Raw genomic sequence first — 57523 nt, forward strand, 5'->3', positions numbered from 1 at the left:
GTGAAAAGGAAATCCTCCCCCCGCCGGGCGATCATGTGCATTGAGGCACTCAACACACGCTCAGATTCTATCTAGGGGATTTTCGACGAGTTTTTCTCGTGGAGCGCATACGCACAAACTTTAGAATTTACGCGACGGCTTCTTAACTATTCACCCATTCAACAATCGGTTGCCACTGCGACAGATCGCGTTCGGCTTGGTAGTATGGCAGATCGAAAATGCTCTTGCCGTTGAAAGCCGCATTGACATACACCATGGTGTCGCGTAGATAAGTGAGGATCGGGAGATCATACTGCCGGAGAAATTGCTCCAGGGTAGCCGCAGCGCGAGTGCGGGGATCTACGCGCATGCCGATAATACCAATGAAAGCTTTGTGCTTCCGCACGGCTTTTTCTTCCATCAGCTGATCCAGAAAATCCCGGGTGGCCGCCATATCGAATACCGAAGGTTGCACGGGTACCACAACTTTGTGAGCTAGCTTCAACGCATGGGCAAGGTTCTTGCCGTGCATACCTGCGGGGGAATCCAGCACAAGCCAATCGTTGTATTCAGGAATATCCGGATGAGTGTCATTGCGATCTGCATCCAGGTGGGTAATGGCCGGTAACTCGGCAGGACGCAACGCAAGCCAGTCCAATGATGATTTTTGACGGTCCAGATCCCACATGGCAACCCGCTGATTTTGTCCGGCCAGATAAGCGGCCAGGTTAGTTGCCAATGTGGTTTTTCCGCACCCCCCTTTGGGATTTGCCACCAAAATCGTTCGCATTGCAAACTCCCCACACTTATTATTCGTGTCCCCTTCTTTCTCCCTAGCCCGGAATGCCACCACTGCCGGCTACGGAGACGGTAATAACTCCATGCTCCCCATGTTTTCGCTAGGCTCAAGCAGCGTACCCAATTCCTCCAGCGGCGGCAACTCGTCTAGAGAGCGCAGATTAAGATCATTGAGAAAATCCGTGGTCGTTGCATACAAGACTGGTCTGCCGGGAACATCACGATGCCCAATGGCGCTGATCCAGCCGCGTGACTCAAGTGCCTTAAGCACCGGACCTGAGACCGCGACACCACGGATCTCCTCGATATCTCCACGCGTTACGGGTTGGCGATAAGCGATAATGGCAAGTGTTTCCAGCACCGCGCGTGAATAACGCGGAGGTTTTTGAGGATTGAGCCGGTCAAGAAATTTTTGCATCTCCGGTCGGGTATGGAAACGCCACCCGCCGGCAACTTTTACCAGCTCCACTCCTTTATCATCCCAGTCCTCGCGCAACTCTTCCAGCAGGCGGCGTAGAATATCCGCACCCAGCTCTTCGTCGAACAACTTTTTCAGCTCCGATAGGGGCAATGGTTCCTGGCTCGTAAGCAGCGCCGTTTCCAGAATCCGCTTGATCTCGCCGGGACTGGATGAGCCGGTGGAGCTAGACGGCGGCAAGGAAACCGATGGATCTGACATAAATGATTCCGAAAGCGTGAGATTGCGCTACTTCCACCTGATTTTCCCTGACCAGCTCCAGCAACGCAAGAAAGGTTACCACCATTTCCGCCACGCCAGCTGTTGGGTTGAATAATTCATCGAATTCAACAAACTTATGACCATGGAGATGGCGCAAGATGCGGCTCATGTGTGACCGAACGGAAAGTTGCTCCCTTGTGATGCGATGGCGCCGATTGGCTTGCGAGCGGGCCATCAGCGCGAGCCAGGCACTACGCAGGTCATCCATATCGACATCCGGTAAACGTTTGATCACCGCCTGATCGATCCAAACCTGCATCAACCCGAAGTCCCGCTCAGCCTGAGGCAATTCGTTAAGCCGCTGTGCCGCGAGTTTCATTTGTTCGTATTCCAGCAAACGGCGCACCAGTTCGGCGCGCGGGTCACCCTCTTCCTCATCTCGATTGACGGGGCGTGGCAGCAGCATGCGCGATTTAATTTCGATCAGCATCGCGGCCATCAGGAGATACTCTGCTGCCAACTCCAATTGATTGGTTCGCATCATCTCGACGTAGGCCATGTATTGTCGCGTAAGTTCCGCCATGGGTATATCCAGCACATCCAGATTATGTTTGCGAATAAGATAGAGCAGCAGATCGAGGGGTCCCTGGAAGGTGTCAAGAAACACCTCCAGCGCATCCGGCGGAATATATAAGTCCCGCGGGAGCTCCCGCAGCGGCTCACCGTGGATTCTCGCAACCGGGCGCTCGATGGCGGGGTAAAGGAAATCATTCATTCGGAGAAACCTCCTGCCACCACTCCAGCAACTACGACTGGCTTGACCGGTGCTTGATTGTCTTGATCAGTTGGCAAATGAATAGGCAAATGAGCGGGTATATAATCAGGCAAATGGCTGACAAACAAGCCCATCTTGAATCAGAACGTAATCCTAAAAATAATTCAACCCCATCGCCTCTCTGACATCACGCATCGTTTCCTGGGCCAGCTTGTCGGCTTTCTCACATCCGTCCGCGATGATATTGCGCACCAGCGTGGGATCCTCTTCATATATGCGGGCACGCTCGTGCATGGGTTTCTGCTCCGCCAGTATTGCGTCAATAACGGGTTGCTTGCATTCCAGGCAGCCAATACCGGCGGTCGTACAGCCTTGTTGCACCCATTCCTTGACTTCCGCATTCGAATAAACCAGGTGGAATTGCCATAGCGGACACTTGGCGGGATCGCCCGGATCACTCCGTCGAACACGCGCCGGATCGGTCGGCATTGTGCGGATTTTCTTTATGACACTCGCTTCATCTTCCCGGAGATTGATAGTGTTGTTATAGGATTTGGACATTTTCTGGCCATCCAGCCCCGGCATTTTCGATGCCGGGGTAAGCATGACCTCAGGCTCGGAAAGTATCATTTTACCCCCACCTTCGAGATAGCCGAATAAGCGTTCCTGATCCCCCATACTCAAGTTCTGCTGTTCATCAAGCAACGATTTGGCGGCAGCCAGCGCCCCCTCGTCGCCTTGCTCCTGGTAACGATTTCTGAGCTCGCGGTAGACCCTGGATTTTTTGGAGCCAAGTTTTTTTATCGCCAACTCGGCTTTCTCCCGGAAGCCGGCTTCCTTGCCGAAAATATGGTTGAAGCGCCGCGTGATCTCGCGGGTAAATTCGATATGCGGCGCCTGATCTTCGCCTACCGGAACGCGGTTGGCACGGTAAATGAGAATATCCGCGCTCTGAAGTAGGGGGTAGCCAAGGAAGCCATAGGTACTCAGATCCTTCTCCGACAACTTTTCCTGCTGATCTTTGTAGGATGGAACGCGTTCCAGCCAACCCAGTGGGGTAATCATGGAAAGCAAGACATGCAACTCAGCATGGGCGGGCACCCGGGACTGAATGAATAATGTCGCCTGCGCCGGGTCCACACCGGCGGCAAGCCAATCTATCACCATGTCCCAGACATGCTGCTCTATGACTTCGGGGGTATCGTAATGCGTGGTGAGAGCGTGCCAGTCGGCAACGAAAAACAGACATTCGAATTGGTGCTGCAGTTCTACCCAGTTCTTCAGCACTCCATGGTAGTGCCCTAAATGGAGGCCGCCAGTGGGGCGCATTCCCGACAAAACACGATCAGTGAACATGTTGCTTGCCCTTAGTAATTCCTGCTTAAATTTCCAGTCCGAAAAACAATACTACCATTTGTATGGTGATACTGATAAAAGGCCCGATGATGGCACCGAGCACACCAGTGATCAATAACAATAGCAGGATCATAAAGCCATAAGGCTCAATCTTCGAAAAACTATATGCCATTCGATGGGGGAGCAAGCTTACCGCAATGCGTCCGCCATCCAGCGGGGGCAGAGGCAAGAGATTCAGCACCATTAGTATCACATTGATTTTGATGCCTGCTTCGCCCATCAATATCATGGGTCGTGCCAGATCGCTTTCCGGCAAACCGATCCCAAGCTTGATTACGAACGCCCAAAGCAATGCCATGAAAAGATTTGCGCCCGGCCCGGCCAGCGCTACCCAAAGCATATCCTGTTTCGGATGGCGGAGCGCCGAAAAATTAACCGGTACCGGCTTTGCCCAGCCAAACAGGATGCCGCCCAGTATCAGCGTTAACAATGGAAGCAGAATCGTCCCCACGGGATCGATATGCCGAATTGGATTCAGACTGACGCGTCCCTGTGCATAGGCCGTCAGGTCACCGAAGTGCTTGGCTACGTACCCGTGTGCGGCTTCATGCAAAGTAATGGCAAAAATCACCGGCAGCGCATAAATGGCGACATTCTGAATAATACTATCCATGCACAATTCCGAATGGCGCGAGGCTGCCCTTTCCTTGTCGCACCAGTTTTGGCTCGTCGCCGGTCAGATCAACTACGGTGCTCATCTCCAGGCCACAGGCGCCGCCATCCAGTACCAGTTCTACATGGTGTTCGAGGCGATCGCGAATTTCCCCGGCGTCGTTGAGAGGAAATTCATCTCCTGGCAGCATCAGGGTGGAACTCAGCAACGGCTCATTCAACTCTGTCAGCAGTGCTTGCACGACTGGATGATCGGGTATTCTCAGGCCGATAGTGTTGCGTTTTGGATGTTGCAGGCGGCGCGGCACCTCGCGCGTGGCCTGAAATATAAAAGTGTAGCTACCGGGCGTACTTGCCTTGAGCAACCGGTATTGGCTATTATCGATTTTCGCATAATGCGAGATCTCGGCCAGATTCCGGCACATCAGCGTAAAGTGATGGTGCTCATCCACTTGCCGTATGGCGCGAATACGCGTCATAACTGCCTTGTCTCCCAGTTGGCCGCCCAGCGCATAACAGGAATCGGTTGGATAAGCGAGTACGCCGCCAGCGCGCACGATGGCTGCGGCTTGTCTTATCAAGCGCGACTGCGGATTAGTTGGATGAATGGAGAAAAATTGAGCCACGTGAGAAACGGTTTCTGATTATGTTTTAGTTTTTTAGGGCACTTCAAAAATTTCAAAGACCAGGCGAAATCTTTCGCCGGTTTATTTCACTCATTTGCCAAATGAGGCTACCCATGCAAATATGGCCCGCTCACTGGATGTATAAGGAATAATTTGCTGTATAGCGACGGCTTCATAGTTATTCCCGGAGGCACCGGCTATGCCTTCGCTACATCACCTGCTTCCAATCATGCCAAACCGGCGTGCAGTTGGCGGGCAATTCCGGCATCCGGCCCAGATCAAAATAGCTCTCGCCCGGCCCGTGAAAATCCGAACCGCGCGAAGCCAGTAAACCCATACGCCGACTATGATTTGCGAACAGCAGAGATTGCTCCGGTGTGTGGCTGGAGGTAACGACCTCAATGGCCTCGCCGCCAAGGGAGCGAAACTCCAGCATCAACTCGTCCAATGCGCCTTTGCCTAATTTATAACGTGCAGGATGGGCAATTACGGCTCTGCCGCCGCTACTGCATATCCAGTTGACCGCGTCGCTCAACGGAGCCCATTGATGCGGCGCATAACCAGGTTTACCTTTGACCAGATATTTCTTGAATACGGATCTCACGTCCTTGGCATAACCCTGCTGGACCAGGAAACGGGCAAAATGTGTACGGCCTATCAACTGTCCATCGCCGGCGTAAGCGGAAGCCCCTTCAAAACTGCCATGGATACCAAATTTATCGAGTTGTGCAGCGATGTTGCGTGCGCGCACGGTGCGGCCATTGCGAATGGACTTCAAGCCTCCCACCAGTGGCGGGTGTCCGGGGTCTATACCGAGGCCGACGATATGCAAGGTCTGTCCGCGCCAGTCAGCGGAGATTTCCACGCCATTGATAAATGTAATATTCTTCCCGGCAGCGACCTGGCGCGCCTCCTCCAGTCCCGCAACATCATCGTGATCGGTTAGCGCCAGTACATCCACTCCGCATGCGGCTGCATGTTCTACCAATCGCGTAGGCGTCAGTAATCCGTCCGAAACTGTCGAGTGGCAATGGAGATCAATATTGGGCATGAAAAAAGCTATTCGCGCTTAGCAAGAGACGCATCATAGCAAATTAGCGGCACCATGAAAAATGAACCGTCCGAAAGAAGGGAGATTCCGTGTGTTCAAACAGGAAAGGAGTAGGTTGCAGGATTTAGCCCGCCTCATTCTAATGAATTTTCGGGTAAAGTAGTACGGAATGCACAATTACCAAGGATCCGCCAGTTATAGAGAGCCTCAGAAGGAAAAAAAGTCAGGCGGCGTTAAACGGCTTTGGTTGGTTACAGTTTTACAAATGGAATAAATGGATTTTCTGCCCATCTTTATCAACATCAAAAATTGCAACTGCCTTGTGGTCGGCGGAGGGGAGGTCGCTCTGCGTAAGATCACCTTGCTGTTGCGCGCGGGTGCTCACATTACCGTAATAGCTCCGGAGCTATGCATCGGACTCAGTGACCTGCTGCGCGAACAAACCGCGGGTGCGATTACTCATCGCGCCGAGGCTTTTCATCCCAGCCATTTGAGCAACGTTGTTCTGGTTATTGCCGCTACCCATGACCCGGTGACCAACCGCGAGATTTCTGAAGCGGCGAGACGATTGCGCATCCCTGTCAATGTCGTGGATAACCCGGATCTTTGTTCTTTCATCATGCCTTCCATCATAGATCGCTCCCCCGTTCTGGTTGCGGTTTCAAGCGGAGGAGCGTCGCCGGTATTGGCAAGGCTGCTGCGGGCTCGTCTGGAAACCATGATCCCGGCGGGATATGGGCGCCTCGCGGCTTGCGCCGCAAGCTTCCGCGAGCGGGTGAAACTGCATTTCTCGCATCCCGAGAAGCGGCGCATATTCTGGGAAAAGGCATTGCAGGGACCATTTGCCGAAATGGTCTTTGCCGGCCGGGATCGGGCGGCAAAGGATTATCTCGAAGGTTCGCTGGAAGGGGAAGCTGACGAATCTGCGCAGGGAGAGGTCTATCTCGTAGGCGCCGGCCCGGGAGATCCCGAGCTGCTGACTTTTCGCGCGATGCGCCTGATGCAGCAAGCGGATGTGGTGGTATATGATCGCCTGGTGTCGCCCGAGGTACTCGACATGGTGCGCCGCGATGCATCACGCATCTATGCCGGTAAGGAGCGCAGCAAGCACGTCATGCCGCAGGAATCCATCAATGAATTACTCGTGCGGCTGGCAAAAGAAGGCAAGCGCGTGCTGCGGCTGAAAGGGGGTGATCCCTTCATATTTGGCCGTGGCGGCGAAGAAATCGAAACGTTGTCCGCGCAGGGTATTTCTTTTCAGGTGGTCCCGGGCATTACCGCCGCATCCGGGGCGGCGTCCTATGCCGGTATTCCCCTTACCCATCGCGATTACGCCCAGTCGTGCATATTCGTGACCGGCCATCTCAAGGATGGCAGTGTGGATCTGGATTGGTCCATGCTTGCACGGCCAAACCAGACCATCGTAATCTATATGGGACTGCTTGGATTACCCGTGCTGTGCCGGCAATTGATTGCGCATGGTTTATCTGCCGCGACACCCGCCGCCATCGTTCAGCAGGCGAGTACCCGCAATCAGCGGGTACTGACGGCTACGCTGGAAACCCTTCCTGATCTGACCGCATCCGCCCATCTCACTCCCCCGACTCTTATTATCGTAGGCGAGGTCGTTAAACTGCACCAGAGACTTGCCTGGTTCGAGCCGGAAGACGATTTGCACCCTGGCACCGGCAACAAGTAGGGCACTCGGCGCAATGCGCTTCGCTTATTGGCTTCCTACCAAAAGAAAGCGCCCTGGAATCCGGGCGCTTTTGCATTTCCTGGGGTGAATGATGGGCTGTTATTTATTCGGCTGCGGTGTGATGCGAAGATAGGGGCGCGGCGCCTTATAACCTTTCGGGAATTTTTGTTTGATGACTGCTTCGTCCTGAATTGTCAGCGGGATAATCACGTCATCTCCATCTTTCCAATTGGCGGGTGTGGCCACCGAGCAATTATCGGTCAGCTGCAGCGCATCAAGAACGCGCAGCACTTCCTCAAAATTCCGGCCGGTGCTCATCGGGTAAGTGATGATGAGGCGTACTTTCTTTTTCGGGTCGATGATGAACAGCGAACGAACCGTCATGGTTTCAGACTGATTCGGATGAATCATGTCGTAGAGCGCCGCAACCTTTTTGTCCACATCCGCGATAATGGGAAAGCCGACGCTGCAATTCTGTGTTTCCTCGATGTCCTTGATCCACCCCGAGTGCTTGTCCACCGGATCAACCGATAGCCCGATCGCCTTAACGTTGCGCTTGTCGAATTCCGACTTGAGTTTTGCGGTCATTCCCAGTTCCGTTGTGCAGACGGGGGTGTAATCGGCGGGGTGAGAAAACAGCACCGCCCAGGAATCTCCGATCCATTCGTGAAATTTAATCTTGCCGATTGAGGAATCTTGCTCGAAATCAGGTGCGATATCGCCTAAGCGCAAAGTCATGGCATCCTCCCTAAGTTTGGAATTGATTGGAAATGGGTCACAAATTGACAGCGTCAATATAGCCCGACTGCTTCAATGACTCAACAATTATTATTCATGTAGGGAAGGTGGGGGTGAATGATCGCCACACCACGTCTTATTCCGTCGTTGGACGCCCTACCGCTTATCGAATGGCAAAAGCGAGTTTATTCAAAGGCTCTTCAGGATAGCGGGTCAGTTTCATCGGCAACCGGAAATCCCCAGGAATAAGGGCGTTCATATTTCAGCAGAATGTTGTAGTAAGTCCGCACGGATTCCGTCAGGATCACTGCCTCGCCGCCGCGCGCATAACCGTGTTTCAAATTTTGGAAGTATTTACTGAGGCTCAATAACGGCAATGTCTTCTTCAGATCTGCCCATGAATCCGGGTTGAGCTCAAGGCGCTGTGCCAGAACGCGCGCATCTTCTATATGGCTGGAGCCCTGATTATATGCCGCCATCGCAATCCAGGTGCGATCGGGTTCCAGAATACGCGTCGGCAACCTATCCTTGAGCAGTCGCAGGTAACGTGCGCCAGCGAGTATGTTCTGTCGCGTGTCCAGCCGATCGGTCACCTTCATCCGGTCGGCCGTCGTCTCCGTGAGCATCATGATACCCCGTACGTTGCCGGGTGAAACCGCGAAGTGGTCCCAATGGGATTCCTGGTACGCCAACGCTGCGATCAAGCGCCAATCGATCCCGGTTAACTCCTCGGCTTCGTGGAAATGGTTGCGCAAATCCGGTAGCAGTGTACGTCTTTTGCTCAGAATGCCACTCACATCCGCCTGCTCAAGCCGCTGAATGTGACCGTAATATCGGTCCAGGAGACGCATCAAGGTGCCATCCTGTTCGATCCGGTTAAAAAACTTCCGCGTCTTTTCCAATAACTCTCGTTCGGCAAAGGGCGAAAATGCCCAAGCCTTGCCGACGGGCTCGCCCAAATCGAAAGCACTATCCAGGTTGGAGTAGAAATTCTTGGCCTGGTTGATCTGCGTGGAATCGGCCACCACATAGTCGACTTTGCCCTCCGCCAGTTTTGCCAGCAAATCTTCGCCCGTGATATCGACCTCGCTCCATTTCAGGCCGGGGGCCTGCTGCATGGCTTTATTGAGTTGTTCAGCATAGGTTGTTCCGCTTGCGATCTCGATGGTTCTTCCTACCAGTTGACGGATACTTTTGGGTCTGCGGTAGTCGGTGTTGTAGGCCACCTGAGGCTGGGTAGTTTGATAGACCGGGCCGAAACGAGCGTGCAGTTCATGCTTGGTGCTGATGCTTAAGCCAGCGGCGAAATGTCCCCTATGCTCTTCAAGCTTCGCCAATACCTGATCCATTCTAGGTGCTAACCTGAATTTCACGCTCATGCCCAGCTCTCGCGCGAATTCAGAAGCAAGATCAAACTCCAGTCCGGCATAACGTCCGTCGGCATTCTCATAGTAGGTATCCGGGCTATTAACGGTAATCACCACCAACTCATCGGTTTTGTCGAACGGTAACACCGGCTTCTCAAACGAATCGCAGGCGGGGAGCATGAGGCCGCAAACGATGAGAATACCAACAAACGGGTGGGGGAAAGGGCGCATGGACGGGAGGCAGGCGGAATACGAGAACATTCTGCCATGTTTTTACGCTGAACGAGCGCAAGATAAACACAGGATAAACTGGTAAAATATCGATCTCGCAACGGAGAGGTACCGAAGTGGCCATAACGGCGCTGACTCGAAATCAGATGGTCAGGGTAACCTGGCACGTGGGTTCGAATCCCACCCTCTCCGCCAATTGTAACCGCTTGCTTGTAAACCCACCTAACACCTTGAAGGGTAATGGGGTATCGGTGGTTCTAAGTCCTGTATTCCGATGATATTGAAATCCACCCGGAACCACGAGTTTGAGCACGGCATGTCGATCCGATAGTCGCCCGGAACTCCAGAGTTTATGCGGCTTAGCGATAAAGTCGAGGCTGGTTCTAAGTGCCGCATCGAATGAACGCCTCGGGCGCAACGATTGGCCGGATTTTTCGACCAGAACGGCTCTGTCAGTCTCGAATTTCTTGATCCGGGATTCGTAAGCCTTCACCATTGAATCGCTATCCGTCTCAACCAGCCTGTCCATCAATTGCTCGATCTTGGTATTCAGCTTATGTATTTCATCCTCAAGCGCCTTTCCGCGCTGCGCGATCTGCGCCTGCCGGTAATTCCACCATGTCTCGAACATCCTGCTCGCAGTTTTGAATAGCGGCACGGAAGGTTCGAGCGTGTGCAACAGAGCTTCGAACTCGCCCTCGATCTTCTCGCGTCTGATGGCTTTACCATAGCTCTCACAACGTTTGCTAGTAAAGCAGTAGTAGTACGGATAGTGCTTACTGCGCCCCTTGGTCCAGCAAGCAGTGAGCGGGTTATCGCAATCAGCGCAACGTACCGCCCCCCTTAGCGGAAAATCCTCGTTCAAATTTTTTCGCGCAGGTATCTTGGGTTTTTCCTGCATGCGATGTTGGATTTTTTGAAACGTCGCCAGCGAGACCAAAGGCTCGTTCTGTGCGGGGCGTAAAGACACATCCATGATGTCCGACTGGATATGCGCGGCATAAATTACCCGGCTTAAGATACGGTTGACGTGTTCGTTGGTGACTTCGCCCTTGGCGTTCTTGGGGAATTCAGGAAATTGTTCAAAGTAGCGTTTCACCTCTGCCCTGAGCTGGAAGCGCCCGCTGGCGTACCCTTCCAACCCCTCGGCAACAATGCTCGCCAACGGCTCGTTTCGTACCAGCACCTTCCCATGGCCCGGTTTCGAGGCGTACTTATAACCGATGGGTGCGAAATGCACCCAATACCCATTCAGCATACGCGCCCTACGCCGGTTGCGTGTTTGTTCCGCGTTCTTCTGACGATGATGTTGCGATACACTGGCAAGCAGGTGCTCGATCAATAACGAGTCCGAGTCTTCCCCGAAGGACAGGCTCGGAGAGGCTAGCTTTGCACCCGCCTCGGCAATTTTTTTTCGCAAATTAAGGTGTGCAGAAATCCCTCTTGCCAGTCTGCTCAAATCGTCGATGATAATTGTCAAATTGTCCTTACGATGCGCACGCGCAAACTTGAGCATCGCCTGCATGCCGGGGCGGTCAATCAGGGACCCGGATTCAGAATCCTCAAACTGCCCAATCACATCCATATGACGATGACGTGCAAACTCGCGGCAGCGAGTGGCTTGTGAGGCCAATCCCGCGCCTTCCGTTGTTTGCCGCTTAGTCGATACTCTACAATAAATCAATGCCTTATCCATTGGGCTTGCTCCTTTCACTGTTGCCTGCTTCAGCGCTTTGATTGAACGGTTGCGCTGCCTTTCCTGTTTGATCGTTTTTATCTTCATTCAACGCAGCATATAAAAATGTCGGCATGATCATCTGCACCGCATCCATGTCCAGATTGAGATCGCACATGGTGCGCATGATATCCCACAGGATCGAAAGTAATTCGTTTTCCTGCTCGGTAGTCAGCTCGAACTCGGTCAAGTCCTCACGGTATGCATCGCAATCGAGTGTGGGGACAGGGATGACCTCCTGTTTGTTTTTACCCGGTGTAGCTGTTTCTTCGTTCATGCTTGCATCCTCCACGTTATCAAAGCGCTGCCCTGCAGGCTAATAATTCCTCTATCGGTCCTCTTCGTTGTTAAAAAGAGCAACAACTGAATAGAACAAATAGAGAACATAGTTTTAATTAAATAGCAATAAAATCCTATTGTTACCGTTAAGATTCCGGGGGAAATCCGCATTTCTTTCCGTAACGGTTTTCCGTATGGAATAGCTCTTCAAGCTTCTTCTAGCGTTGCGGCACCCGCTGTCTCTGCACCTCACAATCTCTTTGCACGGCGTGCTCCGGCTGCTCAAGCGTGCGGTGCTGCTCCCGTTGCCGGTTGAGATCGGCCAGCCGGGTGTCACGTTGTTCACGCAACCATGCGCGGTTGAATGTCTCTCGGATGGGAGCCTGCTCGAATTCAGGCCGCAGTTCGGGAAACGGCTTGTCCCGTTTCACCATCTGCGAGCCGCCCCCGCTGCGCTCACTGTCACCGCGCCGCTGCGCCTCTGTTTGTTCCATCGCCCTGATCTGCTTGCCGATATAGGGATCGCGGGCCAGATCGAAATCCCGATGGAGCGGTGGCGCTTTTTGGAAGCTTTCAGGGTTATCGTTTGCCAGTTCCGGGTGCTTTCCAGCAAAGCTCGTCGTTGAAGGTGCCGCCGGACTGTCAGCGTTCCGGGCCATGATCCGGCACCCGGCCTTTATCTACGGATGGCTGCGCAGCCCGCTCTTCCTGATACTCCTGCATGCGTTGATCGCGTTGTTCGCGCAAGGTAATGCGCCCGTCAATCGGCACACTGTCCAGAACAAGCTCGGCACCGCGCCCGTCCTTGTGCATCCACATCGCGCCCACGCGGTTCCAGTATTCCCTGCCGTCCGGGGTGCCGCGCACCGCATAGGCAATCTGGTCGGGCTTGCGTCCCGCGTGCGAGGGTGAATCTTCATGCGGCGTGTCGTTTGAATTTCGGTTGCTCATGGTCAAATCCTCATTGAATTGCCTGCATGGATCGATACCGCTACCCGGATGCAGGCCAAGCCGGGAAGCAGGTAAAATCGACGCTTACAGGGGCGTTTGCCGTCTTGTTCGCCGGTCGATGATCACGATCACGGGGCAGTCATCGCCCACGTTGCGCTCGATCAATCCGCGCCCGCCGAGATAAACGCAGTCGTTGTAATCGCGGTACGTGCCATATTGCTTGTAGGTATACCAGACCAAGAAATGCGGCCCGACAGGCGAAATCACCCACGCTGCGATGAGCAGCAGGAACCAGTGGCGCAGCAGATAGGTCACGCCGCGCAGGAACACCGACAGCCACGCAAACGGGCGGTATTTTTTGGGGGAATAGGTTTTCATCGTTTTGTCCTATAGGCGCAGTTTGATTTTTTTTCGGAAGGGCTTGCCATGGAACGGGTTGATTGCGACTTGCGAGCGCCACGGCTCGATCTCGGCATAACTCACCGGCTCGAACAGAATGGGGCGATGCTGGCGGACGAACAGGATGCCTGCCTTCATGCGCCGGATTTCATCGGGCGTGGCGAGCGGGCGAGCCGCTTCGCTCAGATTTTCGTTCAGCCCGAACTGGTCGATGGAGCGGCTGGTGCCCATGGCCGTCACGGTTTGATCCCCCAGCATCTGTCTGGAAATCAGTTCCAGCGTTTTGGGCGAGCGCTGGCCGGGCAGGAACTGCTTTACTTCAGTCTCGCTTAGGACCGTGTCGAGCGCCGACTTGCCGTAGACGCGTTCGAACGCAGCCAAGTCCTGAAAGATGAGGTGAAGCCTAAGTCCGTACGATCTGCCCCATGTCAGCAGATTCTCCAGCCCGTTGACCTTGTAATTCGTGGCCTCGTCCAGAATGAAATACACGGGCCGCTCTTTATTGGGATGGCGCTTTACCGCCGTCGTGCAGCACCACTGCATCAAACCGATATAGGCTTTGTACGCCTCCATGCGGCTGGCATCGGCCACGATGAATAACGTAGTCGGTGTTTTGCCTTCCTTGAGATCGTTCATGCTAAAGGTCGAGCGGCCCATGGCCGGGGCCAGCCGCCCGAATGCGAATGGAGCTAACGATTGCTGAGCGCCGGTGATGAAGCTGCCGAAGGTACGGCTCTCGTTCCCCGACATCAAGGTAATCAGGTTATGTGCTATGGCCCTGACCAGCGCCGCGAACTGAGCCACATCCCGTGAATCGTGCACTTTGGCCCATTCGGTCTGCTCGATGGGAAACGGACCGTCTGGATGCGGTTTGCCTTCGATATCGACCCCGGCAATCCACCGTGCGGTGTCTTCGAGACGCTGGCGGTTTTCCAGCAGTAAGGAGACCGATGAAAGCGTGGCATCGAATAAGTCCACCATACTTTCAGCCAAGCTTGCAAACCCGGTTATCTGGCGACCGCCTTCCCGGAAGTAAGTATTTTCTGACTCTTTCTCTCCCGGTTCCGGTTGTATTTGCGTAGCCATCCCAAGCAAATCGGCCATGACATCTCTCAAACCTTCCGGACGGGTCAGGTCGTCAGCAATAATGTCGAGCGGGTTGTACGAATCAGTTTGATCGATGATGTCCGCCCATAAATTGCCGGGGTTGAGCACACGCACAATTTCACCACGTTTTTTTAGTGGTGCTTCAAGCATACAAGTAAGCTCAGCCTTAAAATCTGCTATCACCTTGCTGTGCCGGATCGCCATAGCCATTGGAACGACCGTATAGATGCCCTTGCCGGACCCGGCGGGGGCCACAGTTAGGGCGTTGGAGGCGTAGTCGAAAAATAAGGCGGGCCGGGAATCGCCCGCATACCGTCCCCAGAACGGCCCGCGCTTGTCTTTGCTCAATTCACGCTTGAATTCCTTGAGCGCCGCCCATGCAGCCGTGCCATGTTTCCCCGTCGGTTCACGGCTGGCGAAGAAGTCGATGAAATGTGCGGCATTGTCGAGTGCACGAATCACGGCTTGCAGGCAGAACAGACCCGCCAGCAAATGGATGAGCGCCGAGAACCAGTCGATACGCCCACCCATCATTGGCGGATTGAGGTTATAGGCCCACCACGCCAGCCCCGCCGCGATACCGGCGAGTGACAGCAGGGTGGCGGGGGATTTATGGCTGCGAGAATGTGGAGTCATGGTTCTTGCACTCAGAACTTATTCAGCGCATCAAAGGTTGGATCGCGCTTCAAACGTAGCCCCGGCCTTTTTCATCCACGCCGTCCATGCGTTTGTGATGTGTTTTTTTTCGGGCCGTTGGAGTGCGCCGTTGACAGTGATACCGACGCCAATGAACTCGACATGGCATCCTTTGAGAATGCCGGGCGTTGGATCGGGCAACGGCTTTTTATCGATGACAAATTGCTTCCCCGTCAATTCTGACGAATGCTCAACTCCATCTGTAAACACAATGACTTTCGCATTTCCGGATGCACACTGGAATTCCCGGTAGCAATCCTCGAAAAACGACATCAGGCGGGTTTCGTTTTGTGGATTTTTGGCAGCGTCCTCGGCCTTGGCGGCAATGGCTTTCTCCAAAGCCGCTCCCACCTGCGAGGGCCGCATTTGCGCCGACAGTTTTACGCGCTTGGTCAACTGGAAATTGCGCAGATTGCCATCGCCGAACGTCATCACCGCAACTGTATCGCCCATATTCAAGGCGCTAACCGTGTCCTTTGCGTACTTGGCGGCGGCATTGCGAAATTCTTTGACTTCGTTGGGATTGGATGAAGACTGATCCAGCGCGAACGTTGCATGCACCGGGTTCTGTGCATGGCCTACATTGCTCAACGCGGTGAGGAAGAGGAATGGAATGAGTTTCATGGTTGATACTCCTTTATTTAAGAACACGGTCAATCACACTGCGGATATGCTTCACGGTGTGTGTCTTGAGGATATCGAGACGGGTTTTAACGCCAGATAAATCCGGTTGTTTGCCTAGCACTCGGCCCAACACGGAGTCCGGCTCATCGTTGCCGGTAAACAGGGCTGGATGGGCTTCCATTGCCGCCTCACCACGTCGCACGAATTGCTCGACCTGGCTGGCAGCCAGTACGGCAGCGTGGTTTCTGATGAAGTTATCGCTGCGCTGTTCGAGTTGAGCGAGTTCGCTCGCGGTTTTGCGACATGCTTTGTCGTCTGCCAGCAATTGTTTCCATCCCCGCCGCGCAGCGTTCTGGTTTAACAGGGCGAGAATGATAAGGTGGGCATTCGTGCTGATCGTGTCGATGCATTCTCCGCCCACGAACAGACTCATTATCGAAATTCCCGTGACAGACCCAACAAAAATCGGCGCGGCGAGCACCATATTCCCTTGCAGCCATGAAACAATGGTCTGTCCCATAGTGCTGACCTGAACCTGTTCTACCGGCAAACCAAAAATCGCATCCGGCGTTCCTGAGGTTGCCGTAGCAAGGGCACCGGGAAAAAGCAGGATGCTGAGGAATAGGCCTCCTGCCAATGCATATAACGGTGCAAACACGGTGCTGAGATTGCGTATCAGCCTTACTGCCCACAGGTCAGGATTATGTTTGCAAAGCCAGTGATAGGTCAGCATAGCCATAACCCCTGTCAGGGACAGCAATCCCGCCGAATGCTGCACTACCGGATCTTCAACACCTTGTAACAAGCCGCTGAATACGCCATAGGCAATTGCGATTTCCACTCCGACTGCACTCAAAAAAATCAGTATCGACAAGATCAAGGGGAGCAGCTTCCACAGCGATTGCCGCGCTTCCTTTCTTATGTTGTTCATGGTGACCGCCAAGGCAGCGAATTGCTGATCGGTCATCATCGTTATGGGTTTTGTTTTATTCATGTCGCTTTACTCCTGATCGTTGTGCCGATGCATCAAGGCGCGAATGGTTTGCGGGGAACCCGAACCGGACAGATGGGAAGGAGGATTGTCCGGAGAACCAAGGCTGAGGATGAGGTGCGCATTGGTCATTACACTGCGCGACAGATCAGCCATGTCCTGTTGCTTGTTATCAATGGCACGCTGATGCTCATCCGCAAGCGCTTGGTAAAGCTGGACATAGAGCGCTTCGCCCGGCGGATTGAGGTCGTACAAACTTTCATTTATTTGTTGAAGAAAGGCTTCAGTAGATAATGATCGTGACGCGGTGAATGATCCGGGGGTGTCGTGGTTCTTGTCGGTCGTTCTCATATAGTTTCCCTCCAGCAGTCGTATTGATGACCGGACTATAAATCGAGCTGTAGGGAACAAGCGAGGAAGCGGATTTCCGAAATTTGCGCGTTTTCGGAAATAAATTTCCGAAAGGGGACGGAGGGATTACTGGATAGATATCGGCAAACTATTTTCTTGTCAATTTTCCAGAATGATGATAGCTAGTATCGTCAGTTGTAGGTGTAAACAGTCAAAAGCGAAAAGGCGCTCGGGATGGCAAAGGAGAAGCCCAAAAGGACCAGACTGTTGTTTGACAAGGAATCCATCGACCCGGCTGTGTGTCAGGTATTCTTTAATGAAGTTTGCAATGGAGACCGCAAACGCGCGGGTGAACTGGTCAATGAGTTTATGCAGGAAGCTTGTAATAAACGTTATGGACCCGGAGCAGAAAAAATCATTGAGTCAATTCGACGACACTTGGAGAAATAAACGAAATCTTTTGGCAAGATTTTGCTTATCGGCATGAGCTACAAGTAACTGTTTTATACTGCCTAAGTGAATAGCCAAATACTAAAAAACAAGTTTAGACCCGAATCGATTTCAAGCGAATTTCGGGAGATGTTTACATTTGCATCGGATGCCACAAGACGTCAGCATACAAATGGAGTTATATCATCCAAAGAATATGTAAGAGAGTTTTACAACTGGATTAAGCCGAAGGATGCGCGAAATAACGAGACATTCAGGGCATTAATTGAAAAAGTAACGGGGAGCAGCTACTCCACATTTGGACATTGGCAATCCGACGGATCGCCCAATATCAAGGAAAAGGCATCGCTCTGCTTCGGCGCATCGGCGCAATTCCACGACACTCATATTGAAGAACATTTCGCCAGATTTTTATATTTCTGGAATTCTTACCGAGAAGAAAATCCCGTACAACCAGATTTTTGGGAATACGAAACCAAAAGGAAAAAATTATGGGCGAAATATCGCCTGATTCCCAATGAACAGCATCCTTTCGCAGCACAACTACAACGCCATCTTTATTCAGCGGGCTTCGAGCATAAAAAGACGTTCGATGACATCAAGAATTTTATCGATACTCATTCTTCAGGTTACGTAACGATTGAAGGAAAAACCGATACAGAAAAAAGCTCGTTAACCGCTTATACGGCAATAACACTCTACGAGAGCGGCCAATATCAGTGCATATGGCATTTCAACGAAATGGGATCAGGTCACAACAAAAGTGCAGATTTGCTTCGTACCCTCTTTTCCCAACTCAGAGACATGTATGCATGTCTCGACGACGATAAGTTTAATCTCGAATATAAGCAGGTGTTGAATTCTGATTCCGGATATGGCGGGTTCTATCGGACCGTTTTCGATCAACTTGCCTACGATAGAAAATTCCAGAATAGCAAGCTAGTTATTTTTGTTGACGCCCTAGACGAAGTCAGTCGGTTCGACCTATGTCGGCAAGAATCAATAAACACATTATTTATACCGCAGGGTTTAATTAAGAATACGTTTGTTATTGTTACATCGAAAAACTTTACACGAGAAACGTATATTGGAAACAAGCTAGAAATTAACCTTTCTCAGATTAAATCGTATGAAACAAATAAACAAAGCGTAACAGGAAATAATTGCGAGCTTGGGCATGTCGAAGATGAAAAGAAATGGCAAGATCCTTACAGTTTCGACTGGTTTGGGTTCGCAAGCAGGAAGAAAGAATTCAAACGGCTTAATCAATTTATTAATCATGATGATCAATTCAAGATTTGGGCTATTTCTGGTCCTGCGGGGGCGGGGAAAACTTGGCTTGCTCATCAATGGGCTGTCCATTCATCCGCATTAAAGGGCTGGAATCGCGTCCCGCCTCAAGAAAATCGCAGCGAACTAAAGGAATGGCTTAAATGGCCGGATAAACCGACACTAATCATCATCGAGTGCAGGTACGATTTTGATGAGGTGACTTCTAAACTGCTGAAGTATTGCTTAGAGTCTAGAGTGTCCAAGGTAAGATTACTTGTTATCGACCGTGTATTTTCAGTACCGTTGCATAGCGATAAGCGCTGGAAATTTTCTAGTGATGCTTCAAGTTTGAATTGCACTGAAACATATTTTTTTGCCAAAAAGCCGCTTGATTTACGACAAACGGACGATCAGGAAGAGATCATTAAAGAAATAATTGCTCGCCATGCCAACATAAAAAATGTAGAAAGCCCACAAATCAATGAAGCTCACGACTATCTTCTAAATATGAAAGGGGCATATTATCCCCTTTATGCAGTACTTGTCGGTGAAGCGATCAGGGATAAAAGGCCTTATCGATTGCTAAAGAGAAAAGACGTTGCGATATTCGAGCTGCTAGATGAATAAACCCGGTGCAAAAGATTAATCTTGCCGTTATCCCAGTAATTTTAAACAATATCAATTAGACATTAAAACTTTTAAACATCCCGTACGTCATATTTCTGGATTTCTATAAATGCTATCGTATCGAAATGGGAAATATTTCCCTATAAATTAACTGTTTTTTAACTCATTCCTGTTAGCGTAAAAAGGGCAATTTAAAACAGGTATAACCACCTGTAGTGTCAATAACCGGGGGCAGGAACATGGGGGTTGGTGAGTTCCGAATTACATATCGCGCTTTTTCGGCGGCACGGTTCCTCCATGGAGCCGGTAATGGTTGAGTCGACCGATGCAAAATTGCGGGTTTCAGGCGGTCTGACAAACACCTTCCTTCATTGCCACACCTGTCTGTCAGACGAAGATTTTGATCGTCTGCGCCGAATGGAATTCACCGAAAGAGAAAACTACATTCTGAACGGTCAGCTTAGCGGTTCTGTCGCTGGGATTGTCGAGCGCAGTTCAGTATCTAACAGAACTCAATCCAAACAAGCCGAAGAACGTAAATCCAAAGAAAGCCGGACGGCGCAATTCGTCGAATTGTTTGAGCAAATCCGTGCTTCCATTAAGCAAATGGAAACCGATATTAGAGCATTAGTGGCATCGTTCGAGAAGCGAGACGGCGACGCATGGCGGGAAAAGCTGGCGCTTGATATTTTAGGGGCGGACGATATTCCACAGCAGCGATCCGGCGAAAACATTAACGCCTATCGCAAGCGGCTGGAACAGCACCTCATTAACGAAATGCTCACCGCCGATGGCACAATCAAAGATAAATATAAAAACGATGCGAAATACGGCGATTACGCGGAATGGGCGCAGAAACAGTTCCATCTCAACAGCGCCCGAGCGGTTGTCGCGGAACTAGATGATGACAACATCGGCCCGCAACGTAAGGAACAGCTCCTCGATGAAATGAAACAGCGGGGCTATGTACAGGAAATGGTATTTGCTGACCGTATATCGAACAGTCTGGATACGCAGGACTCTGTACGTGACGCCCGCGATGATAGCCGTGATGCAATACTCTCACAGGGACAATCTCCCAACGCTACCCTGAAGTTTTTATCGTAGCTATTGGAACAGCGGATTCGTGTTGGCCGCCCGTTTGGCAATGACGGCTACCTGTTCCCGCACATTGTCTATCAAAAATAATTCAGTCGTTCCGCCACGAATATGAAATGAGATGCCGGTGGCAGGCGCATCGTTTTGTTCAAAGAAAAACTTGATGTTCGTCATGCCGACCTTTTTAAAATCCCGCGTGAGTACAGTCTTGATTTGATCGTCCGTAATCCCCGGCTGGGTTCCCATAGCAACTGAAATTCCCACACCATTAGGATGTTTCTCCGACCATTCGCTCCCGGCAACATCCACGCAGGGCTGTTTTCTACAGGCGATATAGTCGTTCTTGGCTGACAGCAGTGCATCTTGCGCATATCCAACGCCGCCGCCAAATGATACACACAAAACACCCAGAAACATTCCCCAATAACTGAAAAGACGTTTTCTTTTCAATATCTTGCTTTGTGACAAAAAGGGACCATTTTGTCACAATTCACATATCTCCTTATGAAAGAAAAGCAGCCCATCTGATGTGTTTTTTCAATGCAATTTTTCCATTTCTAGTTGACGGGGAGCGGTTATGAAGATAGGTCAAAAGGGTCCCCTTTTGTCTATCGATAAAGGACCAAAATGGATAAGAAGCACAATCGCATGCCGGAAGATAAAAGCCGTACCATCGGTTATGCCCGCGTTTCGACAGAGGATCAACATCTCGACCTTCAGATTAATGCCTTGAAGCTGGCAGGGTGCAGCGCCATCTTTGAGGATCAAGGTATATCAGCCACCGCCAAACGCCGACCCGGTTTCGAGCAGGCTTTATCCAGCTTGCAGGCGGGCGATGTTTTCGTTGTCTGGAAAATGGACCGCGCCTTTCGCTCCCTTAAAAACGCGTTGAACATTCTGGAGGAGTTTGAGAACCGGGCCATCGAGTTTCGTTGTTTGACCGAGGATATCGACACCACCACAGCAATGGGAAAATGCATGTACCAGATACGTCATGCATTCTCCGAACTGGAACGTAACCTCATCCGGGAACGAACCAAGGCCGGGATGGAAGCCGCACGGCAACGCGGCGCACATCTGGGCAGACCGAAGAAGCTGTCCCACCCCCAGATTGCCGACATCCGGGGCTTATTACAACGTCATCCCAATCTGACCCTTGCGCAGATCGCGGGTCAGTTCGGCGTCTCCACTCGCACGATCTACCGCGCACTATTACAACTTGCTAACACTCAAAAGGGGCTGGCTATAAATGCTGGACATACGTCTCAGACTGGAGGCTGCGGTTGACGAGTAATGATAGCGCAGCTATGAATTTGCGTATCAGTGAGCGTGCGTTTAGGGTGAACAATCAAAAGTAGCTGAATAAAAAATTCAGATCGAGTCTATTTTTTCGACAACTTAATGTATAGCAATGAATTGGCATTATCGGTCACAGTAACGTCTAGAGATTTTCTTGATAACCGTATGGGCAAAGGAATGTAATGAATGCAAAAACGCCTGTTAAATACCCATAACCTTATATCTATTTTTATAATTTTCGCAGCTCTAGTCTTGGTTTCTTGTCGATCATCAAGCACCGAATTGGTAAGCGTTTCCATTGCTAAAAACGAGCTATCTATTCCTAGAAACTATCTAACTTCTTGGAAAGACTCGTCGTCGGCAACGACAGGAAAAATAAACATACAGTTAGCATTGCCAGATTTTGAGCCATTCAACGGAGAAAACGCAGAAAGATTTGAGGTCAAGAATCGTCAGTATCTGATCATCAATCTCCACGAAAATCCGGATCAAACCGCGACCTTGTCACCGATTGGCGATTCAAATGATTTGAGCGGCGTGCTCGCGAAGAAGTTGTTGAATGGCTACTCCGCTGCCGAGGTAACCAGCGCAGGATTACAGAAATATACAAATAACTCTAAAGGGCGACAGCGCACTGATATTTACGTCCGAACCAAGAACGGAACGCCGATATTGATTGTTGAGTGCAGTCGTGATGGCGACTGGCCAAATCCGCAATGCGAAAGCACAAAGCCTATCTTGAATAAGTTAACTCTGTACTACCGCTTTCCAACCTCATTTTTGGAGTCGGCATTGCTCATCGACGAGAAAACCGAGACTTTGATCAAATCGTTTCTGCAAGAAAGAAGGAAGTGATGACGTATGTTCTAACGACAAATCAGCGTGCCGTAATCCAGACACTCGTAGACAATGAGGACTGGTCAACCGCCTATTTCACGCTTGGCGAAATATTAGATGTACCAGTTGGCAATAATGACATTGATGTTGGTGTCCAGTGGTGGATACAAATAGCAGGCGATATTAACTCGGATTCTGGCGGATGGGCCTCTGTTCTTGTTCGCGAGAATACAAAGAGGGCCGGTAATGGAACTATCACTGATCAAGATTTTCAAGATGCATCGGACAAGATCGCCAATGATTTTTTTGACATGCTGTTGAATCCGCCTCCCGGAACCACTGCGGGCACAATTCCAACGATAGAACAGATCATAGAAAACGATGTAGTTGGAGCGGTTAATGAACTAGGTCTTGAGGATGAGGATTGGGCGGGGACGTTGTTAGCATCTGCCTTGTTTGGCTATCCGGCTGTTGAGAACTTTATTGATAGTCCAGCGGATGTAGTAGAACAAGCTCTGCGCGGACTTCTGACCCTGGAGGACGGACTCGGTCTTCTCGATCGGGTTGAGCCTTTGCTCAATCCAATCCTTGGTCTTCTCGGTCGCACTCCGAGTGGCGGCAGCGGAATCGGTGGCGGAGTTGAGCCGCTCGTGTTTGATCTTGATGCATCTGGCACGATTGATTTGCTTTCCACGGACGACGGCGTTCATTTTGATTTTGGCGTTGACAGCTTTGCCGAGAAAGTCGGCTGGGCTGCGTCGACTGACGGCATGTTGGCGATTGATCTCGACTCGTCCGGCTCAATCAACACAGGCGCAGAACTGTTCGGCTCTGAGGTTCCATTGAGCTATATCACGAATGCAAATTGGGACCAATTTATCAACGAAGAAAACGGTTTTGCCAAGCTTGCAAGATATGATCTTGTGGCGAACGGCGGCAACGGTGATGGCGCGATCACTTCTGCCGATGCTGTCTGGTCTGATCTTATCATGTGGCAGGATGCGAACAGTGACGGCATTTCCCAGAGCGGAGAAATGCTCACCCTCACCTCTCTTGGCATCACAAGCATTGACGTCAGCAATTATGAGTTGGAGAGTTTCAACGGTTTGTCCAGCGGCACGCCATTTAGTCGCATCATTGAAGGCAACACGGTAACACATACGGGCAGTTTCACGATGAACGGCAATGCCTACGAAGTGGCCGACGTCTGGTTCAACAGCCAACTGATAAATACCGTATATACAGAAGATTATGAATTGGATGTGCGTGTGCTCTTCCTGCCCACGGCACACGGTTACGGCATGCTGCCAGACCTCCATGTAGCCATGAGCATCAACGAAAACTTGCTTGATGACATGGCAGGTTTTGTAACAGGCAATGACTTCGGCGATCTATTCGGGACGACAGCGCAGGTCGATGCCGAAAACATAATGCTTGGGTGGGCTGGCATTGACCCGGATAACCTTGCTGTCGATCACAGCAAGCTCGGCTTTTATGGCCACATGAAGGAATATCAGTTCCTGAGGAGCTTTACAGGCCAAAACGCGGACGCATATGGAGTGTGGTTCGACTTAAAACCATGGGTGCCGTATGAGTATGACGGTCTGACGGCGGTTAACGAAGCTTACAAGAACGTTTTGGATGCGTTTACAGCGCGTCTTCTATTCCAGAGTGGCGGCGAAGCGTTATTTGATAGTGGCGTTAGCTACAATCCCTACACAGACGAATTCGAAGGCGTCTTTGCACTCTCTGAAAATGCTATTACCGATCTGGAGACGGCTGCATCTCTCTCAGGCAATCTTGCGGAGTACTGGCGAGGAGTTGCCAACTTCATCGAGCACACGATGGGCATATCGGAACTCAGCGGCACGGAAATTGGCTGGCTCGATGATGCCATCGATGGCTCTAGTTCCGGAGCGCTGGAGTGGACGGACATCACTGCACTTCTTGCCGATCCCATAGCTGTAACGGGGACGAGTGGAAATGACACGATCAGCGGGACTATTCATGATGACATCCTAGGTACTACGTCCAGCACCGGGCCTTACTATTCTGGAACGGATGGCAATGACACGCTCAGCGGCGGGGCCGGAAATGATGTCGTCTATGGAGGCTACGGAGACGATACGCTCGATGGCGGAGAAGGAAACGATATTCTGGATGGTGGCTACGGTAACGACACGTATATTTATAACTATGGCAATGACGTCATTATCACTGCTGGATCATCCACTCCCTCGATTGAAACAGACATTATCTTGATGGATGCAGGAATTCTTGAGAGCGATGTGACCATACACTACGAATATATGAACCAATTTCAGGTCAACCTGTTTTTAGAGATCGAAGGTCGTGGCACCATCACGATTGCTGTGATCGATACTAACGGATACGGGCCTTATGCATCTTATGTCGACGAAATACACTTTGCCAGCAGTGCGGTCTGGACCATGGGTCAAGCCCCTGTCTATTTCCATGGAACAGATGCGCTCGATGGCATTAACTCAACAGGTTTCGAGGGTAACAATATTATCACCGGCTACAACGGAGATGACATCATCCAAGCAGGCTCCGGAGACGACACGCTCGATGGGAGCGGCGGAAATGACGATCTGCGCGGCGAAGCTGGCAATGATATCTATATAGTCAGCGCAGGTGGCGACGTGATCCGTGAAACAGGAAACGATGCTGGCGATATCATTATGCTTCCAGATGGCTTTGATCTTGGTGACGTAACTTTTTACAAGGTTGAAGCTGGTGGTACATACGGGATGTACGACGATATGAAAGTTGACGTAGAGGGTCTTGGCTCTTTCACCATCTTGAACTCTTTTGGGTGGAGCGGAACAACTGGGAATGTCGAAATATTGAAAGAGTTCGCTGGAACTCAAATTAATCTGCTTTCACAGGTTTTTACCACCATCGGCACCAGTGGAAACGATTATTTTCAAGGCACCTCTAACTATTGGGGCCAGCCAAACGACGTATATCTATTTGGAACCGGCCAAGATGAAGTTTATGAATATGGCGGAACAGATACGCTCCTGTTTGGAGAAGGCGTCCTGCCGGGAGCTATCACGGCGAGTCGTATTGCAGGTAACAACTTCGCGGACCTTCAATTCTCTGACGGCTCAGGAAACACGATTACATTCCTAAATCATTTTGGCTCGTCAGCAACAGCGAGCGCATTGGAGAATGTTCGATTTGCAAATGGAACAATCTGGACCATCGCAAATATGGAGATCCAAACACTTGGAACCAACTCTGGCGAGAATATCTTCGCCTATGCCTGGGGTGATGCCAGCCAGAATGACACTATCTTTGCTTATGGAGGCGCGGATCAGGTTCAAGGCGATGCGGGCAACGATTACATAGATGGCGGCGATGGCAACGATAATCTGGATGGCGGATCGGATAATGACACTCTCAGTTATTCAACGGCAGGCGCAGCCGTAACTGTAAACCTCGCAACAACCGCCGCTCAAAATACTGGCGGAAGCGGAACCGATACGATCAGCAACTTTGAGAACCTGATCGGTTCTTCTTATAACGACACTCTTACGGGTGACGGTAACGCCAATATCATTGAAGGCGGCGCAGGCAACGATACGATGAATGGCGCCGGCGGCACGGATACGCTCAGCTATGAACGTGCGGGCGCAGGTATCACGATCAATCTTGCTACGGCTACTGCCCAGAACACAGGCGGCGCTGGAACAGACACAATCTCCAGCTTTGAAAATCTTCGCGGGTCCGCTTTTAACGATACCTTGACCGGAACTTCGGGTAATAACGTTATCGAAGGCGGCGCAGGCAACGACACGATGAATGCACAAGGCGGCACGGATACGCTGACCTATGCAAATGCTGCTGCCGGAATCACGGTCAGCCTCGCCCTTGCCACAGCTCAAAGCACAGGCGGCGCAGGGAGCGACACCATCAGCAACTTCGAGAACCTTACAGGCTCGAATTTCAATGATGTCCTCACGGGCAGCACTGCCGCGAACATAATTGACGGCGGCGATGGAAATGACATCATTCAAGGTGGCGCTGGCAATGACACACTAACCGGGGGCAACGGCATTGATACTGTCTCATACGCCAGCGCTGCTTCGGCGGTGACGTTTAACTTGGCAACGACTACCAGCCAGAACACTGTCGGCGCAGGCAGTGACACCGTCTCCGGTTTTGAGAACATCCGCGGCTCAGCTTTCAATGACACGCTTACAGGCAATAACAGCGACAACATCATTGAGGGTGGCGCAGGTAACGATACGATAAATGGCTCGGGTGGCACAGACACGTTGAGCTATGTAAATGCAAGTTCAGCCGTAACCGTTAATCTTTCCACGGCAACGGCTCAAAACACCGTTGGTGCGGGTACAGACACGATTAGCAATTTCGAAAGTCTTACCGGCTCGAACTATGGCGACACACTAACGGGTAGTACGGCAGCTAATATCATTCGCGGCGGTGCAGGCGCTGATACGATTAGTGGCGGTAACGGCAACGATATTCTTTATGGGGATGCCGGGGCGGATACGTTAACGGGCGGCAGCAATGCCGATACCTTTATCTTCGAAGCTTTAACGGCTTTGGGTGCATCGGACACGATTACGGATTTCAGCACGGCCCAGGTGGATAAGCTGGATGTTTCTGACATCTTGTCTGGCTATGACTCCTTGACCGATTTGATCTCTGATTTTGTGCGTATCACCGATAATGGAACGCACAGTTTCGTGTCAGTTGATGCCGATGGTGGTGCAAACAGCTTCACTCAAATTGCCCAGCTATCCGGCGTTATCAATATCGCTTCGGGAGCGACAGCGACAGAACTTGAACTGCAAGCAATGATCTCCAACGGAATGCTGATCGCAGCTTGATTGTTCGCAAAGATAAGTTCCCGGCAGCTCACTTCCATATTGGGTCGGGTCAGTTATGGCTTGATGTAGTGCCAGAAAGGGGTTCTCCCGCCCACGCTTCACGCTACGCGCAAGAGGTGCGCTGTACTGCAAAATGTTCCATTTTTCCGTCCAGCGCATCTTGGCAAGGGGACCCGCTGGCGCGTCCCCGTTGCATCCCCCCGGCTATTGGCGCAGCTCAGGCATTGAGCCTTCCTGCACCAGCCGACCGTTGCGCCGGTCGATCACCCGTCAGGGTATTGGCCCCCGACACCCGCCAGTCTGAGGAGTGTTCCCGCTCCTCCGACGCCTCCATGACCAAGGGAGAATCCTATCTCCCTCTGGACACCCGTCGAACACCCTGCGTGGGGTTGGATTGCGACCGCCTCTTGACCCAATGCTGCAATCCTCTCTATACCCGATTGCACCGAAGTGGTGTAGAGTGGTGCAAATCGATTCGGGAGATTATTTATGCCACCAACCAGCCATAAATTGATTCGACAAACCAAGGTCAACGTTGCATGTCGGGCGTCGGTAACTTTTCCTCCTGAACTTTACGAAGCGCTAGAGGCCATTGCCCGAAGCAAGAAAGTCTCAGTCGCTTGGGTGGTTCGCGATGCCGCTGAAAAGTACGTCGCCAACGAGCATCCCGGAAGTAAGTAGGACCAGAGCATGGATGATGGTAAAGAAAAATGACGCAGGATGCTGGAACAGCAATACGGAATGTTATCTTCATCAGCAAGGCGACGCCGGGGGATGATGAGTTTATTCTATGGCTTGCTCCACGTCTTGAGGCTGCTGGCTATACCGTATTCGCCGATGTTCTCAGTCTGGAACCGGGAGACCGTTGGCGAAAGCAGGTCACCAGCACGCTTCAGAACGAGGCCATCAAGATGCTTCTTTGCTGCCGCGACTCCTCTCTTGAAAAGGACGGTGTTCAAGAAGAAATCGGGATTGCCACCGACCTCGTCAGGGAGCTAGCCGACCCTCGCTTCATCATTCCACTACGTTTGGAAAAGTATAAGAAGATATTCGGAATTGGTGAGCTCCAATGGGTCAATTTCGTTGGTAGCTGGGCTAATGGCTTGCACGAACTTCTTGAAACGCTAGAAACACAAGGCGTCCCGCGCTCGACAATTCCCGTAATTAACCCAAATTGGGAGAGCTACAGGAATCGCCTAGCTATTAAGATCGAGGATGCGCCGGAAGTGCTCACGTCGAATTGGCTTCGGATCGCCAGCATTCCTAACGTTATTCGTTATTTCCAACCGACTGGTTCTATCGATCACGGGCTGATGGAAAATGCCTGTAGACACGCGCCGTTTCCTTCCGCCGTACATCTACGGGGATTCTTTTCATTTATGTCGCTAGACGAGGTTCAGCAAGATTTTGCGGGCGTCGGAAGGTTTAAGATTCACTCCGAACACAGCCTTTTTGAGTTCATTGCTGACGGTAGTAAAACTCCGGCAATGCATCCCCGGGAAGCCCAGAACATGATCGCATCCATGTTTCGGCAAAGCTGGGAAAGCTTTTGCCGAAGTCGAGGGCTATATCAGTACGCGTTCTCCCAGCAACTCGGGTTTCATGTTGCTGAAAATCAGATACCACTGAAAAAGCGGATTTCTTGGGGGAAGCAAGGCCAGCGCCGCAACTCCATGCTTCGCAACAGTGCGGCAGGCAAGGTCTGGCAGTATGGTGTCTCGGCCAATTTTTCCTTTTGGCCATTTCCACATGTCAAGGTCAAATCAAGGGTTTTGTTCGCCGAACTTGTGGGCAAAACCACCGGCAAGGTTTTCGATGACCCGGATCAGCAGCACCGGCTGCGGCGTAGTATCTGCAAGGGCTGGCGTAACAAGGTATGGCACGGGCGACTGATGGCCTTTCTTGAATTGCTTTCGGGAGAATCTCAGTATATTGAGCTTTTACTATCCGGCTCTGCGTCCATCAAGATCGATGCAACTCCTCTACTCGTAACTTCACCTGTGAGCACAATCTTGACGGATGTCATGGCAGATGACGCGGAGGAACAGGATTTGACGACACTTGGAAACTTCCACTCGGAGGAGGATGAATAATGGATCTTCCTAAAAAGTCAATGGAAGTTGTTTATATACCGGAACCGAATCTATCTTTCGGGCATGGGCAAATTACAGATCATCCCAAGGATGGATTGTTTCTTTATGGGCCGCATTCTGGTCCTAAGCGATCACGCGAAGTAAAGATCGGTGTAATCGGTACAACGACTGGCTTAAACTATTTCCGGAGCTGGGCAATAAAACTTGGTGGCTTCATCTCCATTCCACCAAGGGGGAAGATGGACAAGGAACACCGGCTTCATCTATCAAACTTCCCCGGACTAGAGGAAGCATTTGGTTTGCTGATTAACCCCGCAGAATTCGTTCATCGGAAAATTGACCTGGCGGCTCTCGATAGCGCCACTAAGACGCTGAACCAGCATGAGGCAGTGAAGAAGGCTGTTGATCTCTACATTAAAGAGATTGAGCACCACGACAAGAATGAAGAACGTACCGTTGATATTTGGATATTCGTTTTGCCGGAATTAGTGTTCGAGCGCTGCAAGCCACTTTCTCGGCGCTCCGGTTTGGAATTGAAAATGGGTGAATTCCTGAAGACTCAGAAGAAAAAATCGAACCTGCCACTCTTTGCAGACATCATCAATCAGGATGATGAAGCCATTTTTGATGACGTGCCCGATTTTCATCGACAGGTAAAGGCCCGCCTCCTTAAGCTCGGTCATACCTCTCAACTTCTTCGCGAAACGACACTCGCGCCGGATCAGTTTCTGAACAAGGCGGGATATCCTCTACGGACTTTGCAGGAGCCAGCCAGCGTCGCATGGAATCTCGCGACTGGGCTTTACTATAAGACGCAACCGGAGCCCCCGTGGAAGCTGGCAAACGTTCGGCCCGGAGTCTGCTACATCGGTCTTGTATTCAAGTTGATTCCGAATGATCGACGAGAACATGCGTGTTGCGCTGCTCAGATGTTTTTAAATGAGGGCGACGCAGTTGTGTTTCGCGGCGCGAATGGTCCGTGGAAGACGGGAGACTATGATTTCCACCTTAAGGCACCGGAGGCCAAGCAGCTGATTTCCCGGGTCCTTGAGACATTCAAAGACAAGCACGGCACCCCGCCGAAGGAATTCTTCATTCACGGCAAAACTACATTCAATGAGGAAGAGTGGGATGCCTTTGCCGAAGCGGCACCGCCAGAAACAAATGTGGTCGCCGTGCGGATCAAGACAACAACCGGAGACACAAAATTATTTCGGAATGGGGATTATCCCGTCCTGCGCGGTACGGCCATTATTCTGGACGACAAGAATGCCTATTTGTGGACCACGGGTTTCGTACCACGTCTGGATACCTATATTGGACCTGAGACGCCCAACCCACTTTTTGTTACAGTCCTACGCTGCTCCGGCGAACCTCCCAATATCCGAACAGTTCTTACAGATATCATGGGTCTAACAAAAATTAACTACAACGCCTGCAACTATAGCGACGGACTTCCTGTAACTGTACGATTTGCTGGCAAGGTTGGAAATGTTTTGACGATGGGCTCTGCAAAGGATGCTGAGAAACAGCCCTTGAAATTTTATGTCTGACCGCAGTGAAGGAGCGATGAATAACTTTCATCAGATGCACATTCCTCTGAAGTTATTCGTGCTCAACGGGTATAGGTTAACCAAGCTGAACTGTCCCGCCGGTCGGCAGGCGTTAGGCACTTAAAGAAATAGTAATGGCTACACAGAAGTTCACTCTTGTCGAAAATGCCCTAGATAGCCTTGAGCATGCGATTTTGCATCTCAATGACATGCCAAAAGCATTGACTGCCGGGACTTTCAAGCGAATTATTCTCGATTTATCTCATGTCGCTGAACTTCTCTTCAAGGAGCGCTTACGGCAGGTCCACCCAGCATTCGTCCTCGCTGATGTTGACAAGTATCCGTCCATGACTGCACACACCGTAACGGCAGCCGATGCACTTAAGCGGCTTCAAAGGATCGGGTCGGTTGAGTTCAATGATTCTGATCAAAGCGCATTAAAGACCATAAGGGAGAAACGCAACGAGATTGAGCACTATGCGTTCTCCATAGATGAGGCAGAGGCAAAGGTTGTCATAGGAAGCGTGTTGGCGTTCATTTTTCGCTTCGCCACAGATGAAGTTGGGCTCGATTGGGCTGACCGGAGAATTAATGACCCTGCGTGGAAACGACTTAACCAATTCGCGGAGTTCTACGAGATAGAAAAGGCCCGCGTGCTTGCCGCGCTTGAAGACGGCGAAATCCCCATCATGGAATGCCCTCTGTGTAGCAATGAGACATTCGATATGGAAGCGGAGGTATGCGTGCTCTGTGGTCACAGAGAGCCGGTTCTTGAATGCAAGGCATGCAAAGCCGACTACCTCTACTCCAAAGTTGAGTACGAAGATGCAGGGCTATGTCCAAAGTGCGAATGGAAGGATGGATATGCAACAGCTCACTGCGAAAAATATTAGCGATACGCCTAACGGGTAGGTAAAACCGACTCCCACGGCATGCAGTCGATGGCGCCTTCTGCGCTTCGCGCTCCGGCACCGTTACCTCGGGATATTAATTATTGGAGTAGTTCGGTGAACAAGAATCCAAAGGTATTCATCTCATATTCCCATGACGGAGACGAGCATAAGGAATGGGTGTTGCGACTGGCTATAGATCTAATGGGAAAAGGCATTGACACCGTATTAGATCAGTGGGAACTCAATTTAGGCGCAAACCTTCCAAAGTTCATGGAACACGGGTTGCAAGAATCCGATAGGGTTCTTGCGGTATGCACGGACAACTACAACGAGAAATCTAATGGAGGAATAGGTGGGACTGGCTACGAAAATAACATTCTTACCGCAGAGTTATTGTTGAATCAGAAAACAACCAAGTTCATTCCGGTGGTTAGAGCAGTTACGAAAGCCATGAAAACGCCACTGTGTTTAGCTGGACGAATGTATATAGATTTTTCTGATAATGCAGCATATGAGCAATCGCTGAATCAGTTGATACACGAGGTTTATGGAGTAAAGCTTCGGGCAAAACCGCCGCTAGGAAAAAATCCGTTTATCGAGACTGAAGATGATCGACCTACTCTAGGGGAGAATAGCACTACGTTCTTTTTTAACCGTTTTTGCTCGGCATTTCCCGGTGTCCGCGGCATTGCGTGGTTTGGAGGCAAGGAAGCTGTAGACAGGTTGATGATTCTTTTAAAAATCCCGCTCAATTTCAAGGACGGTGCACCTATCTGGTGGTGGAGAAGCGGCGATTGCCAAATTGAACGATTTGATCGACTACATGAAAATATTGTTTTAATGGACTACCAAGAACTAAGAATAAGGAGAATTGCCGCAGTAAATTCTGGCTCCTATTACCAATCGTTTATATACGTTGAAGTTGAGGCAGACAAACCGACAGGGCTATATAAAATCGATATTAGCGCTGATGTGAAAGACCGGGGATACTCACGAGAAGAATACGGATTATTTGAGGGCAGGACAATATCGCGTGCAGAGTATGATGACGATGCAACTGTTATTGATGGTAAACCCGTTGACTTGCATGGCAAGGCCGACCTTAGAGTTAGATATTTGACACCATACAACTTTATTATAGCTGCTCATAATTCTCCTATTAACAATGGCGGATATGATAATCGGCGTGATGAAGTGTTGAACAACGTACTTATGGGAAAATTGCCGTTGGAGCAGCTTGTTGATGAAATACATAAGCTGCCAAAGCGCGGATATTAAATTTAACAACCACTTCTAATCCACCGCTTACCTATCCGCTAAGCGCTATGACAAGCCGCAGCTCAAGCAGATCTTTAAATGTCACAAAGCCATATGAGCAATTGGACGGAAGTGGGGTAATTTCACGACTGCCAGTTTGGCTAAGAGTGTCAGATGTTTTTGCGACGCTGGATAAGGCTCGCATGGAATATAAAAAGCTTAATGGACGAGTCCCAACGTCTAATCGTTATAAACCGAAACGGTTCACCTGCCTTTCTACTTCCCCGCTGGGAATAAATTAATTTAACACAGAACCTGCCTCCACTAAGTCATCCCCCAATCTTCCGCACGCCGTTACGGCGTTTGTGCAGACCGGGTGGTTCCCCCTGACTTGGCTCCACCAGAACCTGTGTTTTCGCTCGTTTTACTCGCTTTTCTCTGGGGTTTTCAACCCCAGCGGGGGTTGTTCTTTAACCCTTTAAAGCGAGAAAAAACCATGAGCGATGAAATCAGAATCTATGTTGCAGACTTGGCCGCATACAATAATGGGAAGCTGCACGGTGTTTGGATCAATGCCTGTGACGATATCAATGATATCTGGAGACAGATTAAAGCAATGATAAACGCAAGTCCGGAAGGCTTTGCGGAAGAATACGCCATTCACGATTATGAAGGCTTCGGTGCTTATGCCTTAAGCGAGTATGAGGGTATTGAAACCACCCATGAGATCGCTTGCTTCATTGCCGAGCACCCAGACTTTGGGGGTGAAATGCTGAGCTATTTTGGCGGTGACCTGGGGGATGCAAAAACAGCCGCAGAAGACAATTATTGCGGCTGTTACAAATCACTGGCCGATTATGCGCAGGAATTAACCGAGGAAACGACGCAGATTCCAGAAAACCTGACTTACTACATCGACTATGAACGCATGGGCCGGGATATGGAGATGAACGGCGATGTGTTCACTGTAGCAACAGGTTTTGAAGAGATTCACATTTTCTGGAATCACTGAAGACCAAAGCCAACGATGGCGCTGCTGGCTGAAACCAGCAGCGCTTTGCTTTTCTGTTTTGCGGAAAAAAATTTACGCCGAAATCCGTAGCTTTCGGCGGCAAAATAGAATCAGGGGTGTTAACGAAACGCAGAACTATAAATGCTGTTCGATATCCATGCGGCCATGCAGGATGCGGACAATCTCAATCCGTTCTTGTCCGGTGAGGCGGTAAAAAATCACATGCTTGCCGACACCGTATTTGAAATAACCTTCCCGGATATCATCGCACGCCCGCCCCAGACCGGGCTTGTCCGCCAGATCATGAAAGGCGCTGTCAAGCTGGGTTAGATAGTGTCTTTGCTGGGCCTTGCCCCATTGCTTACGCGTGTAACGGCCAATGCCAAGCAAGTCGTCCTTGGCTTTCTGGGTGAGGATAAACGTCCCCATCTAGTCTTCACTTTCCAGTTCATCCAGTATGTTTTGCAGGGAATAATCAGCAATGCCACTTCGCTCGCCCTCGGTCAAGGCGCGGCACAGCGCTTCCAGCTTGGTCTCACGTTCTTCCAGCAGGCGAAGACCGGCGCGTATCGCTTCGCTGGCTGAGCCGTAACGTCCAGATTCGATTTGATACGCGAGAAACTTCTCGAAATGCTCGCCCAGCGTGACGCTGGTATTTTTCTGTACCGGCATGGTTTCCTCTATGAATCCAATCTTTATACCCAATTATAATATTTATTGGTATTGACGGCAATATAATTATGAACGGTTCACCGCGCTGTACCAAACAAGTATGCGATATTGAAACCGTACTTTCTAGCGTGTCCAGTCGAGGCCGCGCTGGCGAGGCTGGGGGCGGTCCCGGTTTTGTTGCTGACGTTGTGCCTCAAGCTGTTCAAGACGCCGATCCCGCATGGCTTGGTATTGGGACCTGTCCTGTTCCAGTTCATCCAGCCGGTAGGATTTCAGCGATTCCAGCCGCTCGATCCGTGCTTGCAGGGTACGGCGGGTTTCTAGCTGCTCAAAGATCAACGCGTCGCGTTCCTGTTGCTGTCGCATTTGAATCTGCCATGCTTCTAGTTCATTCCATTCTTCGATTTGCTTGCGCCTTCCCGTGAGGCGGTCAAACAGGCCGCGCATGCCTTTATTGAAATTGTTCCGCCATTCCTGTTGTTTGCCCTGCCAGTAGGATTGCTGGGCCTCATTTAATCTTTGCCGTTCAGCCTGATTTTGGCGTACCAATGCTCGCCGTTTTTCTTCCAGCTCAGCCCGGCGAGCTGTAAACACCGTCATTTGTTCTTGGGAAAGCGTCTCCAGCCGTGTCGTCATCTCTTCGGCGATCTGGATTCTCGCTTCTGCGACCGATGGCAGGTTTTTTTCATCGGTAAGACGGGTGCGCACTTCCTTTGTTTTGATCCCCACCCATTTAGACACGGCAAACACTTCGCCTCGATGATCCACCGCAACAAAGCCGCGCCGGTCGCCACGGGCGAGGAGATACCCTTGCTCTTTCAGTGCATGGGCAAAAGCGTTCTGTGTTTTACCGAGAGACCAGCATTGCTGAAATACCGCTTTAATCTGCTTCGGGTCTTTGCCTATCCGCTTGGCCTGCTGCCATTCCGCCAGCGTAAAGTTAAGCGGATTACGATCATGAGAATGCCTAAGTCCTTCCGGCATGGTCCAGCCGTGTTCCAGAAACAACTCACGGGACAAATCGATTAATCTTCGTTTGGAGAAAGAAAGCTGTACCGCTTTCATTTCATCCAGCTTGATGCGTGACCACACCGCATGGCAATGCCTGCGCCCGTTTTTCTCATGAAAAACGATGGCGCGAGGCTGATCGTTCAGCCCGAGTTTTTCCTCGGCCCGCTCGATGGCTTGTTTGAATGTTTCGGTAGAAACATTCTCATGCTTTGGGGGATTAAGACTTAAGGAGAACAGAAACTGCTTGCAGCGCGTTGCGCGGCTAATTGCATAGGCTTCGTTGAGCGCGCCCATGAGGTTTTGCGAGGCAAATCCGCGCACCTCATGAACTTCGACATGCTCATTCTCTTGTTTGAGCAAGTGCAGGGCCAAATCCTTGGCCCCGCCGCGCTGATTGCCAACAAGGATCATTCATCTTCCACGGGCGCTACACCCAGCGCAGTAATTAGCAAAACCCGTATAGCTTGGATTTCCGCGCATGCCTGTACAATCGCACTTTCCGTTTCCGGTGTTACATCCAGCGTTCCTATATTGGCCGCTTTGGCGAGCTGGTTGATATTGGAAGCCAGACGCGACCGACCGAATTCACCCAACACCAGAGCCAGCAAGGCAGTGTCAGGCGCAGGTTTTTTGATCTTACGGCGCTTCTCAGTCTGTTCGCCGAGCAAGCGGCCACGTATATACGACCCCAGCGGTTGATTGCCCGCGAGTTCATCCAGCCGCTTACGTTCCTCGACAGTGAGCCGCAGGGAAAACGGCGGCGTAGAACGCCATTTAGATTTCTTTGGGGAAGGTGCCGCAGCAGTCGAGAATGCCCGAGCTGCTGAGGAAATATTGCTGAAGCCGCTCATGGTGACGGCTCCTGATAATACGAGACATTACTCTTGAGATAGTCGTTCCATTCCTCTAGAATTTCCAGAACGCGGTTCGAAGTTTCGCACTCCGTCTCCGCCAATTAAACTTTATAAGTTATTGATTAATAAATCATTATTTAAAACTGAAACTCATATACCCACATTCTTACCCACGTGAAGCGCAAAGACCGTTAGTCATTCTGCACTAAATTCTTTAGGCCGAGATTGCTGTAGTAATCGGATAACTGCATATCGATCTTCCATTGGATTGCTCTCGAGTACTTTCGCCGCAGTAGCGATACTCATCATTGCCGAGCAGGACATGTTTTGCGAATCTGCATCCTTTAATCCAGTTGATCGGCCATTTCAACAAAGTTAGCTACGTATCCTTCAGTTGACATCCATTTCCTACCCGTTGTTACTAGCTGATCTTCTTAGTCAACGCGTGGAGGTAGTCAATCGCAAGGCGTATTTTCGGCCGTGTTCATCCTTGATAACCTATTTTATCAGGGGTAAAATGCTCCCGTGAGGGGCGACCGGCGCCGAACTCAACGCGGAAAGATGGGTGGGCAGTCATGAGCAATCGCTTCCTGAGGTGGGTCAACACATGGATCGAGGAAAACATCCCTCCCGGCACCAATCCCGACATAGAGAGTTATGAAGTAAAGGCAAAGCGGCTGTCGGAGAAACTGTTCGCCGAGGCAGCTGCGGCCAACTTCACAAACTTCGAGACCGAGGAGGAGCGGGAGCGCGTTACGTCCCTGGTACTGGCCGCGGTCTCGGATAGCAGAGACTTTGACATCGATGCCTATCATCTCAAGTCGCAACTTGCGCAGGAGAATGAAGACGGCGACTGAGCCCCGCATGGTTGGTCTTCAGGGCGGCATCGCGTTGGTTGCTTGTCAGCTGCTCGTGGCATATCCATAATCAAAAGAGGGCTGTCATTTGTTCTCAAGGATCTTCCTGGAGACAAGCCTGTAGTTTTTCGCATCGGTAAAGCATAGGCGCTTGTCAGCTGTATCCAGGATGGCGGTACTTACGCGGTGGCGCAGGTGGCGTTCCCGTGGGACTGAACTTCACCTTTGGCATGCCATTCGACGTAAATGTTCTGACTGTCGTGACCGCTGGAGGCGGCTACAATGTTGCTTCTCCGCCTCCTATAATCGCCTTCACGGACGTTCCGTAAGCCGCCTGATCATAATGGCGCAGCGTAAACGTAGTGATCATCACTATCGTTCGCGGCCCGCCAATCCGGCATCCATATTCATCCAGTAAAATCCAGAAAACTCAATAAGTACGCTGTAGTAAGCGTTATTATTATCCAATTAAGTGCGGTAACATCCTCCTGAGTCCAAGCTTGAACCGTGGTAATTTTGGTGGTAACGAATTTACCTGGTTAAAAAGTTACCACAAGAGGGGTTACCCCGATGGCAACAAACCTTTTATCTGCTGCCCAGTGCAAGAACGCTTGGCCCGCGGTTGTATTGCGGGATGGTATCGCCCCCATTCCATTTCTGATTTCAAACCTATAAGTTTTCCCACCCATCTTCCTTCGCCGCGCCATGAAACCAACAAGGGCCAGACCTGCAAGAAAGAGCGCGGAGATTTCCGGCTCCGGGATCGCCGGGATTGTTCCCATTCCTCCAATGGCGATTACCTGCCCTGAGTTATTGATGCCCGTGGCTGCAGTTAGAATAATCCCCGGGGGTAAATCAACCAGCGAATTGAGATCCATCATGCCTGCGCCATTAGGACCAGTAATGAAAGCAAGGCGAGCGCCTCCAGCCGTGAAAGAAAACCCCACCACCTGCCCGGCGTCGTTGATGCCACTAGCCTCGCTGTGGCTACCGCCCAAAGTGCCAAGGTCTCTCATACCCATCCCGTCGGGGCCGGTAATGAAAGCATGGCGACCGCCGCCAGTTATGTCAGCATTGCCCGTCACCTGCCCGGCCTCATTGATGCCAGAAGCAAAGCTTTCGCCACCCAAAGTGCCAAGGTCTCTCATGCCCATCCCGTTGGGACCGGTGATGAAAGCATGGGATTTATTGCCTTCAGCCGTGAGAGAAGAACCCGCCACCTGCCCGGTATCATTGATGTCATTAGCATAGCTGGAACTACCGCCCAAGGTGCCAAGGTCTCTCACACCGATCCCATCGGGGCCGGTGATGAAAGCATGGGGTGTTTTGTTTCCAGGCGTGAGAGAAGAACCCACCACCTGCCCGGCGTAGTTGATGCCAGAAGCAGAGCTGCTACCACGGTAGGTGCCAAGGTCTCTCATGTCCATCCCGTTGGGGCCGGTGATGAAAGCACGCGCAACGTCGTCCGTCTCCGAAACACCCACCACCTGCCCAGCGTTGTTGATGCCATGAGCCGCCGCGTAAGTGCCGCCCAGGCTGCCAAGGTCTCTCATGCCCATCCCATCGGGGCCGGTGATGAAAGCTTGTGCCATGCGGGGATCGGGAAAAAAATATCCCGTCACCTGCCCGGCATCGTTGATGTCTTCAGGAATATTCCTACCTGAGCCTAAGGTGTCGAGGGCGGTTACCATCTTGCTGTTGAGATCGATGAGGTATGTTTGTGCGGAAGCATGAGTGCCGAAACCCAGGCCAGCAGAAAATGCTGCAGCCAAGATCAAGCTACGAACTTTGACGCTCGGGATGATTCTCATGCTGAATCTCCTTCAGTGTATTTAACAAAAAGGAGATCATCTAGCTTTTTGCCGAACATGGCTACTTTCTTTTTTTAGATCCGCGATTCGTTTGAAGAACAGCTCATCCAGAAAAATGAAATTGCGACATGTTCATATTTCCGGATAGGCTTGGGCCGATTCTGGTATGGCAATCTACATGCCCGGGTTACAAAATCATACCTGACGCTGATACTAATTGGTTCATGGCAGCGCTAGGGAGGCTACAAGACAGCTTGAAGAAGCTAAAATTGACACGAAAAGTAACGGATGATCCGGATTTTGAAGTATGGAAACCGCATGAATACTGGCTTTGTTATATGGCTCATAGGCTCTCTATAGAAGGGCCTCTCTATTATTCCTTATAAACATAGAATAACTACACAACTCTTACCGTTTTGATACCAAACTGATACCAAGAAAAGTAACTTGCAAATAAAACATTGGATCGTTTTCAAGCAAATTCTAATCTCTGAAACTAGGGAGGAATGATTATTAAGATCGTCTTTTGTAGTTATCAAAAACATGCTCGTGAAATTCTAGAGATATTTAACGACGCAATTCTTAATTCAACAGCACTCTACGAGTATAAACCGCGACCACCTGAAAGTATGGTTTCTTGGTTTAAAGCAAAACAAGACGCTCATTTTCCGGTAATAGGACTAGAGGATGAGAGCGGCGAGCTGGTAGGATTCGGAAGCTACGGGACATTTCGAGAACGGCCAGCATATAAATATTCCGTAGAGCATTCTGTTTATGTTCGTAAGGATCAGCGAGGAAAAGGTTTCGGTCTGCAAATAATGAATAATCTTATCGAGAATGCCAAATCTCAGGGTTATCATGTTCTTATTGGGGGAATTGATGAGTCAAACTTAGCAAGTATTTGTCTGCATAATAAGCTCGGCTTCAGTCATGCAGGAACCATCAAACATGCGGCATTCAAATTTGGACGTTGGCTTAATCTTAGCAGCTAATACTTGACGCACCAGAGAATCCAGTGGACGGCTAGCGCCTCGCCAGCACCACATCAGCCAACTAAATGGCAGCTAAAAATCTTGTTTTAGTGTGGTGCTATTAATCAGGATTCGAATTCACAGCACTTCAATTTTTTTAGGGATTCGAACTCACAGCATAGGCGGGTGGATAGTCATAGACAGAAACCCAATCCTTGAAGCCCATCGTTAGAAAGTTTTTACCCATTTTTATATTTCCATGCTTATACTTCACTTACGGCGTTTAAAATGCCACAGAGTGTTGCTACAGAGTCATTCTCAAGCCCTTTGGATAAACAAATATAATCAATAATTTAGAATTGTGAATTGCGGAATTCCACCCTCTCCGCCACTTCCAAATATCCCCACATCTGCAATAGAGAGGGTGCTATGCACAATTTTCATTTTCCGTTTCACTGAATTTTGCTCACTTCATTCAGAGCCGCATGCTCATGAAATTATGAAAGCCATCGTAATCACCTTATTGGCTGTCGCATCATTGGTTGGCTGTGCCAGCAAGCCCCCCTATGAACAAACCTCAACGAGATTGAATGATGGGACAACACGCTATTTCATCAAAACGGATTTTAAACCTTGCCAGTCCAGCCGGGATTGGGCAACCCGGACATTGACGAAACGTGCGAATGAAATTTGCAAGTCAGGATATACACTCATTGACGAGCAAACGCCTGTGCTGTTGGGGCCATTGGAAGCGAGCGCTGCAAAAAGGACGCTTTCATGGGAAATAAAATGCAAGCCTGCCGAACAGCCTCGATCTTAGCTTGCGTTTCGCACCTCTTTTCCACTTTATTTCCCTTCTGGCATTTCTATTGCCTGGTTTGCCGGTCAGTGCGCAGGCACAGGAAACTGCGCCAGTCGCAATTGCTATCTTCAACATGGCATGGGCTGGGACCGTTGACGACTTTAAACGTCATGTCGAGGTTTGCAGTGCCCCTGAGGTCAATTGGTGCGATAGCCGCATCAAGATTCCTCGTGGCGCGCGGCATGCGGAGCCGGAAGAGGAGATTCGCGCAAATCGGTGTCGGGAAGCGACGGCGGTAGCAGCTGGCGGCTTTGACGCGATGATGATGACTGCTCCTTGCAACGCATATGGGAAAAGAAAGCATCCCGCCAAGGTAGAGACAGTGGAGAATTACCATGCGAAGCTGGAGGGTTTACGCGCCACCGTCAAGAATTTGATTCAGAATGAGAATGTCAAGGTCATTGCGTTTCAGGAAGTAAAGTCCCGAGAGGTCATAGAGCAGGTGCTTGGCGGATTTGCCGGGCAATTTAATGTTTGTATTGCGCCGCATGACGCCTTTCAGACTGTGGCGTTCGCTTGGGATAAATCCATTTCATCGGTTCCGTCTATCGCGAATAATTGTCTGCCAAACCCGGATTTGGCCATCGCGGAACAGCTTCGAGACGAGTCCGTGAGGCACCGCGCCAGGCCCGGCCTGGCGCTTCGACTGGTGATCAACGGCGCACCGGTAACTTTCCTGAACATACATCTCAAGTCCGGCTGCGCCAATCTAAAAACGGGCAGGGGCTTCGCGGGTCACAAGCTGACCGACTCGGATCCCGCGTGCGAAGTCCTTAATCGGCAAATTCCCATTATCGAGGAGTGGGTCGAGAACGTGGCCAAGGAAAGTCCGCGCTTTGTTCTCTTCGGCGATTTTAACCGCCGGATAGACGAAGAGGAAATGGCATCGGTCGTAAAGTCAGAAGTTCGCACCGACGGCACCGACCCGGTGGGGCCGAATACAAAAGACGAGCAGGGCAGGGTCAAAAGCAGTTATCTATGGCAAGAAATTGCTGATGGGTTTCCCGCCATGCACCAAGTGCCATTGGCCTATACTGAGCGAGGTTGTACCGGATTAAAAGGGTTGGATCATATTGTTATCAGCGATGCCATCCAACAGTTGCAAACTCGCACGCTCGGGTCGCGCAAGATTGCGGTGGTAAAAAAACGCCCGCAACCTATTGTAACCACTGATCATTGTCCGAGGGTTACGGTTCTTGAGCTGTAGCTTATTGATCCGGCAGAGAAATAATACAAACGTCTTACTACGGAAGCCAGCATTTAATAGCGTGCGAAGCACACCATTGTTGTTTTGGACTGGATTCCGGGTCAAGCCCGGAATGACGAAATTTACGGTATTTTCTCGCAGGATTAAATGGATGAACAGCATTGAAGCTAACTTTGAGGATTCGCTCAGTATAATCCGGTGAAAAGTCTCGCGCTGCGTTGATAAAATATTGACCGATCGCTCTAGTCTCGCGAGTGTGCAGGTAAAGTAACTCATCCAGGATCATTCCTTATATGAAACGCTACAGCATAGAACAGTTCATGGCGACGACTTCCATATTGGGGGCGTCATTCAGTGCCGATGAAAAGCGCATTCTCTTTAGCAGCAATGCGTCCGGTATCTTCAATGCTTACACGCTACCGGTCGAGGGGGGTACGCCGGAGCCGCTGACCCGGTCCACAGTCGACAGTACTTTTTCTGTCAGTTTCTTTCCGGACGACGACCGGATTCTATTTACGCGGGATCACGGTGGCGATGAAAATTATCATCTTTTCCTGCTTGATCTCGATGGCACGGAAAAGGACTTGACGCCGGGAGAGAAGCTCAAGGCACAGTTTATGGGGTGGCGCCCGGATGGCAGCGCTTTTTTTATTTCCAGCAACGAGCGTGATCCCAGATTTTTTGATCTGTATCGCTATGACGCGCGGACCTATGCCCGCACTTTACTCTATAAGAATGAACAGGGATTCGACCTGGGTCCGATCAGCCGTGATGAACGCTGGATTGCGCTGAACAGAGCCAATACCGCTTCCGACAGCGATATTTATCTGTTCAATGTCGATAAGCAGGAAGTCAAACATCTGACCCCGCATGAGGGTGCTATCAGTTTCCGTGGCGAAACGTTCGATCCAGTCTCTCAAAGGCTGCTTTTTCTCACCAATGAGGGCAGCGAATTCAAGCGTTTGTGCACCTATGATTTAGTTACGGGTGAGGTCCAGAATCATGAAAGCGCCGACTGGGATGTGGTCTACACTTATTTTTCCAGAGATGGGCATTTCCGGGTGACGGGTATTAACAAGGACGGCAGCATAGTGGTCCGGATTGTAAAGGCCGGGGGAAATGAAGAGAAGCCCGTGCGGCTTCCCGCGCTCCCGGAAGGGGAGATCCGGGGCCTGGTCTTTTCGGGGAACAGCGCCCGCATGGCTTTCTACGTGAACGGTGATCGTTCTCCCGATAATCTGTTCGTCTACGATTTCAGGACAGAGCAGTCGGGGCAGGCCGGACTGCCGGGGCAAATCAGGCAGCTTACCCAAAGCCTGAGCCAAGATATCGACCCGTCAGATCTGGTGGAAGCGCAAGTGGTACGCTTCCGTTCCTTTGATGGAATGGTGATACCTTCCATTTATTACAAACCGCATGATGCGTCGATGACAAATAAAGTGCCCGCCATCGTCTATGTTCATGGCGGGCCGGGCGGTCAGACCATGCGCGGTTATAATGCCCAGATACAATACCTCGTGAACCATGGCTATGCCGTGCTGGGGATCAATAATCGCGGCAGCTCGGGGTATGGCAAGACGTTCTTTACCGCTGCCAACCGTAAACATGGGCGTGAGCCGCTATGGGATTGCGTGGAGGCCAAGACCTATCTCGCCAGTCTCGGTTACATCGATCATGAGCGCATCGGCATCATGGGTGCCAGCTACGGCGGTTATATGACACTGGCTGCACTGGCTTTTCGTCCAGAGGCCTTCAAGATCGGCGTGGATATTTTTGGCGTCAGCAATTGGCTGCGAACGCTGGAACGCATCCCCCTCTACTGGGAATCGGTGCGCAAAGCGATTTACGATGAGATTGGCGATCCGGTGAAGGACATAGACTTTCTCGTCGCGACCTCACCGCTTTTCCACGCCAGGGAAATACGAAAACCCCTGATGGTTATTCAGGGCACCAACGATCCTCGCGTCATCAAGGCCGAGAGTGACGGGATTGTGGAAGCCGTCAAGCAACATAATATCCCAGTGGAATATATCGTGTTCGATGATGAAGGTCATAGTTTCACGAAGAAGAAGAATCAGATCGAGGCCAATCGTCGGATACTGGAGTTTCTCGATAAGTACCTGAAAGGCGGTGAGGCGGCTAGCTAGCTTAACAAGCACTGCTTCGTCCGCCATCGGACGCAGGTATTGCGGATGGCAATACTCCTATCGAAATCCATAGGTTGGGTCAAAAAATTCACGTATCAGGAAATCCTCCAATCCCTTGCTATCTTCCATGCGCGAGGACAGGGTAACTACGCGGTCGAGCCGGTAAGATTCCCATTGAAACTCTTCTTTGTGATACTGGCGTATCAGTTCGATCATTTTCCGAACGACAGCGCGCTGTATATCGCCATCCGGGCCGGCAGCGACTTCAACCACTTCACGCCGGGGATTGCTGGCATCCGATTTCCAGGCTCGAAATAAAAACTGGGCGGATCGAACCCCCATTCGGGTAATTTGAAATATTCCACCTACCCCGGGTTCTCGAAGATTACGTTTGACGTTGGCCATTCTGAGCTCTTCTTCAGTGGCCTCGCGTTCGACATTTTTGGGTTCCGTGGGCTCATCCTCAAAAATCCCTCCCGCAGTGCGGCGCTCCTTGGCTTCCTTCATGTAATCCGTCAGATCCTTTGGAGGCTCCGGCTTGGGGGCTGGGGTGCGTTCCACCTTCGCTTCCTTCTTGGCGGTTCCTTTTTCGCGCGGAACCGGCTTTGCTTTCTCGTCCCCCAGACGCGGCTGAGATTTAGGCCGGGGCGGTACCTTGGGAGCCTTCTGAGGGATGGCCGCTGGTTTCTGTTCTTTTTTTTCTTCAGGCAATTCTATAAAGCTTGCCTGGACCGGAGCCTGCGTTTCGGTTTTCACCTCGGGAGAAGTGAGGAAAAATCCGAAAGCCCAGATAATGAGCAGCCAGAGGAGGGCCGCCAGTGGCAACGGCCACCAGACTCGAACCTCCTTCGCTCTGGAATACCGCATACTGAGTGTTATTGGTGTTTCACCGCGATCAGAAAGTGCTGCGCACCGGCCGTGCGGGCGCGTAACATCGCCTGTACGACAATGCCCTGCGGCGCATCGCTGTCAGCCGACACGATCAGCTTCTGTTCCGAATCCTGCAGTAGTGGTTTTAGCGTGTCGGCCAGTGTGTCCAATGTGACGGAGGTGCGGTTAATGAGAATTTGGCTATCGTTTGTCACCGTCAGTGTCACGGGAGTCTTGGCATTGAGTTTTTCTGCGGAGCCTTGCGGTAGATTGACTTGCAGGGAATCGAGATTCTGCATTGATAATGAAGACAACATGAATGTCGCCAGCAGGAAGAACATGACATCGATCATCGGGATGATTTCGATACGCCCTTTGCGAAACGCTCTGGATTTACGCAGTTTCATTGTTACCGTCCCTCCTGATCGAGGCGGATGTGGTCAATCAGGCGCGTTCCAAGCCGCTCCATCTCATCCATTATTTGTGATTGCAAGCGAGAGAAATAATTGAATCCAAACAAGGCGATCAACGCGATCACCAGCCCGACCACCGTCGCGATGAGGGCCTCGGCTACCCCTCCCGTCACCGCCGTGGGGTTAACGATTCCCTCGCCGCCGATGATCTGGAAAGCACGCATCATGCCGACGACTGTTCCCACGAGTCCGAGCAATGGCGCGGCGGTGACGATTGTTTCCAGTATCCATAGCCGGCTGGCGAGGGATGTCTCGATCAATTGGGCTTCATCCGCCGCACGGGATTCGGTCCACCACGACGGCCGATGCCTGTTACTGATTACCACCTCGAAGAAACGTTTGTAATAGTGGCGCTCATCCAGTCCCGATAATATTTTTTCGAGGTCGGCCCAGGCAAAACCATAGGTTTCGACGAGATTTAGCAAATCATGCGACAGGCGCGCATAACGCCAGTAGACAAAAGCTTTTTCAAGCATGATGGCCAAAGCGATTACAGCTAGCAAAGACAAGGGCACAATAATTAACCCGCCGAGTTTTAATGCGGTCCAGGTTGCTTGTAGTTCTTGCATGTTTATCTCCGAACGGGGTGATGTTCTTCCCCCTTATTGGTTAGAAAAATTCTGTCGCTCCCTGCGGAACGTCTTTTCAAGTCATAGATTCACCTGTGCCAAGCTGTAAGATCTTACAGCTATCCATAGTGCTCATTTTAAGGTTTCATAGCTCTTTCATGGGTGGGCGCTGAGCCAGCCTCGCGGTGTAGTTCGGGTTCATCGATTAAAAAGAGTGATAAGCGATTGAATGGTTTAGATTTTAGACTCATGACAACACCGCTGGAATAAAATCGCATCCAATCCCAATCCCGACGGGAGCAAGAATGCCACCCGTCGGCGCAAGCAAATCGTCTTCGCCTAATGCGTTGAGCAGTGCGATGGAAATAATGAGCTAATCGTACGGATTGATTGAATTTAACACCTGGAACGATAAAGCGATATGCATAGTTATTCTTTTGAGAAAAGAAAGATCAATAGTGCTGAGTTTTCGTAATGATATCTCCAATCAAGAACAGAGGGACTACATGTCTATCCGAGATGACTCGGGAAATCTGTGAACTTGCACCAATCGAAAATGCGTGTACCAGGGTTGACGGCATTCTCGAGCAAAGTCTGAACGAAATTTATCTTTTTGATGCTCAGACCCTGCATTTCGAGTATGTAAACAGCCGGGCGCGGCTCAATCTTGGCTATAGCATGGATACGCTGCGGATGATGACGCCACTGGACATCAAGCCGGAATTTGATGAAGCATCTTTCAGAACCCTGGTCAATCCGCTTCTGCATGGAGCGATGAAAATACTCATTTTTGAAGCCATGCATTTGCGTGCGGATGGCACGCTTTATCCCGTCGAAGTTCACTTGCAGCTATTCGCTCAATCAGGACGCATGGTATTCCTGGCCGTTATTCTTGATATTACCATCCGCCGTCGTGCCGAGTCGGCGCTACGGGAGAGTGAGGAGCGGTTCCGCACCATCGTCAATACCATCCCGCAGCTCGCCTGGATAGCCGAGCCCGATGGATCGAGGGTTTGGTACAACCAGCGCTGGTACGACTATACGGGAACAACGCCGGAAGAGATGGAGGGTTGGGGCTGGCAGAAGGTGCATGACATCGAGATGTTGCCGAAAGTCGTGGAGCGCTGGACCCATGCTACCGCTGCCGGGAAGGCATTCGACATGGAGTTTCCATTACGCGGGGCGGATGGGCGGTTTCGTATATTTCTGACTCGGGCGGAGCCATTAAGGAATGCGGAAGGGCGTATAACGCAGTGGTTTGGAACCAATACGGATGTAAATGAACAGAGACTGGGGGAGAAGGCTCGACGTGAAGTAGAGAAGCGGTTTGAGGTGGTAATGGGAAACATGAGCGAGGGCCTTGTCATTTTCGACCTCGCAGGTCAGCCGCTGCATTGGAATGCGGCGGCATTGAGGATGCATGACATCGGTAACTCGGAGGTCATGCTGCTCAATCCTCATACTTTTGCGCAAATCTATCAGCTCTCGACCGTCGAGGGAGTCGCTCTGCCATTCGACCAATGGCCATTGACACGCATCCTCAGGGGTGAGCACCTGAATGATCTGGAGCTGCGGATTGGACGCGTGGATAGAGATTGGGAGCGTGTATTCAGTTATTCCGGAGCCCTCTCACATTATGGCGACGGCAAAGAGTTGGCGTTTCTTGTCGTTAAAGATATCACCGAGCGTAAAAATGCCGAAGACGCACTCCGGGATGCAAAGGTAAACCTTGAGCACAAAGTAGATGAGCGCACCGCCCAGCTCCTGGCCAAGGGTAAGGAGATGGAAAGTTTTTGTTATTCCGTCTCGCATGACCTCAGGGCCCCTCTCCGCGGGATCGATGGCTATAGCCGCCTATTGTTGGAGGAATATCACGACCGCTTCGATGAGGAAGGCCAGAATTTTCTGAAGAATGTGCGGACGGCAACAAAATATATGACAGATTTAATTGAAGACCTGCTTGCTTATTCAAGACTTGAGCGGCAGGGAATATCCAGGACGGCCGTAGAGCTTTCCAGCTTTATCTCCAATTTGTTGGATCAATACCATACCCGCGCCCAAAATGTGCGCCTCACGGTCGAGGTCAGCGATTTTCAGGTGAGTGTCGATCCCGAGGGTCTCGCGATAGCGCTGCGCAATCTGATTGATAATGCGCTTAAATTCTCCGGATATGCACCTGAACCGGCAATAGAAATTCGTGCGCGCGCCGCAAGCAATCATTGCATTCTCTCGGTGCGCGATAATGGAATTGGATTTGATATGCGTTTTTACGAGAAAATTTTTGAGGTATTTCAACGCCTTCATCGTGCCGAAGAATACCCCGGTACCGGTATCGGACTGGCTATGGTGCAAAAAGCGATGGAACGGATAGGAGGACGGGTTTGGGCGGAAAGTCAGCCAGGTGCCGGAGCGACCTTTTACCTGCAATTACCTCTGTTGAACGCGAGTCAGGCAATCCCTCACGAGCGCGTGAACAATGCCATTGGCTGATCCGGATATTTCATAAACTGACGTACCCTCGCTGATCCCCAGAACCTACCTATATAGACAAAATCCTGCGTAATCACTACGCGAATTTATGAAACATCTGGGCTAACAGCTTCGAGTAACGAAATCGAGTGAAGCCTGGAAATGGCCGGAGATGCTGGCAGATAGACGCGAGGATGCCTCCGGTCATCATAAGCAATGGCGAGCCACGTGATATTCCCGCGATACGCCTAGCCGCTTTAAGCGGCGATATTTCTGACATGTTCATCACCATTCACCTATCAGTATAACCATGACATTGCCAATTCTGCTTGTTGAAGACAATCCAATGGATGTGGATCTCACGCAGCGTGCTTTCATTCGGCACAATCTCGCTAATCCGCTCCAAGTGGCGCGCGATGGACAGGAAGCGCTGGATTTCATTGAGAATTGGGAGGCAGGGGAGACTATGCCCGTCGTGATATTGCTCGATCTAAAGTTGCCCAAGATTAGTGGACTTGAGGTATTGCGAAGCATCCGGGCGCATTCTGGCAGTAAAACCATCCCTGTCGTAATTCTCACGTCCTCCGATGAGGATCATGATATTCATGAAGCCTACGCACTGGGGGCTAATTCTTATATCGTAAAACCTGTGGAGTTTGACAAATTTATTGATGTGGCTAGGCAAATCGAGCTTTATTGGACCGTCCTCAATATCCCGAGTCCGTCAAGGTGCGAATGACCCTCATCTTGCCTGCCATCTTTCATTTCTCTCATCTTTCAGCCGGTGCCATGATCCCTACTAAACTTTTGCCTATAAAGAGCTGCGACTTTCATTTGGTGAATTCACCACCACCGTCGGATTTAGGATAATGAGAATCCTCTACCTCGAGGACAACGCTCAAGACGCTGATCTTGTGCGAATCGAGTTACGGAAACGTGCACCGGATATCCAGCTCGAGGTTGTCTCTACATTAACCGAGGCGCTTGCACGGCTCGAACGATTTCATGTGACTTATGGAACCAGCTTGAAAACAGCTGGAGTTGTGCTGGCCAACGAAGGCGCTCCCCCGCGTTATGATTTGGTTTTGACCGACCTCAACCTCCCCGATGGGAGCGGCAAAACTTTGCTTGCCCGGGTTCGCAGTCAACACTTGCCGCTGCCTGTCGTAGTTCTTACCGGTTCGGGCAGCGAAGACGTCCTGGTAGAGCTGCTGCGCGCGGGTGCTGATGACTATATCATAAAACGTCATAATTTCACGGAGACTTTGGCGCTTGTGCTTCGCGCCGCGCTCGACAGGTTCCAGACGGAAACCTTCCGCCGCGCCGCTACGCTGAAAGTTCTGTATGTGGAACCGAATGCTTATGATATCGATTTGACGAAACGAGAACTGGCTTCAATCGCCCCGCACCTGCACATTGAATCACTTCAACACGCCGAGCAAGTCTTGGATTGCTTTGAAGGATCTGATCCGAAACTTGTCACGGATGTTCTCTTGCTTGACTATCGTTTACCTGGCGCTTCCGCCACCGACGTTATAAAGGAGCTTTGCCAGGTTCGGGGGCTTGATCTGCCAATAATTCTCGTTACCGGACAGGGCGACGAAGAAATTGCACGGCAATCGCTTAAACTGGGCGCCGCTGATTATGTGGTAAAAAGTTCCGGCTATCTTCAGCGGCTACCCACGGTCATAGAAAACGTTTGGCTCCGCGCCGAGTCGACCCGTAGAGAGCGGGTTTTGCTGGAGGAAAGAACGCGCCTTTCTCTCGCCACCGAAGCGGCCGCGATCGGCATTTGGGAGTGGAATACCGCCACCGGTGGGATCATCTGGGATGACAACATGTATGAGATCTATGGTGTTCCACGGGAGTGCCCAATTACTTATGAGATCTGGAAATCCTACGTGCACCCGGATGACCTGGCGGAACAGGAGGTGAAACTGCGCAGGATTGTTGCCCAGAAAGGGCAGGAGCAACTGGATTTTCGCATTTTGCGGGCACACGAAACGGTACGCTATCTCCATGTTGCTCAAACAGCGACGTGGGACACAAGCAATAAGGAGTTGCGAGTAATAGGAACCAATATCGATATCACTGAACACAAACAGGCGGAATTAGCTATCCGGCAACACGCTAAGCAGCAAGGTCTCATTGCAGCGTTCGGGCAACAGGCACTCGCCAGCACCGATCTGGGCGAGTTGTGGAACCAGGTGGCGGCAGTTGCCTCTCAGGGTTTGGATATAGATTTCTGCAAGATTCTTTTGATTACCCTGGATGGCCATTCTTTTATTCTTAAAGCGGGTTCGGGTTGGCAAGAAGGGTGGATTGGCCGTCAAATCTGCACGCTCGATGAGAATACGCAGAACAGGTTTGTTCTCATGAGCGGTGAACCTGTCATTGTGGAGGATTTTCGCACCGAGACCCGGTTTACGCCCTCGGAGATACTCAGAACTCATGACATCCGCAGTGGGGTCAATGTGCTTATCTCGGGAGCCGACGGCCCAACTGGAGTTCTCGGTGCTTATTCCCACGATACGCTTCATTTTACGCCAGCCAGCGTCAGTTTCTTGCAGAGTCTCGCCAATGTTCTCGCGGCCGCGATTAATCGCAAAAGTGCGGAAGAGCGGCTGACTTACCTGGCACAATTCGATCCTCTTACAGGGCTGCCCAATCGAAGCCTGTTTCTTGACCGTCTTGGGCAGGCGATGGAACAGGCACAGCGCAACCATGGGCGAATCGGTGTCGTATTTGCTGATCTGGATCGCTTCAAGATCGTCAACGATACGATGGGACACGGTACCGGCGACAGGCTGCTGGTTCAGGTTGCGCAACGGTTGCAACGGTGCGTGCGTTCCGGCGACACGGTTGCGCGTCTGGGCGGAGACGAATTCGCGTTCATTCTTTCCAGCTTGGCTCATGCCGAGGATGCAACGCTGGTGGCGGAAAAAGTAATAACCGCACTGTCACTGCCATTCGAATTGGAAGGTCAGGAGATCTATATTTCTGCCAGTCTCGGCATTAGCATTTATCCCGGCGACGGTACGGATGCGGATGGCCTGCTCAGAAATGCTGACACTGCGATGTTCCAGGCCAAAGAACAAGGACCCGCGATTTATCAGTTTTACTTGCCGCAGATGAACGAGCGTGCGGTCGCACGCCTGAAATTGGAAACGCAACTGCGCGGTGCGCTGGCACGGCGTGAATTCGTGCTGCACTACCAGCCGAAGGTAAGTCTGGTCAGCGGCAAAATCACCGGCTTTGAAGCGCTGTTGCGCTGGCGGCATCCGGCGCTTGGGCTGGTGCCGCCGTTCCAGTTTATTTCGGTTCTGGAGGATACCGGATTGATCGTATCCGTGGGTGAATGGGTAGTGCTAACAGTTTGCGAACAGATAGGAAAATGGCAGAATCAAGGGCTGGTTCCCCATCCGGTTTCGGTCAATCTCTCGGCACGGCAGTTTCAGCAGCAAGATCTGGATATGGTAATTGGAAAAACGCTCGAGGTTACCGGAATCGATCCCCGCCTGCTGGAATTCGAGTTGACCGAATCGGTATTGATGAAGGAAGCCGAGACCGCCGCCAATGCACTGCAAAATCTGAAGGCCTTTGGTGTGCAAATTTCAATGGATGATTTCGGCACCGGCTACTCAAGTCTCGCTTACCTCAAACGTTTTCCGCTTGACGTGCTCAAAATCGACCGTACATTCATCCGGGATGTGACCACTGATCCTGATGACGCAACTATTGCGGTAGCAATGATTAAGCTAGCGCACAGCCTAGGGTTGAAAGTGGTGGCCGAGGGTGTAGAAACCAGGGAGCAACTGGATTTTCTGGTACAGCATGGTTGCGACGAGATGCAGGGTTATTACTTCTCGCGACCGCTGCCTCTCGAGAGTGCTTCGCAGGTGCTTATGGAAGGCCATCGCTTGCTGATGAACTAATCCGGATATATACCCTAGCCGGCCCAAAGATTATTTCGTTATTTGTTTCATAAAATTCTTATAAAGTTCTTTCCCTATCTTCCAATATTTGTTAACTTATCCGTTGCCGGTGTTGATTTCCCGATCCGTGGGGTGAGCGGATGAATTCTTCCACTAGATAAGAAAAATGAGAGAAATTATATTTGCGGCTTGTGTCATATTTGCATTTGTCGGCAATGCGTTCGCTCAGCAGGGGGGATTGAATCTCAGGTCGCAGGCCGCGCTGATTCTGGACACGCAGCATGAACGTATTCTTTACAACAAGAATGCGGACACCGTGATGCCAATCGCTTCCATTACGAAGCTGATGACAGCAATAGTGGTACTTGATGCCAAGTTACCGCTCGGCGAGGAAATAATTATAGAAGCCGCCGATATCGACGTTCTCAAGAATACCCGATCACGCTTGCGGGTAGGAACAAGTCTTACCCGGCAGGAACTATTGCGACTGGCGCTGATGTCTTCTGAGAATCGTGCTGCTGCGGCGCTGGGACGCACTTATCCAGGAGGTATCCGTGCGTTTGTTGGAGCGATGAATGACAAGGCATTTGAGCTCGGTATGGGCAATAGCTATTTTGTTGACTCCACCGGGTTAAACAGCGCCAACGTTTCCACGGCGCGCGACCTGGCAAAATTGGTCGATGCCGCGGACGATTATCACATCATTCGTGACTTTTCCACCACCGCCGCGCATGCGGTGGAATTCGGAGACGAAGATCGCAGTCTGCAATTCATTAATTCCAACAATCTGGTACGTAGCGGGACTTGGGACATCGGCGTGTCAAAAACGGGCTTTCTTAGCGAAGCTGGGCGTTGCCTGGTGATGCAGGCAAAAATAAGCGGTAAGCCGGTAATTATTGTATTGCTTGATTCTGCCGGAAAAAATTCCCGTATCGGCGACGCCAATCGTATCAAAAAATGGATGGAGACCGGCTTCACTCGCAAAATTCGTGGCTGAGTGGTTTTTGCTGAAGCGATTCTGCAACAGTCTTCGAAATCGTTTCTCCAGTAACCTGTCAGAATAGAAGCAGAATGATCCAGAACCGGCTCGACACGCCGGCGGTCGATTCCCCCCTAAATCCAGAGGCTGTCGGGTATCGTATTAGCGTGCGAGCTATCGCACACGAGTGGAGCTGTTATGCAATTACAGTTGATCGCTGCCCTCATCATTGTTTTCCTGATTGTCATATTCGCGGTCCAGAATGCCATATCAGTGGGTGTCGTATTTTTTCTGTGGCGCATTGATGCTTCGCTTGCCGTGGTGATTGCAGCATGCTTTGGCCTGGGTGCGCTCATTGGCGCATTAATGACGGTACCGACGATGTTGCGTGAGCGAATTTCGATAAGCCGTCTGCGTAAACAGGTTGAAATGCTACGGACGGAGAATGATGATTTGCGCGCCACAAAGAAAGATGTGCCTTCCGTGCCGTATGGATTCTAAATTCGAGGGGACTCCACGTAACGGAAATAGCCCGGATTAAAGCCACTGAAATGCAAGGATGGCCACAAATGTAGGGGGAAGCGCGGCTGCCAGCAAACCTAACGGATGAATCGCTCCATCTTTGAATGAGCCTTTAAGGATGGAGAATCCCGCCGGATTGGGTGCATTGGCAATTACCGTCAGGCCTCCGCCTGTAACGGCTCCGGCGACAAGCGCGTAACGAAACTCCGTACTCGTCCCCTCTATGAGAGAACCTAGGTAAGTAAGCGCCGCGTTGTCGGTGACTGCCGTGAGAAGGGTCGCACCGAAATAGAGAGTGGTACTATCCATGTCCGTCAACAGGGGTTGCAGCCACCATTTCTGGTATCCCCCCAGTACAACCAGGCCAGCTAAAAAAAAACCAACCATTAAACCTTCACGCAGGATCAGCGGATCCTGGTACCGTTCATATGCGTGGGTAAATCCGATAAAGAAAAGCAATAGCCCTATGAAGACAATAGGGTGATGGGCAAACACTACGACTCCAATCAGAAAAACCAGATGCACCAGCACTACCGGAAAAGGAACCTCAATGCGCGTTGAGTCTTCTTCGTTCCTCATTTTCGACAACTCGCGCTGAAACAGGATAGTGGCTGCCAAGGCATTCACCAGCACGGCAAGCGCGGCCTTCCAGCCGAAGGTGGTCAACATGAACGTAGTATCCCATCCCCACTTGCCGGCCACCATGAGTACGGGTGGGGCGGCGAATGGTGTCATGGTTCCGCCAATCGAAATATTGACGAACAGAACACCGAGGGTGACGTATTTGAGCTGCGTCGAGATTTCCTTGGAATAATAACGCTGCAGTAGAATCAAACCAGCCAGCGTCATGGCAGCCGGCTCGGTGATAAAAGACCCGAGTAAGGGTACAAATGATAGTGTGACGAAATAAAATGCTTTTCCCTCCGGCCAGGGGATGCGCTGTGCGATAGTTTTTACGCATATCATCGCGAATTGGAGGATGGGGCGGCTGCCGGCAATCACCATGATTGCAAATACGAACATCGGTTCGATAAAACTCTGCCCATCGAGATAGGTCGTGGCGGCCTCTTTACCCTCAATGATCAGCATCACAACGACCAGGATCATTGCCCAGAAGCCAAAAACTGCTTCGACTTCTCCCAGAAAATGCCAGATACCCGCATGGGCCGGCCGGCTGTGCGCCAGCCGCTCGAAGAACTTGGTCGAGAAGGTATGAATCAGCGCAATGCCAAACAGGATTGCGCCGATAGTCTCAATGGACGTGGGACTCATTCGCTGCGGAGGGTTCTTTTTATTTCATTGCGTCAAGATTGGCTTGTGCATCCGCATTCCCCTGTGCGGCAGCTTTTTTAAACCACTCCTTGGCTTTATCGACATCTCTCGGCACACCTTCACCGGAGTAATACATCACGCCAAGATTATTTTGCGCATCGACATTACCCTGATCAGCGGCTTTCTGAAATAACTCCACGGCCTTGGCGGCATCTTTCGATACCCCCTCGCCATTGGCATACATCAAGCCGAGATTAAATTGAGCATCGGCATACCCCTGTGCAGCGGATCGATGAAACCATGCTGCGGCTGTCTCAGGATCGTTGCTTAAAATTCTGCCCGATGAGTCCTTGGATATGGCTTCGCCCGTGTAGTACATCACACCGAGACCATTTTGTGCTTTAGGATCTCCGGTATCCGCATCTTTTCTTAACTTCAGGAATTTCTCTTCCGGCGTTGGCTCATTTGGCGTGGACGGCATTATCTTGTTCAATAATGCAGACTTTTCTTCCGGTGTTAACTCTTTCTCCAATATCGATGGAATTTCCTTTTCGGACGTGAACTCATCCGCGAGTTTGGCTTCCGGTTGTTCCGTTTTAGGGGTATTCACAGGTGCTTTTTCACCACAACCCGCAAGCGTTAGTGTGAGAGCGGCAAAGAATGAAACAGCAAGAATATTCATCGCATATTTTCCTTTATCCTAAATCCGGCGGTTGAGGATCTATCTGGTCATGCAGAAGAAAAGGTCGAGGCAAGCAAGGATGCTCGCTTGCCGGATTTCAATCTCCTGCATTTCAGTCTTCTGGATTTCAATGTGTTCTAAGATAGCCCCGGATGATGATAGAGATCACCTATAAGCTGTAATACATATCGAATTCCACCGGATGAGTCGTCATGCGAAAGCGCGTGACTTCCTCCATCTTGAGTTCGATATAGGCATCGATCATATCATTCGAAAACACGCCGCCGCGAGTGAGAAAATTGCGATCCTTGTCCAGGCTATCCAGCGCCTCATCCAGCGAAACGCAGGGATTCGGAATCCGGGCCGCTTCTTCAGGAGGAAGATCATAAAGATTCTTGTCCATGGGATCACCGGGATGAATCTTGTTCTGGATGCCGTCCAACCCGGCCATCATTAACGCGGTGAATGCCAGATAAGGGTTGGCGGTCGGATCGGGAAAGCGCACTTCGATGCGCCGTCCTTTGGGACTGTTGGCATAGGGGATGCGCACGGCGGCGGACCGGTTGCTTACCGAGTAGGCAAGATTGATCGGCGCCTCAAAACCCGGCACCAGGCGCTTGTAGGAATTAGTGCCCGGATTGGTGATGGCGTTCAAGGCCTTGGCATGTTTGATGATGCCGCCGATGTAAAACAGGGCCAGCTCCGAAAGCCCGGCATAGCCATTTCCCGAAAACAGATTCTGGCCGGCTTTCCAGATCGATTGATGCACATGCATGCCCGAACCGTTATCGCCGACAATGGGCTTGGGCATGAAGGTCGCCGTTTTACCGTAAGAGTGGGCCACGTTGTGCACCACATATTTGAATAACTGGGTCCAATCCGCGCGCTTCACCAGGCTGCTGTATTTGGTGCCGATTTCGCACTGCCCGGCAGTGGCCACTTCGTGGTGGTGGACTTCGACTTCCACGCCCATTTCTTCCAG

50 protein-coding genes, 1 tRNA gene and 1 pseudogene are annotated in these 57523 nt (G+C 51.0%); 22 read left to right on the forward strand and 30 right to left on the reverse strand.

Going from position 1 to position 57523, the window contains the following annotated elements; translation table 11 throughout:
* Positions 1 to 142: 142 nt before the first annotated feature.
* The 7 genes from SQ11_RS12390 to SQ11_RS12420 form a co-directional block, all read right to left on the reverse strand.
* Positions 143 to 769, reverse strand: coding sequence for a ParA family protein (locus tag SQ11_RS12390; protein WP_041514506.1), 627 nt, complete (start codon positions 767 to 769; stop codon positions 143 to 145).
* Positions 770 to 838: 69 nt separating this feature from the next.
* Positions 839 to 1456, reverse strand: a complete 618-nt coding sequence (gene scpB / locus SQ11_RS12395; protein WP_041514507.1) for an SMC-Scp complex subunit ScpB — start codon at positions 1454 to 1456, stop codon at positions 839 to 841.
* The gene (locus tag SQ11_RS12400; RefSeq protein WP_041514508.1) at positions 1422 to 2231 is read right to left on the reverse strand and encodes a ScpA family protein; all 810 of its coding nucleotides are present in this window, start codon (positions 2229 to 2231) and stop codon (positions 1422 to 1424) included. Before SQ11_RS12400 ends, scpB begins: the two co-directional genes overlap by 35 nt.
* Positions 2232 to 2384: 153 nt before the next feature.
* Positions 2385 to 3587 carry a tryptophan--tRNA ligase gene (locus SQ11_RS12405; protein WP_041514509.1) on the reverse strand — a complete coding sequence of 401 codons (1203 nt, stop codon included), beginning with the start codon at positions 3585 to 3587 and terminating at the stop codon, positions 2385 to 2387.
* Positions 3588 to 3612: 25 nt separating this feature from the next.
* The gene (locus SQ11_RS12410; protein WP_041514510.1) at positions 3613 to 4260 is read right to left on the reverse strand and encodes a site-2 protease family protein; all 648 of its coding nucleotides are present in this window, start codon (positions 4258 to 4260) and stop codon (positions 3613 to 3615) included.
* On the reverse strand, positions 4253 to 4885 hold the full coding sequence (locus SQ11_RS12415; protein WP_041514511.1) for an L-threonylcarbamoyladenylate synthase: 633 nt from the start codon (positions 4883 to 4885) through the stop codon (positions 4253 to 4255). Before SQ11_RS12415 ends, SQ11_RS12410 begins: the two co-directional genes overlap by 8 nt.
* Positions 4886 to 5093: 208 nt before the next feature.
* Positions 5094 to 5936 (reverse strand): 3',5'-nucleoside bisphosphate phosphatase, encoded by an 843-nt coding sequence (locus SQ11_RS12420; protein ID WP_041514512.1) that lies wholly within the window; start codon positions 5934 to 5936, stop codon positions 5094 to 5096.
* A gap of 274 nt (positions 5937 to 6210) precedes the next feature.
* Here SQ11_RS12420 and cysG point away from each other — a divergent pair, with 274 nt between their 5' ends.
* Positions 6211 to 7635: a siroheme synthase CysG gene (cysG, locus tag SQ11_RS12425; protein WP_041514513.1), complete on the forward strand. Its 1425-nt coding sequence runs from the start codon at positions 6211 to 6213 to the stop codon at positions 7633 to 7635.
* A gap of 99 nt (positions 7636 to 7734) precedes the next feature.
* Here cysG and SQ11_RS12430 read toward each other — a convergent pair whose 3' ends face one another.
* Positions 7735 to 8373, reverse strand: a complete 639-nt coding sequence (locus SQ11_RS12430; protein ID WP_041514514.1) for a peroxiredoxin — start codon at positions 8371 to 8373, stop codon at positions 7735 to 7737.
* A gap of 200 nt (positions 8374 to 8573) precedes the next feature.
* Positions 8574 to 9971, reverse strand: coding sequence for a membrane-bound lytic murein transglycosylase MltF (mltF, locus tag SQ11_RS12435; RefSeq protein WP_232297996.1), 1398 nt, complete (start codon positions 9969 to 9971; stop codon positions 8574 to 8576).
* Between the two features lie 102 nt (positions 9972 to 10073).
* On the opposite strand from mltF, the gene SQ11_RS12440 reads away from it, so the two are divergent.
* Positions 10074 to 10166, forward strand: a tRNA-Ser gene (locus tag SQ11_RS12440).
* Positions 10167 to 10662: 496 nt separating this feature from the next.
* On the opposite strand, the pseudogene SQ11_RS18275 reads toward SQ11_RS12440, so the two are convergent.
* The 9 genes and pseudogenes from SQ11_RS18275 to SQ11_RS12485 all read right to left on the reverse strand — a co-directional run.
* A pseudogene (locus SQ11_RS18275) lies at positions 10663 to 11754 on the reverse strand (recombinase family protein); the annotation flags it as partial.
* Positions 11660 to 11983: a hypothetical protein gene (locus SQ11_RS12450; protein ID WP_041514516.1), complete on the reverse strand. Its 324-nt coding sequence runs from the start codon at positions 11981 to 11983 to the stop codon at positions 11660 to 11662. The gene SQ11_RS12450 and the pseudogene SQ11_RS18275, both read right to left, overlap by 95 nt.
* A 220-nt stretch (positions 11984 to 12203) precedes the next feature.
* Positions 12204 to 12644: a hypothetical protein gene (locus SQ11_RS12455; protein WP_041514517.1), complete on the reverse strand. Its 441-nt coding sequence runs from the start codon at positions 12642 to 12644 to the stop codon at positions 12204 to 12206.
* Positions 12628 to 12936 carry a hypothetical protein gene (locus SQ11_RS12460; RefSeq protein ID WP_041514518.1) on the reverse strand — a complete coding sequence of 103 codons (309 nt, stop codon included), beginning with the start codon at positions 12934 to 12936 and terminating at the stop codon, positions 12628 to 12630. The genes SQ11_RS12455 and SQ11_RS12460 overlap by 17 nt, the downstream gene beginning before the upstream one ends.
* A gap of 84 nt (positions 12937 to 13020) precedes the next feature.
* The gene (locus SQ11_RS12465) at positions 13021 to 13314 is read right to left on the reverse strand and encodes a hypothetical protein (protein WP_041514519.1); all 294 of its coding nucleotides are present in this window, start codon (positions 13312 to 13314) and stop codon (positions 13021 to 13023) included.
* Positions 13315 to 13323: 9 nt separating this feature from the next.
* A complete protein-coding gene (locus SQ11_RS12470) occupies positions 13324 to 15078 on the reverse strand; it encodes a type IV secretory system conjugative DNA transfer family protein (RefSeq protein ID WP_041514520.1) in 1755 nt (584 codons plus the stop codon).
* Between the two features lie 30 nt (positions 15079 to 15108).
* On the reverse strand, positions 15109 to 15762 hold the full coding sequence (locus tag SQ11_RS12475) for a VWA domain-containing protein (RefSeq protein WP_041514521.1): 654 nt from the start codon (positions 15760 to 15762) through the stop codon (positions 15109 to 15111).
* Positions 15763 to 15775: 13 nt separating this feature from the next.
* Positions 15776 to 16756: a hypothetical protein gene (locus tag SQ11_RS12480; protein ID WP_041514522.1), complete on the reverse strand. Its 981-nt coding sequence runs from the start codon at positions 16754 to 16756 to the stop codon at positions 15776 to 15778.
* Positions 16757 to 16762: 6 nt separating this feature from the next.
* Positions 16763 to 17104, reverse strand: coding sequence for a hypothetical protein (locus SQ11_RS12485; RefSeq protein WP_041514523.1), 342 nt, complete (start codon positions 17102 to 17104; stop codon positions 16763 to 16765).
* Between the two features lie 579 nt (positions 17105 to 17683).
* Here SQ11_RS12485 and SQ11_RS12495 point away from each other — a divergent pair.
* A complete protein-coding gene (locus SQ11_RS12495) occupies positions 17684 to 19453 on the forward strand; it encodes a hypothetical protein (RefSeq protein WP_041514525.1) in 1770 nt (589 codons plus the stop codon).
* A gap of 309 nt (positions 19454 to 19762) precedes the next feature.
* Positions 19763 to 20560 carry a hypothetical protein gene (locus SQ11_RS12500; RefSeq protein ID WP_156972497.1) on the forward strand — a complete coding sequence of 266 codons (798 nt, stop codon included), beginning with the start codon at positions 19763 to 19765 and terminating at the stop codon, positions 20558 to 20560.
* Here the strand turns inward: SQ11_RS12500 and SQ11_RS12505 are convergent, their stop codons facing one another.
* Complete coding sequence (locus SQ11_RS12505; protein ID WP_156972498.1) at positions 20561 to 21001, reverse strand: hypothetical protein; 441 nt, start codon at positions 20999 to 21001, stop codon at positions 20561 to 20563.
* Between the two features lie 177 nt (positions 21002 to 21178).
* Between SQ11_RS12505 and SQ11_RS12510 the strand changes: the two genes are divergently transcribed.
* From SQ11_RS12510 to SQ11_RS12550, 9 genes are all read left to right on the forward strand, one after another.
* Positions 21179 to 21838 carry a recombinase family protein gene (locus SQ11_RS12510; RefSeq protein WP_198140877.1) on the forward strand — a complete coding sequence of 220 codons (660 nt, stop codon included), beginning with the start codon at positions 21179 to 21181 and terminating at the stop codon, positions 21836 to 21838.
* Positions 21839 to 22036: 198 nt separating this feature from the next.
* Positions 22037 to 22705, forward strand: coding sequence for a hypothetical protein (locus SQ11_RS12515; protein ID WP_156972499.1), 669 nt, complete (start codon positions 22037 to 22039; stop codon positions 22703 to 22705).
* Complete coding sequence (locus tag SQ11_RS12520; protein ID WP_041514529.1) at positions 22705 to 27570, forward strand: S-layer family protein; 4866 nt, start codon at positions 22705 to 22707, stop codon at positions 27568 to 27570. Before SQ11_RS12515 ends, SQ11_RS12520 begins: the two co-directional genes overlap by 1 nt.
* Positions 27571 to 28059: 489 nt before the next feature.
* Positions 28060 to 28251, forward strand: coding sequence for a CopG family transcriptional regulator (locus SQ11_RS18280; RefSeq protein WP_041514530.1), 192 nt, complete (start codon positions 28060 to 28062; stop codon positions 28249 to 28251).
* Between the two features lie 29 nt (positions 28252 to 28280).
* Positions 28281 to 29663, forward strand: a complete 1383-nt coding sequence (locus SQ11_RS12530; protein ID WP_052494227.1) for a toll/interleukin-1 receptor domain-containing protein — start codon at positions 28281 to 28283, stop codon at positions 29661 to 29663.
* Positions 29663 to 31216, forward strand: coding sequence for a hypothetical protein (locus SQ11_RS12535; RefSeq protein ID WP_041514531.1), 1554 nt, complete (start codon positions 29663 to 29665; stop codon positions 31214 to 31216). The genes SQ11_RS12530 and SQ11_RS12535 overlap by 1 nt, the downstream gene beginning before the upstream one ends.
* Before the next feature lie 134 nt (positions 31217 to 31350).
* Complete coding sequence (locus SQ11_RS12540) at positions 31351 to 32109, forward strand: hypothetical protein (protein ID WP_041514532.1); 759 nt, start codon at positions 31351 to 31353, stop codon at positions 32107 to 32109.
* 114 nt (positions 32110 to 32223) lie between these two features.
* Positions 32224 to 33387, forward strand: coding sequence for a toll/interleukin-1 receptor domain-containing protein (locus tag SQ11_RS12545; protein WP_041514533.1), 1164 nt, complete (start codon positions 32224 to 32226; stop codon positions 33385 to 33387).
* Positions 33388 to 33862: 475 nt separating this feature from the next.
* Entirely contained in the window at positions 33863 to 34378 is a 516-nt protein-coding gene (locus tag SQ11_RS12550; RefSeq protein ID WP_041514534.1) for an antirestriction protein ArdA, read from the forward strand.
* Positions 34379 to 34513: 135 nt separating this feature from the next.
* Here SQ11_RS12550 and SQ11_RS12555 read toward each other — a convergent pair whose 3' ends face one another.
* The 4 genes from SQ11_RS12555 to SQ11_RS12570 form a co-directional block, all read right to left on the reverse strand.
* Positions 34514 to 34807 (reverse strand): type II toxin-antitoxin system RelE/ParE family toxin, encoded by a 294-nt coding sequence (locus SQ11_RS12555; protein WP_041514535.1) that lies wholly within the window; start codon positions 34805 to 34807, stop codon positions 34514 to 34516.
* Positions 34808 to 35050 (reverse strand): type II toxin-antitoxin system ParD family antitoxin, encoded by a 243-nt coding sequence (locus SQ11_RS12560; protein ID WP_041514536.1) that lies wholly within the window; start codon positions 35048 to 35050, stop codon positions 34808 to 34810.
* A 123-nt stretch (positions 35051 to 35173) separates the two neighbouring features.
* Complete coding sequence (locus tag SQ11_RS12565; protein WP_041514537.1) at positions 35174 to 36472, reverse strand: relaxase/mobilization nuclease domain-containing protein; 1299 nt, start codon at positions 36470 to 36472, stop codon at positions 35174 to 35176.
* Positions 36469 to 36912, reverse strand: coding sequence for a hypothetical protein (locus SQ11_RS12570; RefSeq protein WP_041514538.1), 444 nt, complete (start codon positions 36910 to 36912; stop codon positions 36469 to 36471). The genes SQ11_RS12565 and SQ11_RS12570 overlap by 4 nt, the downstream gene beginning before the upstream one ends.
* Positions 36913 to 37490: 578 nt before the next feature.
* Between SQ11_RS12570 and SQ11_RS12575 the strand changes: the two genes are divergently transcribed.
* The gene (locus SQ11_RS12575; RefSeq protein WP_041514539.1) at positions 37491 to 37772 is read left to right on the forward strand and encodes a DUF768 domain-containing protein; all 282 of its coding nucleotides are present in this window, start codon (positions 37491 to 37493) and stop codon (positions 37770 to 37772) included.
* A gap of 539 nt (positions 37773 to 38311) precedes the next feature.
* Here SQ11_RS12575 and SQ11_RS16515 read toward each other — a convergent pair.
* Entirely contained in the window at positions 38312 to 39583 is a 1272-nt protein-coding gene (locus tag SQ11_RS16515; RefSeq protein WP_052494228.1) for an HAF repeat-containing PEP-CTERM protein, read from the reverse strand.
* 506 nt (positions 39584 to 40089) lie between these two features.
* On the opposite strand from SQ11_RS16515, the gene SQ11_RS12590 reads away from it, so the two are divergent.
* The 3 genes from SQ11_RS12590 to SQ11_RS12605 all read left to right on the forward strand — a co-directional run bounded on the left by SQ11_RS12590 (position 40090) and on the right by SQ11_RS12605 (position 44770).
* A complete protein-coding gene (locus tag SQ11_RS12590) occupies positions 40090 to 40575 on the forward strand; it encodes a GNAT family N-acetyltransferase (protein ID WP_232297997.1) in 486 nt (161 codons plus the stop codon).
* Positions 40576 to 41375: 800 nt separating this feature from the next.
* Complete coding sequence (locus tag SQ11_RS12600) at positions 41376 to 42623, forward strand: hypothetical protein (RefSeq protein WP_041514542.1); 1248 nt, start codon at positions 41376 to 41378, stop codon at positions 42621 to 42623.
* Positions 42624 to 42916: 293 nt separating this feature from the next.
* Positions 42917 to 44770 carry a S9 family peptidase gene (locus tag SQ11_RS12605; protein WP_041514543.1) on the forward strand — a complete coding sequence of 618 codons (1854 nt, stop codon included), beginning with the start codon at positions 42917 to 42919 and terminating at the stop codon, positions 44768 to 44770.
* A gap of 57 nt (positions 44771 to 44827) precedes the next feature.
* Here the strand turns inward: SQ11_RS12605 and SQ11_RS12610 are convergent, their stop codons facing one another.
* The 3 genes from SQ11_RS12610 to SQ11_RS12620 are packed head-to-tail and all read right to left on the reverse strand — an operon-like array spanning position 44828 to position 46682.
* Positions 44828 to 45637: a hypothetical protein gene (locus SQ11_RS12610; protein ID WP_041514544.1), complete on the reverse strand. Its 810-nt coding sequence runs from the start codon at positions 45635 to 45637 to the stop codon at positions 44828 to 44830.
* Between the two features lie 8 nt (positions 45638 to 45645).
* The gene (locus tag SQ11_RS12615; RefSeq protein ID WP_041514545.1) at positions 45646 to 46047 is read right to left on the reverse strand and encodes a biopolymer transporter ExbD; all 402 of its coding nucleotides are present in this window, start codon (positions 46045 to 46047) and stop codon (positions 45646 to 45648) included.
* A 2-nt stretch (positions 46048 to 46049) separates the two neighbouring features.
* Positions 46050 to 46682, reverse strand: a complete 633-nt coding sequence (locus SQ11_RS12620) for a MotA/TolQ/ExbB proton channel family protein (protein ID WP_004174284.1) — start codon at positions 46680 to 46682, stop codon at positions 46050 to 46052.
* Positions 46683 to 47201: 519 nt separating this feature from the next.
* Here SQ11_RS12620 and SQ11_RS12625 point away from each other — a divergent pair.
* The 5 genes from SQ11_RS12625 to SQ11_RS12645 all read left to right on the forward strand — a co-directional run bounded on the left by SQ11_RS12625 (position 47202) and on the right by SQ11_RS12645 (position 54566).
* Entirely contained in the window at positions 47202 to 49172 is a 1971-nt protein-coding gene (locus SQ11_RS12625) for a PAS domain S-box protein (protein ID WP_232297998.1), read from the forward strand.
* A gap of 289 nt (positions 49173 to 49461) precedes the next feature.
* Positions 49462 to 49890, forward strand: a complete 429-nt coding sequence (locus SQ11_RS12630) for a response regulator (RefSeq protein ID WP_041514547.1) — start codon at positions 49462 to 49464, stop codon at positions 49888 to 49890.
* A 130-nt stretch (positions 49891 to 50020) separates the two neighbouring features.
* On the forward strand, positions 50021 to 53086 hold the full coding sequence (locus SQ11_RS12635; protein WP_052494229.1) for an EAL domain-containing protein: 3066 nt from the start codon (positions 50021 to 50023) through the stop codon (positions 53084 to 53086).
* Positions 53087 to 53252: 166 nt separating this feature from the next.
* A complete protein-coding gene (gene pbpG, locus SQ11_RS12640; RefSeq protein WP_041514549.1) occupies positions 53253 to 54083 on the forward strand; it encodes a D-alanyl-D-alanine endopeptidase in 831 nt (276 codons plus the stop codon).
* Positions 54084 to 54263: 180 nt separating this feature from the next.
* A complete protein-coding gene (locus tag SQ11_RS12645) occupies positions 54264 to 54566 on the forward strand; it encodes a lipopolysaccharide assembly LapA domain-containing protein (RefSeq protein WP_041514550.1) in 303 nt (100 codons plus the stop codon).
* A 36-nt stretch (positions 54567 to 54602) separates the two neighbouring features.
* On the opposite strand, the gene SQ11_RS12650 is transcribed toward SQ11_RS12645, so the two are convergent.
* The 3 genes from SQ11_RS12650 to glnA all read right to left on the reverse strand — a co-directional run.
* Entirely contained in the window at positions 54603 to 55859 is a 1257-nt protein-coding gene (locus SQ11_RS12650) for a putative Na+/H+ antiporter (RefSeq protein WP_041514551.1), read from the reverse strand.
* Positions 55860 to 55878: 19 nt separating this feature from the next.
* Positions 55879 to 56541: a sel1 repeat family protein gene (locus tag SQ11_RS12655; RefSeq protein WP_041514552.1), complete on the reverse strand. Its 663-nt coding sequence runs from the start codon at positions 56539 to 56541 to the stop codon at positions 55879 to 55881.
* Positions 56542 to 56710: 169 nt separating this feature from the next.
* Positions 56711 to 57523, reverse strand: an 813-nt coding sequence (gene glnA / locus SQ11_RS12660) for a type I glutamate--ammonia ligase (protein WP_041514557.1), incomplete at its 5' end; no start/stop codon positions are given.

This window comes from Nitrosospira sp. NpAV (assembly GCF_000832065.1).
Taxonomy (GTDB): domain Bacteria; phylum Pseudomonadota; class Gammaproteobacteria; order Burkholderiales; family Nitrosomonadaceae; genus Nitrosospira.

Excerpts from the sequence above, each read along its gene's own strand:
- SQ11_RS12460 (WP_041514518.1), bottom strand. The coding sequence starts at position 12,936 with ATGAGCAACCGAAATTCAAACGACACGCCGCATGAAGATTCACCCTCG.
- mltF (WP_232297996.1), bottom strand. The coding sequence starts at position 9,971 with ATGCGCCCTTTCCCCCACCCGTTTGTTGGTATTCTCATCGTTTGCGGC.
- SQ11_RS12470 (WP_041514520.1), bottom strand. The coding sequence starts at position 15,078 with ATGACTCCACATTCTCGCAGCCATAAATCCCCCGCCACCCTGCTGTCA.
- SQ11_RS12565 (WP_041514537.1), bottom strand. The coding sequence starts at position 36,472 with ATGATCCTTGTTGGCAATCAGCGCGGCGGGGCCAAGGATTTGGCCCTG.
- SQ11_RS12520 (WP_041514529.1), top strand. The coding sequence starts at position 22,705 with ATGACGTATGTTCTAACGACAAATCAGCGTGCCGTAATCCAGACACTC.
- SQ11_RS12615 (WP_041514545.1), bottom strand. The coding sequence starts at position 46,047 with ATGAAACTGCGTAAATCCAGAGCGTTTCGCAAAGGGCGTATCGAAATC.
- SQ11_RS12570 (WP_041514538.1), bottom strand. The coding sequence starts at position 36,912 with ATGAGCGGCTTCAGCAATATTTCCTCAGCAGCTCGGGCATTCTCGACT.
- SQ11_RS12515 (WP_156972499.1), top strand. The coding sequence starts at position 22,037 with ATGCAAAAACGCCTGTTAAATACCCATAACCTTATATCTATTTTTATA.
- SQ11_RS12475 (WP_041514521.1), bottom strand. The coding sequence starts at position 15,762 with ATGAAACTCATTCCATTCCTCTTCCTCACCGCGTTGAGCAATGTAGGC.
- SQ11_RS12455 (WP_041514517.1), bottom strand. The coding sequence starts at position 12,644 with ATGGCCCGGAACGCTGACAGTCCGGCGGCACCTTCAACGACGAGCTTT.
- SQ11_RS12485 (WP_041514523.1), bottom strand. The coding sequence starts at position 17,104 with ATGAGAACGACCGACAAGAACCACGACACCCCCGGATCATTCACCGCG.
- pbpG (WP_041514549.1), top strand. The coding sequence starts at position 53,253 with ATGAGAGAAATTATATTTGCGGCTTGTGTCATATTTGCATTTGTCGGC.
- SQ11_RS12495 (WP_041514525.1), top strand. The coding sequence starts at position 17,684 with ATGTTTACATTTGCATCGGATGCCACAAGACGTCAGCATACAAATGGA.
- SQ11_RS12450 (WP_041514516.1), bottom strand. The coding sequence starts at position 11,983 with ATGAACGAAGAAACAGCTACACCGGGTAAAAACAAACAGGAGGTCATC.
- SQ11_RS12410 (WP_041514510.1), bottom strand. The coding sequence starts at position 4,260 with ATGGATAGTATTATTCAGAATGTCGCCATTTATGCGCTGCCGGTGATT.
- SQ11_RS12420 (WP_041514512.1), bottom strand. The coding sequence starts at position 5,936 with ATGCCCAATATTGATCTCCATTGCCACTCGACAGTTTCGGACGGATTA.
- SQ11_RS12655 (WP_041514552.1), bottom strand. The coding sequence starts at position 56,541 with ATGAATATTCTTGCTGTTTCATTCTTTGCCGCTCTCACACTAACGCTT.
- SQ11_RS12480 (WP_041514522.1), bottom strand. The coding sequence starts at position 16,756 with ATGAATAAAACAAAACCCATAACGATGATGACCGATCAGCAATTCGCT.
- SQ11_RS12575 (WP_041514539.1), top strand. The coding sequence starts at position 37,491 with ATGAGCAATCGCTTCCTGAGGTGGGTCAACACATGGATCGAGGAAAAC.
- SQ11_RS12500 (WP_156972497.1), top strand. The coding sequence starts at position 19,763 with ATGGTTGAGTCGACCGATGCAAAATTGCGGGTTTCAGGCGGTCTGACA.
- SQ11_RS12510 (WP_198140877.1), top strand. The coding sequence starts at position 21,179 with ATGGATAAGAAGCACAATCGCATGCCGGAAGATAAAAGCCGTACCATC.
- SQ11_RS12605 (WP_041514543.1), top strand. The coding sequence starts at position 42,917 with ATGAAACGCTACAGCATAGAACAGTTCATGGCGACGACTTCCATATTG.
- cysG (WP_041514513.1), top strand. The coding sequence starts at position 6,211 with ATGGATTTTCTGCCCATCTTTATCAACATCAAAAATTGCAACTGCCTT.
- SQ11_RS12535 (WP_041514531.1), top strand. The coding sequence starts at position 29,663 with ATGGATCTTCCTAAAAAGTCAATGGAAGTTGTTTATATACCGGAACCG.
- SQ11_RS12400 (WP_041514508.1), bottom strand. The coding sequence starts at position 2,231 with ATGAATGATTTCCTTTACCCCGCCATCGAGCGCCCGGTTGCGAGAATC.
- SQ11_RS12390 (WP_041514506.1), bottom strand. The coding sequence starts at position 769 with ATGCGAACGATTTTGGTGGCAAATCCCAAAGGGGGGTGCGGAAAAACC.
- SQ11_RS12550 (WP_041514534.1), top strand. The coding sequence starts at position 33,863 with ATGAGCGATGAAATCAGAATCTATGTTGCAGACTTGGCCGCATACAAT.
- SQ11_RS18280 (WP_041514530.1), top strand. The coding sequence starts at position 28,060 with ATGCCACCAACCAGCCATAAATTGATTCGACAAACCAAGGTCAACGTT.
- SQ11_RS16515 (WP_052494228.1), bottom strand. The coding sequence starts at position 39,583 with ATGAGAATCATCCCGAGCGTCAAAGTTCGTAGCTTGATCTTGGCTGCA.
- SQ11_RS12540 (WP_041514532.1), top strand. The coding sequence starts at position 31,351 with ATGGCTACACAGAAGTTCACTCTTGTCGAAAATGCCCTAGATAGCCTT.
- SQ11_RS12530 (WP_052494227.1), top strand. The coding sequence starts at position 28,281 with ATGACGCAGGATGCTGGAACAGCAATACGGAATGTTATCTTCATCAGC.
- SQ11_RS12625 (WP_232297998.1), top strand. The coding sequence starts at position 47,202 with ATGACTCGGGAAATCTGTGAACTTGCACCAATCGAAAATGCGTGTACC.
- SQ11_RS12635 (WP_052494229.1), top strand. The coding sequence starts at position 50,021 with ATGAGAATCCTCTACCTCGAGGACAACGCTCAAGACGCTGATCTTGTG.
- SQ11_RS12590 (WP_232297997.1), top strand. The coding sequence starts at position 40,090 with ATGATTATTAAGATCGTCTTTTGTAGTTATCAAAAACATGCTCGTGAA.
- SQ11_RS12650 (WP_041514551.1), bottom strand. The coding sequence starts at position 55,859 with ATGAGTCCCACGTCCATTGAGACTATCGGCGCAATCCTGTTTGGCATT.
- SQ11_RS12465 (WP_041514519.1), bottom strand. The coding sequence starts at position 13,314 with ATGAAAACCTATTCCCCCAAAAAATACCGCCCGTTTGCGTGGCTGTCG.
- SQ11_RS12555 (WP_041514535.1), bottom strand. The coding sequence starts at position 34,807 with ATGGGGACGTTTATCCTCACCCAGAAAGCCAAGGACGACTTGCTTGGC.
- SQ11_RS12620 (WP_004174284.1), bottom strand. The coding sequence starts at position 46,682 with ATGCAAGAACTACAAGCAACCTGGACCGCATTAAAACTCGGCGGGTTA.
- SQ11_RS12430 (WP_041514514.1), bottom strand. The coding sequence starts at position 8,373 with ATGACTTTGCGCTTAGGCGATATCGCACCTGATTTCGAGCAAGATTCC.
- scpB (WP_041514507.1), bottom strand. The coding sequence starts at position 1,456 with ATGTCAGATCCATCGGTTTCCTTGCCGCCGTCTAGCTCCACCGGCTCA.
- SQ11_RS12610 (WP_041514544.1), bottom strand. The coding sequence starts at position 45,637 with ATGCGGTATTCCAGAGCGAAGGAGGTTCGAGTCTGGTGGCCGTTGCCA.
- SQ11_RS12630 (WP_041514547.1), top strand. The coding sequence starts at position 49,462 with ATGACATTGCCAATTCTGCTTGTTGAAGACAATCCAATGGATGTGGAT.
- SQ11_RS12645 (WP_041514550.1), top strand. The coding sequence starts at position 54,264 with ATGCAATTACAGTTGATCGCTGCCCTCATCATTGTTTTCCTGATTGTC.
- SQ11_RS12405 (WP_041514509.1), bottom strand. The coding sequence starts at position 3,587 with ATGTTCACTGATCGTGTTTTGTCGGGAATGCGCCCCACTGGCGGCCTC.
- SQ11_RS12560 (WP_041514536.1), bottom strand. The coding sequence starts at position 35,050 with ATGCCGGTACAGAAAAATACCAGCGTCACGCTGGGCGAGCATTTCGAG.